General features: G+C 47.7%; 55 protein-coding genes, 1 tRNA gene, 1 riboswitch and 2 other annotated features (1 of these 59 running past the window's edge). Of the genes, 5 read left to right on the top strand and 51 right to left on the bottom strand.

Going from position 1 to position 57,671, the window contains the following annotated elements; translation table 11 throughout:
* From BLQ32_RS16845 to BLQ32_RS16835, 3 genes are all read left to right on the top strand, one after another.
* Positions 1 to 131, top strand: the end of a protein-coding gene (locus BLQ32_RS16845; RefSeq protein WP_074511333.1) for an ATP-grasp domain-containing protein. 733 nt of this gene lie to the left of the window's left edge; only the last 131 of its 864 coding nucleotides appear in the window; its start codon lies beyond the left edge, outside the window; its stop codon occupies positions 129 to 131.
* Entirely contained in the window at positions 128 to 919 is a 792-nt protein-coding gene (locus BLQ32_RS16840) for an ATP-grasp domain-containing protein (RefSeq protein ID WP_074511331.1), read from the top strand. The genes BLQ32_RS16845 and BLQ32_RS16840 overlap by 4 nt, the downstream gene beginning before the upstream one ends.
* Before the next feature lie 346 nt (positions 920 to 1,265).
* Positions 1,266 to 2,357, top strand: coding sequence for an NAD(P)-dependent alcohol dehydrogenase (locus BLQ32_RS16835; protein WP_074511329.1), 1,092 nt, complete (start codon positions 1,266 to 1,268; stop codon positions 2,355 to 2,357).
* A 42-nt stretch (positions 2,358 to 2,399) separates the two neighbouring features.
* Here BLQ32_RS16835 and BLQ32_RS16830 read toward each other — a convergent pair whose 3' ends face one another.
* The 42 genes from BLQ32_RS16830 to zapA form a co-directional block, all read right to left on the bottom strand.
* Entirely contained in the window at positions 2,400 to 2,714 is a 315-nt protein-coding gene (locus BLQ32_RS16830) for a DMT family transporter (protein ID WP_074511327.1), read from the bottom strand.
* Position 2,715: 1 nt separating this feature from the next.
* On the bottom strand, positions 2,716 to 3,057 hold the full coding sequence (locus BLQ32_RS16825; protein ID WP_074511325.1) for a DMT family transporter: 342 nt from the start codon (positions 3,055 to 3,057) through the stop codon (positions 2,716 to 2,718).
* 22 nt (positions 3,058 to 3,079) lie between these two features.
* Positions 3,080 to 3,661: a TetR/AcrR family transcriptional regulator gene (locus tag BLQ32_RS16820; protein WP_074511324.1), complete on the bottom strand. Its 582-nt coding sequence runs from the start codon at positions 3,659 to 3,661 to the stop codon at positions 3,080 to 3,082.
* 274 nt (positions 3,662 to 3,935) lie between these two features.
* Complete coding sequence (locus BLQ32_RS16815) at positions 3,936 to 6,587, bottom strand: valine--tRNA ligase (RefSeq protein ID WP_074511322.1); 2,652 nt, start codon at positions 6,585 to 6,587, stop codon at positions 3,936 to 3,938.
* 71 nt (positions 6,588 to 6,658) lie between these two features.
* Positions 6,659 to 6,880, bottom strand: a binding site (T-box leader).
* Positions 6,881 to 6,902: 22 nt separating this feature from the next.
* Entirely contained in the window at positions 6,903 to 7,958 is a 1,056-nt protein-coding gene (locus BLQ32_RS16810; protein WP_244890382.1) for an AbrB family transcriptional regulator, read from the bottom strand.
* Between the two features lie 378 nt (positions 7,959 to 8,336).
* The gene (gene hemL / locus BLQ32_RS16805; protein ID WP_074511320.1) at positions 8,337 to 9,623 is read right to left on the bottom strand and encodes a glutamate-1-semialdehyde 2,1-aminomutase; all 1,287 of its coding nucleotides are present in this window, start codon (positions 9,621 to 9,623) and stop codon (positions 8,337 to 8,339) included.
* Positions 9,624 to 10,604 carry a porphobilinogen synthase gene (hemB, locus tag BLQ32_RS16800; RefSeq protein WP_053165486.1) on the bottom strand — a complete coding sequence of 327 codons (981 nt, stop codon included), beginning with the start codon at positions 10,602 to 10,604 and terminating at the stop codon, positions 9,624 to 9,626.
* The gene (locus tag BLQ32_RS16795; RefSeq protein ID WP_074511318.1) at positions 10,601 to 11,302 is read right to left on the bottom strand and encodes a uroporphyrinogen-III synthase; all 702 of its coding nucleotides are present in this window, start codon (positions 11,300 to 11,302) and stop codon (positions 10,601 to 10,603) included. Before BLQ32_RS16795 ends, hemB begins: the two co-directional genes overlap by 4 nt.
* A complete protein-coding gene (gene hemC / locus BLQ32_RS16790; protein WP_036806115.1) occupies positions 11,295 to 12,224 on the bottom strand; it encodes a hydroxymethylbilane synthase in 930 nt (309 codons plus the stop codon). The genes BLQ32_RS16795 and hemC overlap by 8 nt, the downstream gene beginning before the upstream one ends.
* A gap of 17 nt (positions 12,225 to 12,241) precedes the next feature.
* On the bottom strand, positions 12,242 to 13,072 hold the full coding sequence (gene ccsA, locus BLQ32_RS16785) for a cytochrome c biogenesis protein CcsA (protein WP_074511316.1): 831 nt from the start codon (positions 13,070 to 13,072) through the stop codon (positions 12,242 to 12,244).
* A gap of 85 nt (positions 13,073 to 13,157) precedes the next feature.
* Positions 13,158 to 14,528, bottom strand: coding sequence for a glutamyl-tRNA reductase (gene hemA, locus BLQ32_RS16780; protein ID WP_036806110.1), 1,371 nt, complete (start codon positions 14,526 to 14,528; stop codon positions 13,158 to 13,160).
* 540 nt (positions 14,529 to 15,068) lie between these two features.
* A complete protein-coding gene (yihA, locus tag BLQ32_RS16775) occupies positions 15,069 to 15,650 on the bottom strand; it encodes a ribosome biogenesis GTP-binding protein YihA/YsxC (RefSeq protein WP_036806108.1) in 582 nt (193 codons plus the stop codon).
* The gene (gene lon / locus BLQ32_RS16770; protein WP_074511314.1) at positions 15,647 to 17,974 is read right to left on the bottom strand and encodes an endopeptidase La; all 2,328 of its coding nucleotides are present in this window, start codon (positions 17,972 to 17,974) and stop codon (positions 15,647 to 15,649) included. Before lon ends, yihA begins: the two co-directional genes overlap by 4 nt.
* A gap of 212 nt (positions 17,975 to 18,186) precedes the next feature.
* Complete coding sequence (gene clpX, locus BLQ32_RS16765; protein WP_036806103.1) at positions 18,187 to 19,458, bottom strand: ATP-dependent protease ATP-binding subunit ClpX; 1,272 nt, start codon at positions 19,456 to 19,458, stop codon at positions 18,187 to 18,189.
* Between the two features lie 298 nt (positions 19,459 to 19,756).
* Positions 19,757 to 21,070 carry a trigger factor gene (gene tig / locus BLQ32_RS16760; RefSeq protein ID WP_053165483.1) on the bottom strand — a complete coding sequence of 438 codons (1,314 nt, stop codon included), beginning with the start codon at positions 21,068 to 21,070 and terminating at the stop codon, positions 19,757 to 19,759.
* Positions 21,071 to 21,173: 103 nt separating this feature from the next.
* Positions 21,174 to 22,154 carry a tetratricopeptide repeat protein gene (locus BLQ32_RS16755; protein WP_074511378.1) on the bottom strand — a complete coding sequence of 327 codons (981 nt, stop codon included), beginning with the start codon at positions 22,152 to 22,154 and terminating at the stop codon, positions 21,174 to 21,176.
* 175 nt (positions 22,155 to 22,329) lie between these two features.
* Positions 22,330 to 22,722 (bottom strand): transcriptional regulator Spx, encoded by a 393-nt coding sequence (spx, locus tag BLQ32_RS16750; protein WP_036806097.1) that lies wholly within the window; start codon positions 22,720 to 22,722, stop codon positions 22,330 to 22,332.
* The gene (locus BLQ32_RS16745) at positions 22,719 to 23,381 is read right to left on the bottom strand and encodes a TetR/AcrR family transcriptional regulator (protein WP_074511313.1); all 663 of its coding nucleotides are present in this window, start codon (positions 23,379 to 23,381) and stop codon (positions 22,719 to 22,721) included. Before BLQ32_RS16745 ends, spx begins: the two co-directional genes overlap by 4 nt.
* Before the next feature lie 149 nt (positions 23,382 to 23,530).
* Complete coding sequence (locus BLQ32_RS16740) at positions 23,531 to 23,830, bottom strand: TIGR04104 family putative zinc finger protein (RefSeq protein WP_074511311.1); 300 nt, start codon at positions 23,828 to 23,830, stop codon at positions 23,531 to 23,533.
* 176 nt (positions 23,831 to 24,006) lie between these two features.
* Positions 24,007 to 24,080 (bottom strand) — tRNA-Arg (locus BLQ32_RS16735).
* Positions 24,081 to 24,215: 135 nt separating this feature from the next.
* Complete coding sequence (locus BLQ32_RS16730; protein WP_074511309.1) at positions 24,216 to 24,821, bottom strand: XTP/dITP diphosphatase; 606 nt, start codon at positions 24,819 to 24,821, stop codon at positions 24,216 to 24,218.
* Positions 24,818 to 25,567 carry a ribonuclease PH gene (gene rph / locus BLQ32_RS16725; RefSeq protein ID WP_074511307.1) on the bottom strand — a complete coding sequence of 250 codons (750 nt, stop codon included), beginning with the start codon at positions 25,565 to 25,567 and terminating at the stop codon, positions 24,818 to 24,820. The genes BLQ32_RS16730 and rph overlap by 4 nt, the downstream gene beginning before the upstream one ends.
* An 80-nt stretch (positions 25,568 to 25,647) precedes the next feature.
* The gene (gene racE / locus BLQ32_RS16720) at positions 25,648 to 26,451 is read right to left on the bottom strand and encodes a glutamate racemase (protein ID WP_053165479.1); all 804 of its coding nucleotides are present in this window, start codon (positions 26,449 to 26,451) and stop codon (positions 25,648 to 25,650) included.
* Positions 26,452 to 26,467: 16 nt separating this feature from the next.
* On the bottom strand, positions 26,468 to 26,920 hold the full coding sequence (locus tag BLQ32_RS16715) for a MarR family winged helix-turn-helix transcriptional regulator (RefSeq protein WP_036806084.1): 453 nt from the start codon (positions 26,918 to 26,920) through the stop codon (positions 26,468 to 26,470).
* Between the two features lie 74 nt (positions 26,921 to 26,994).
* Positions 26,995 to 27,462 (bottom strand): acyl-CoA thioesterase, encoded by a 468-nt coding sequence (locus tag BLQ32_RS16710; protein WP_074511306.1) that lies wholly within the window; start codon positions 27,460 to 27,462, stop codon positions 26,995 to 26,997.
* A 164-nt stretch (positions 27,463 to 27,626) separates the two neighbouring features.
* A complete protein-coding gene (locus BLQ32_RS16705; RefSeq protein WP_074511304.1) occupies positions 27,627 to 27,815 on the bottom strand; it encodes a hypothetical protein in 189 nt (62 codons plus the stop codon).
* 178 nt (positions 27,816 to 27,993) lie between these two features.
* Entirely contained in the window at positions 27,994 to 28,764 is a 771-nt protein-coding gene (gene sdhB, locus BLQ32_RS16700; protein ID WP_036806078.1) for a succinate dehydrogenase iron-sulfur subunit, read from the bottom strand.
* Positions 28,765 to 28,782: 18 nt separating this feature from the next.
* Positions 28,783 to 30,531 (bottom strand): succinate dehydrogenase flavoprotein subunit, encoded by a 1,749-nt coding sequence (gene sdhA / locus BLQ32_RS16695; protein WP_036806076.1) that lies wholly within the window; start codon positions 30,529 to 30,531, stop codon positions 28,783 to 28,785.
* A gap of 45 nt (positions 30,532 to 30,576) precedes the next feature.
* Positions 30,577 to 31,191, bottom strand: coding sequence for a succinate dehydrogenase cytochrome b558 subunit (locus tag BLQ32_RS16690; protein WP_074511302.1), 615 nt, complete (start codon positions 31,189 to 31,191; stop codon positions 30,577 to 30,579).
* 635 nt (positions 31,192 to 31,826) lie between these two features.
* Entirely contained in the window at positions 31,827 to 33,041 is a 1,215-nt protein-coding gene (locus BLQ32_RS16685; protein WP_036806069.1) for an aspartate kinase, read from the bottom strand.
* A gap of 125 nt (positions 33,042 to 33,166) precedes the next feature.
* Positions 33,167 to 33,342: riboswitch (Lysine riboswitch) on the bottom strand.
* A 37-nt stretch (positions 33,343 to 33,379) separates the two neighbouring features.
* Complete coding sequence (gene uvrC / locus BLQ32_RS16680) at positions 33,380 to 35,176, bottom strand: excinuclease ABC subunit UvrC (RefSeq protein ID WP_074511300.1); 1,797 nt, start codon at positions 35,174 to 35,176, stop codon at positions 33,380 to 33,382.
* Positions 35,177 to 35,222: 46 nt separating this feature from the next.
* Positions 35,223 to 35,537: a thioredoxin gene (gene trxA / locus BLQ32_RS16675; RefSeq protein WP_036806063.1), complete on the bottom strand. Its 315-nt coding sequence runs from the start codon at positions 35,535 to 35,537 to the stop codon at positions 35,223 to 35,225.
* Positions 35,538 to 35,692: 155 nt separating this feature from the next.
* A complete protein-coding gene (locus BLQ32_RS16670; protein WP_074511298.1) occupies positions 35,693 to 36,658 on the bottom strand; it encodes an electron transfer flavoprotein subunit alpha/FixB family protein in 966 nt (321 codons plus the stop codon).
* Between the two features lie 223 nt (positions 36,659 to 36,881).
* Positions 36,882 to 37,655: an electron transfer flavoprotein subunit beta/FixA family protein gene (locus BLQ32_RS16665; protein ID WP_036806053.1), complete on the bottom strand. Its 774-nt coding sequence runs from the start codon at positions 37,653 to 37,655 to the stop codon at positions 36,882 to 36,884.
* A gap of 20 nt (positions 37,656 to 37,675) precedes the next feature.
* Positions 37,676 to 38,449, bottom strand: a complete 774-nt coding sequence (locus BLQ32_RS16660; protein WP_036806050.1) for an enoyl-CoA hydratase — start codon at positions 38,447 to 38,449, stop codon at positions 37,676 to 37,678.
* Positions 38,450 to 38,466: 17 nt separating this feature from the next.
* Positions 38,467 to 39,051 (bottom strand): fatty acid metabolism transcriptional regulator FadR, encoded by a 585-nt coding sequence (locus tag BLQ32_RS16655; RefSeq protein ID WP_083335390.1) that lies wholly within the window; start codon positions 39,049 to 39,051, stop codon positions 38,467 to 38,469.
* A 209-nt stretch (positions 39,052 to 39,260) separates the two neighbouring features.
* On the bottom strand, positions 39,261 to 40,952 hold the full coding sequence (locus tag BLQ32_RS16650; RefSeq protein ID WP_074511295.1) for an AMP-binding protein: 1,692 nt from the start codon (positions 40,950 to 40,952) through the stop codon (positions 39,261 to 39,263).
* 287 nt (positions 40,953 to 41,239) lie between these two features.
* Positions 41,240 to 41,650, bottom strand: a complete 411-nt coding sequence (locus BLQ32_RS16645) for a DUF350 domain-containing protein (RefSeq protein ID WP_036806044.1) — start codon at positions 41,648 to 41,650, stop codon at positions 41,240 to 41,242.
* 23 nt (positions 41,651 to 41,673) lie between these two features.
* Positions 41,674 to 44,034: an endonuclease MutS2 gene (locus tag BLQ32_RS16640; protein ID WP_074511294.1), complete on the bottom strand. Its 2,361-nt coding sequence runs from the start codon at positions 44,032 to 44,034 to the stop codon at positions 41,674 to 41,676.
* 12 nt (positions 44,035 to 44,046) lie between these two features.
* Complete coding sequence (polX, locus tag BLQ32_RS16635) at positions 44,047 to 45,750, bottom strand: DNA polymerase/3'-5' exonuclease PolX (RefSeq protein ID WP_074511292.1); 1,704 nt, start codon at positions 45,748 to 45,750, stop codon at positions 44,047 to 44,049.
* Between the two features lie 62 nt (positions 45,751 to 45,812).
* On the bottom strand, positions 45,813 to 46,349 hold the full coding sequence (locus BLQ32_RS16630; RefSeq protein ID WP_036806269.1) for a CvpA family protein: 537 nt from the start codon (positions 46,347 to 46,349) through the stop codon (positions 45,813 to 45,815).
* 5 nt (positions 46,350 to 46,354) lie between these two features.
* Positions 46,355 to 46,615: a cell division protein ZapA gene (gene zapA, locus BLQ32_RS16625; protein ID WP_036806034.1), complete on the bottom strand. Its 261-nt coding sequence runs from the start codon at positions 46,613 to 46,615 to the stop codon at positions 46,355 to 46,357.
* An 83-nt stretch (positions 46,616 to 46,698) separates the two neighbouring features.
* Between zapA and rnhC the strand changes: the two genes are divergently transcribed.
* Positions 46,699 to 47,634, top strand: a complete 936-nt coding sequence (gene rnhC / locus BLQ32_RS16620) for a ribonuclease HIII (protein WP_074511290.1) — start codon at positions 46,699 to 46,701, stop codon at positions 47,632 to 47,634.
* Between the two features lie 168 nt (positions 47,635 to 47,802).
* On the opposite strand, the gene BLQ32_RS16615 is transcribed toward rnhC, so the two are convergent.
* The 9 genes from BLQ32_RS16615 to BLQ32_RS16575 all read right to left on the bottom strand — a co-directional run bounded on the left by BLQ32_RS16615 (position 47,803) and on the right by BLQ32_RS16575 (position 57,348).
* Complete coding sequence (locus tag BLQ32_RS16615; RefSeq protein ID WP_074511289.1) at positions 47,803 to 49,290, bottom strand: hypothetical protein; 1,488 nt, start codon at positions 49,288 to 49,290, stop codon at positions 47,803 to 47,805.
* Between the two features lie 86 nt (positions 49,291 to 49,376).
* The gene (locus tag BLQ32_RS16610; RefSeq protein WP_074511287.1) at positions 49,377 to 49,847 is read right to left on the bottom strand and encodes a type IV pilus modification PilV family protein; all 471 of its coding nucleotides are present in this window, start codon (positions 49,845 to 49,847) and stop codon (positions 49,377 to 49,379) included.
* Between the two features lie 221 nt (positions 49,848 to 50,068).
* Entirely contained in the window at positions 50,069 to 52,468 is a 2,400-nt protein-coding gene (gene pheT, locus BLQ32_RS16605; protein ID WP_074511285.1) for a phenylalanine--tRNA ligase subunit beta, read from the bottom strand.
* A gap of 14 nt (positions 52,469 to 52,482) precedes the next feature.
* Positions 52,483 to 53,520 (bottom strand): phenylalanine--tRNA ligase subunit alpha, encoded by a 1,038-nt coding sequence (pheS, locus tag BLQ32_RS16600; protein WP_074511284.1) that lies wholly within the window; start codon positions 53,518 to 53,520, stop codon positions 52,483 to 52,485.
* A gap of 39 nt (positions 53,521 to 53,559) precedes the next feature.
* Positions 53,560 to 53,790: a binding site (T-box leader), on the bottom strand.
* A gap of 45 nt (positions 53,791 to 53,835) precedes the next feature.
* A complete protein-coding gene (locus tag BLQ32_RS16595) occupies positions 53,836 to 54,603 on the bottom strand; it encodes a TrmH family RNA methyltransferase (protein WP_074511282.1) in 768 nt (255 codons plus the stop codon).
* A 321-nt stretch (positions 54,604 to 54,924) separates the two neighbouring features.
* The gene (locus tag BLQ32_RS16590) at positions 54,925 to 55,374 is read right to left on the bottom strand and encodes a small multi-drug export protein (RefSeq protein ID WP_074511280.1); all 450 of its coding nucleotides are present in this window, start codon (positions 55,372 to 55,374) and stop codon (positions 54,925 to 54,927) included.
* Positions 55,371 to 55,871 (bottom strand): hypothetical protein, encoded by a 501-nt coding sequence (locus BLQ32_RS16585; RefSeq protein WP_074511278.1) that lies wholly within the window; start codon positions 55,869 to 55,871, stop codon positions 55,371 to 55,373. Before BLQ32_RS16585 ends, BLQ32_RS16590 begins: the two co-directional genes overlap by 4 nt.
* Positions 55,861 to 56,076, bottom strand: a complete 216-nt coding sequence (locus tag BLQ32_RS16580; protein WP_036804728.1) for a helix-turn-helix transcriptional regulator — start codon at positions 56,074 to 56,076, stop codon at positions 55,861 to 55,863. The genes BLQ32_RS16585 and BLQ32_RS16580 overlap by 11 nt, the downstream gene beginning before the upstream one ends.
* A gap of 333 nt (positions 56,077 to 56,409) precedes the next feature.
* Positions 56,410 to 57,348: a nuclease-related domain-containing protein gene (locus tag BLQ32_RS16575; RefSeq protein WP_083335384.1), complete on the bottom strand. Its 939-nt coding sequence runs from the start codon at positions 57,346 to 57,348 to the stop codon at positions 56,410 to 56,412.
* 102 nt (positions 57,349 to 57,450) lie between these two features.
* On the opposite strand from BLQ32_RS16575, the gene BLQ32_RS16570 reads away from it, so the two are divergent.
* The coding region (locus BLQ32_RS16570; RefSeq protein WP_139150572.1) for a terminase gpP N-terminus-related DNA-binding protein at positions 57,451 to 57,671 on the top strand (221 nt) is incomplete at its 3' end.

Genomic DNA, 57,671 nt, shown 5'->3' with positions numbered 1-57,671 from the left:
TGTTCGGTGCGGACGAGGAGCCGCTTGTCTGCGAAGTGAACGCCGCTGCCCATATCCGCAATATCCTGAACGTGACCGGTGTTAACGTGGCGGATGCCATGATCGCTTATATATTGGAGGACTTGCGATGATTATTTTGTATGAAACGAAAGATGCGGTGCGCAACGCCGGGTTTATTCAGGAGCTGCAGAAGTTCGGGGAATTTCGGCTCGTGCAGTGGAACGATTGGACAGAAGACGGGTTGGCGGTTTTAGCGGATACTCTTCAGGGTGAGCTTGTGCTGTTCCGGGTGCGCCGTCCGGAAGCCGCGCGCTTCTTGGAAGATAATGGAGTGTTTCTCGTCAACCGCGCCGAAGTGAACCGCGTGGCCAATGACAAATGGCAGAGCTTTCAGCTGATGCAGCTGCTCGGTGTGCCGGTGATTCCGACTTACCGGGAAGCGCCGGCATTTCCTTGCGTGGTGAAGACGGCGGACGGGCACGGCGGGACGGAAGTGGAAGTGATAACGTCTTTGGATGAGATTCCGTTTGAGTCGGGCTCCCTCGTTTTTCAGCCGGTGGTGGAGCATACAGCCGATGTACGGGCCTATGTTATCGGCAACGAATTGGTCGGTGCTGTAAAACGGAGTTCGGCGGACGGGTTCAAGGCGAACTACTCGCTTGGCGGTTCTGCTGAGAAGTATGTGCTTTCTGCGGCACAGGAACAAGATGTGCTGAAAATTGCACGGGCGCTGAACGGCGATTACATCGGCGTGGATTTTTTGCTGCTGCCGGACGGGCGCCATGTGTTCAATGAAATTGAAGATCCGGTCGGCGCGCGGTCGTTTTATGAGACACATGATGAGAATATTGCGGAGCTGCTGGTAATGCATTTGAGGAAAATTGAAAAAGAGCGGCCGTTTCGGCCGAAGAACAAATAATTTTGCAGCCTGCTTTTTCGCGGGCTGTTTTTTTATTGGGGATGGTGGGTTTGGGCGCGGGTTACTACCTTTTGGACTTGGGTTATTACCTTTTAGACTTGAGTTACTACCTTTTGAGGATGAGTTCCCACCTTTTCCCGCTGAGTTTCCACCTTTTGAATCTGAGTCCCTTTTTCTCCGAGTGAACTTCGCTTTCTCTGGTTTTGTCGCTTTTCGCTCAGCGAAAAGCAAAGGCATTATGGGTTTGGTTTTCTTTAAGCTGGTGCTGGACTGTTCATCCAATGACTATTCTCTGCAAAAAGCGGGTATTTTACTAATTGGACAAAAAAATACTAGGAGGGATTCGATGAAGATTCAAGCAGCGGTAACGCACGGATTAGGTGAAGAGTTTAAATTTGAGGAAGTGGAACTGGGCGAACCGAAAGACCATGAAGTGCTTGTGAAAATTGTCGCTTCAGGGGTTTGCCATACAGACGCCGTGGCAAGAGACCTTGGGTTGTCCCCTTTCCCGGCAGTCCTTGGCCACGAGGGTTCCGGCATTGTGGAGAAAGTCGGGTCGGCGGTGACTTCGATTGAAGCCGGCGACCATGTCGTGTTGTCATTTGCCTACTGCGGACATTGCGAAAACTGTCTGACGGGACATCCGACGGTGTGCCTGAACTTCAATGAGCTGAATTTTGGCGGCAAAATGCAGGACGGCACAAACCGGATCCATCACCATGACCACGCCGTGTCAACGTTTTTCGGCCAATCGTCATTTGGCACGTTCGCCGTGACGAATGAACGGAATGTCGTTAGAGTCGACAAAGAAGTCGATTTGGCTTTGCTTGGCCCGCTTGGCTGCGGCATCCAGACGGGCGCTGGGACCGTGCTGAACCGCATAAAACCCGAATTCAGTTCGTCGATCGCCGTCTTTGGCAGCGGAGCTGTCGGGTTGAGTGCGGTAATGGCGGCGAAAATTGCCGGCTGCCTCAACATCATTGCTGTCGACATCCATGACAACCGGCTGGAGCTTGCCAAAGAACTTGGTGCTACGCATACATTGAACGGAAAAAATGTGGATGTCGTCAACGAAATCAAAAAGATTACGGGTGGCGGCACGCATTACGCGGTAGAGACGACCGGTGTCCCTCCGGTTGTGAAACAAGCGATCCATTCGTTGCGCCCGCTCGGTTCGTGTGCCATTGTCGGCGTGACGCCGGAAATCACGTTTGATGTCCACAACGATATCATGGCGGAAGGCAAAACGGTGATGGGCGTCATCGAAGGCGATTCAATTCCGCAAGTCTTCATTCCCCAGCTCGTCGCTTATTACAAACGCGGCATGTTCCCTTTTAACAAGCTGACTAAAGTGTATGAGTTTGAACAGCTCAACGAAGCATTCGAGGATTCTAAAAATGGCTCGACCATCAAACCGATTGTGAAAATCGGCGAATAAAAAAGTGGTCCTGGAATTCGTTCCAGGACCACTTTTCATTTATTAAGAAGTCAGCCGCAGCCCGACGACCGCCGCGACAATCATGGCGATAAAGGCGATGCGCTTCCAGTCTTTTGATTCGCCGTAAACGAACATGCCGAGCAGCGTGCCGCCAACCGTTCCGATGCCGGTCCAGACCGCGTACGCAATGCCCATCGGCAAGGTTTCCATTGCCTGCCCGAGCAAGGTGAAGCTGACGATGAATCCTCCGATCAGGATGACATAGGAGGAGAGCTTTTTGTGTTTGACGACACGGTTCATGCCGATCACACCCACCACTTCAAACAAGCCGGCTAATATCAAGTATACCCAAGCCATATTAAATTACCTCTTCTTTCTTTTCGGGATCTGCAGTCACAAGTTTCAGTCCGAGAACGCCCGCCAGCAGCATGCTGATGAAGAACACTTTTGTCCAACTGAACGGCTCACCGAAAACGACCATTTCTACGATGACCGTTCCGGCGGTCCCGATTCCGGTAAATACCGCATATGCTGTAGCGACCGGCACTTTTTCCAGCGCTTTTAAAAGTACGACGAATGAAATGTAAATGAGGACCGCGACGCCCACCCATTCCATCCAAGAGTTCGCGTATTTCAATCCGGTCGCCCATAATATTTCAATTATGCCCGCCGCGATTACGAGTATCCAATGCAAATTCATATCTTTTCCTCCATAACTCTCTTCAAACTTTCGATATGCCGCGCCAATAGAAATGCCAGGAAGCGTCCAATCTTTTATTCAGCCGCTCCGGCCCGCCGTACAGCATTTCCACAAATATGCCGTCCAGTACGCCGAGAAATGCCGCGGTTGCCCGCTTTACATCAATTGACGCATCAAGCTGCCCTTCTTTTACCGCATTTTCCAGAATCGGCTCCAGCTGATCTTCGAGCGTATCGAGATACAGATAGACCTTTTTCATCACTTCCTCGTACAGGTGGGCCGGCGGGAAAAAGGAATTGCGCAACCAGAACTTCGTATCCGCATTTTGTTCGTAGCGGATTTTATGGTGCACGAGAAAATCGTATAGAAATTCCTTGATCGGTTTTGTCTGGTTTTGTTCAATGAATTCCGTAATGGAAGCGAGTTCGTTCTCTACTACGTCGTTTGACACCTGAAGGAACAATTCGTCTTTCCCTTTAAAGTGGGCGTAGATCGACTGCTTCTTGATGCCGACCGCTTCCGCAATATGCGCCATCGAGGTCCCTTCATAGCCATGTTCAGCAAAGCGGTTCAGCGCCGCTTCTTTTAATTGGTTGACTGTCATAAATTCTCCGACCACCTTCCGACCGTTCGTCAGGTATAAATATAGCAAATGGGTTTGCAGGTGTCAATCTTCGCGTATCGGGAAAAGTTCGAAAAAAATCTTGGAAACATCGATAGAAAATGTTAAAACTGCGATAAGAACTTTGATAATGCCGATAGAGACATCAAAAACTTCGATAGAAATCCTAAAAACACCGGTTAACGATAACCAGCTTCGCAAGCTAGACGATCCGCATATAAAAAACCGCTCTCCCGAAGGAAAGCGGTTTGCCATTTTATAGGTTTTTCAATTCTTCAATGCGTTTTTCGACTGTGGCGTGTTTCTCCAAGTAGTCGGCTTCTTTTTTGCGTTCTTCCGCGACTACAGCTTCCGGCGCTTTGGAAACAAAGCGTTCGTTCGATAGTTTGCCTTGAACGAGTTTCACTTCTTTTGCCCATTTCTCAAGTTCTTTGTTTAGACGGGCAAGTTCTGCGTCGATGTCGATCAAGCCTTCAAGTGGCATAAACAACTCGGCACCCGATACAACGGCGGACATTGATTTTTCCGGTGCTTCGATGTTTTCGCCGATCGTCAAAGTTTCCGGGTTGCAGAAACGTTCGATGTAAGCGGCGTTCGCTTTAAGAACCGCGTGAGTATCAACGTCTTTCGCTGAAATCGTCAATGCCACTTTCTTGCTCATCGGCGACTGAACTTCTGCACGGATCGTGCGAACAGCAGTGATGATGTCCATCAACAGTTTCATGCTTGACGACTGGCTTTGGTCAGTCAGCGATTCGTCCACTGTCGGCCAAGCGGCAACCGTAATCGATTCACCTTCGTGCGGCAAGTTCTGCCAGATTTCCTCAGTGATGAATGGCATGAACGGATGCAACAAACGCATTGTGTTATCAAGTACGTAAGCGAGAACTGAACGCGTCATTTTCTTCGCGTCTTCGTCTTCGCCGTATAACGGCAATTTCGCCATTTCGATGTACCAGTCACAGAAATCATCCCAGATAAAGTTGTAAAGCGAGCGGCCCACTTCACCGAACTCGTAGCGTTCCGCAAGATGCGTCACTTGTTCGATGGTTTCATTCAAACGGGTCAGGATCCAAGAATCAGCTACTGAACGTTTGCCGGAAAGATCGATTTCCTCGTACGTCATGCCGTCCATGTTCATCAACGCAAAACGGGAAGCGTTCCAGATTTTATTCGCAAAGTTCCAGATGGATTCCACTTTCTCCATTGAGAAGCGAAGGTCCTGCCCCGGGCTAGAAGCCGTTGCCAGGAAGTAGCGAAGCGAATCCGCGCCGTATTCCGCAATAACGTCCATCGGGTCAACGCCGTTGCCGAGCGATTTCGACATTTTGCGTCCTTCGGCGTCGCGCACCAAGCCGTGGATCAATACGTCTTTGAACGGTTTTTCTTCAGTGAATTCAAGTGCCTGGAAAATCATGCGCGATACCCAGAAGTTGATGATGTCGTAGCCGGTAACCAAGGCATCTGTCGGGTAATAGCGTTTCAAATCGTCGGTTTCTTCCGGCCAGCCGAGCGTCGAGAACGGCCATAGCGCGGATGAGAACCACGTATCAAGTACGTCTTCGTCCTGCGTCCAGTTTTCAGCGTCTGCCGGAGCTTCCATTCCTACATAGATTTCACCGGTTTCGTTATGGTACCAAGCCGGAATCTGATGGCCCCACCACAATTGGCGAGAAATGCACCAATCGCGGATGTTTTCCATCCAGTGCAGGTAAGTTTTTTCGAAACGGTCCGGTACGAAATTGACGCCTTCTTCGCCGTGCTGCAAGTCAATCGCCTGTTGTGCCAATGGCTTCATGTCTACGAACCATTGTGTCGACAGATAAGGCTCTACCACTGCCCCGCTGCGTTCCGAATGCCCAACCGAATGCAAATGCTCTTCGATTTTGAATAAAACTTCCATGTCCTGCAGGTCTTTAACGATTTGCTTGCGGCATTCGAAGCGGTCCATGCCTTCATATTTGCCGGCATTTTCGTTCATCGTGCCGTCTTCATGCATGATCAACACGCGTTCCAGGCTGTGGCGATTGCCGATTTCAAAGTCATTCGGGTCGTGTGCCGGAGTAATTTTCACGGCGCCGCTTCCGAATTCCATGTCTACGTAATCGTCTGCCACGATTTCCATTTCGCGGCCGATAATTGGAAGGGTTACCTTCTTGCCGATCAAGTGCTGGTAGCGCTCGTCTTTCGGATGAACCGCTACCGCCGTATCGCCAAGCATCGTTTCGGGACGCGTTGTCGCGATTTCGATATAGCCGGAACCGTCTGTTAGCGGGTAGCGCATATGGTAGAACGCACCTTGTACATCTTTGTAGATAACTTCAATATCTGAAATCGCGGTTTTTGTCGCCGGATCCCAGTTGATGATGTATTTGCCGCGGTAGATCAGTTTCTTTTCATAAAGTTTTACGAATACTTCCTTAACCGCATCCGACAAGCCGGCGTCCAGTGTAAAACGTTCACGGGAGTAATCAAGCCCAAGGCCCAGTTTCGACCATTGCTCACGGATATGCCCCGCATACTCGTCTTTCCATTTCCACGACTCTTCCAGGAATTTCTCGCGCCCTAAATCGTAGCGGGATTTCCCTTCTTCTTTCAGCTTGCCTTCTACTTTTGCCTGTGTGGCAATTCCGGCATGGTCCATTCCCGGAAGCCATAGCGCGTCAAATCCTTGCATGCGCTTCATGCGTGTCATGATGTCCTGCAGCGTTGTATCCCACGCGTGGCCCAGGTGAAGTTTGCCGGTAACGTTCGGCGGCGGAATCACAATCGTATACGGTGTCTTGCCGCTTTCGGGTTTCGCTTCAAAGAATTTGTTGTTGATCCACCACTCATAACGGCCTTTTTCAATCACTTTCGGGTCGTACTTCGTCGGCATTTGCGGTGTTGTCGGCGTTTGTTCAGTCATTGAAATTCCTCCTTTTGTTTGTGTTGCCTTGAGAGAAGGCTTCCCGGAAAATAAAAAAACCCCTTCGTCTGTAAAAGGACGAAGGAGTTGTTCGCGGTACCACCTTTATGCACAAGTCAAAATAAACCTGGCTCTCAAGTTCGATAACGGATTTCACATCCGGTTCCCACTACTCAACTTTCACGGGAACTGCTCCGAGGTGACATTCAAATGCTGGTTCATGAAAACCTCTCACCACTCGGTTTTCTCTCTGAAATGTACGCACATTCTACTATCCTCATCAACGCATCAAATATATACTTTCATCCATTATACTCAAGCTCCGCTTTTAGCGTCAAGTTTTTTCACAATATAGGCAACAATCGGCGACGCCACGAGCAAAATAAAAAACAGCCGAAACAATTGGAAACTGGTGATGAGCGCGACGTCCCCGCCGGTCGCCAGCGCTGTAATCGCCATTTCCGCAATGCCGCCCGGTGCAGCACTCAAAAAGAAATCAAGAAAGATGTAATCCGGCAGCCATTTGGCAAGCAGGTAGGCAATAAATGCCGTAAAACTGATGAGCAGCACATTGTTGAGAACAATCGCTGCCCCCAGGCGCACCGTCAACTTCTCCCCAATCCCTTCCATCTGCAAGCCGAGGCTCGCGCCGATGCAGATTTGGGCAAAGGCAGTCAGCCAGTACGGAATATCGATCAAGATATCCCCTGTCACCGTCTGGACAATGGCCAGCGTCAAAATCGGTGCGAGGATTTCTGCAGCCGGGAAGCCAACTCGCTTCATGCCGAAATACAAGAAGACGCCGACGAGCAATCCGATAAGCACGGCCGTTGGCGCAAACGTGAATGCCTGCACGGTGAGTTCGCTTTGTTCCCTTCCTGTCAAGAATACCGTCAGAAACGGAACGATCGTCACCACCATGAAAATCCGGATGGTCTGCATCATCGTTACGACAGTGAGGTTTGCCGAAGGGATGTCTTCCGCGATGACGACCATCTGCGCAAGGCCTCCGGGAATCGATCCAAGCAGGCTCGTCGCCAAGCTTTCATTGACCATCCTCTTGAACAGGAGTCCAAGCGCTATCGACAAGGAAACGACCGAAATCGTCATGAACGCCATATACGGCAAATCGAGCCACATTAATAGGACTGCATCGCGTGTAAACGACGAACCGATCTGGACGCCGAGCAGGATCAGCCCCGCAGTGCGCAGTGATTTGGGCCAAAACAATTTGAGGCTCGTAAATTGGCTGATCAGCAATATGGTAAACATCGGCCCGAGCAGCCACGGCAAGAAAATGCCGAGCGTTTCGAACAGCCAGCCGGCAAGCGCGGCAATCCCAGCTGTCCTTAAGAATATGTACATCTGCATCCCTGCCTTTCGCCTTCCGAAATACTGTTACTTTCTATCGTACAGGAAATGGTGCCTGAAATCTTGCAATTGAGAGAAAATCTTTCAGCGGACCGGGATTTTTCTTTGATTCAAAACCGAAAAGATTAGGGATGCCGGCTTTTCGCAAGCGAAAAGCGAAAAAGCCGATTTACTTGCGGCAACCGCGTCGCTAGAGCTAGAAAAATGCTTAGTTTTGATTGGCCTGAGGACGAAAGACCGATTCTATGAGCGCTTATCGGCGTTCTATGATCACTCCGCCATAGTCTATGATCACTTACCGCGCTTCTATGATCACTCACCCCTAATTCCATACAAAAAAGCCCGGACGCTATCGAAGCGGCCGGGCTTAAATTCATATTATCTCGCTAATTTCGCAAATACGGTATGGAAAGCTTCCACTGTTTTCGCGATATGTTCTTCGGTATGCGCTGCTGACAGGAACATGCCCTCGAACTGAGAAGGCGGCAGGAAAATGCCTTCTTCCGCCATCAAGCGGTAGTAGTCTGCGAACAATTCCGTGTCCGATGTTTTCGCTGAGTCGAAGTCGACAACGTCTTCATTCGTAAAGAAGAAGCCGATCATCGAACCGGCGCGGTTCACGGTATGCGGGATGTTGTATTTCTCAGCCGCTGCACGGAAACCGGCTTCAAGCTGATCGCCGCGCTGGACGAAAGTTTCGTACGTTTCTTCAGTCAAACGGGACAAAGTTTCGTAGCCTGCCGTCATGGCTAGCGGGTTGCCCGACAGTGTGCCAGCCTGGTAAATCGAGCCGCTTGGCGCCACTTGCTGCATGATTTCGCGTTTGCCGCCGAATGCGCCAACCGGAAGGCCGCCGCCGATCACTTTCCCTAGGCACGTCATATCCGGCGTTACACCGAAATGGCCTTGTGCACAGTTGTAGCCGACACGGAAACCGGTCATGACTTCATCAAAGATCAAGATCGTGCCGAATTCAGTCGTCAAATTGCGCAGTTCCTGCAGGAAGCCGTCTTTTGGTGGCACGACGCCCATGTTGCCGGCAACCGGCTCCACAATGACAGCCGCGATATCGTCGCCGAACTCTTTGAATGCCATACGCACGCTTTCCAAATCATTGTACGGAACGGTAATCGTGTTCGCCGCAACCGATGCCGGGACCCCTGGTGAGTCCGGCAATCCGAGCGTCGCAACACCGGATCCTGCTTTGATCAATAAGCTATCCGCATGGCCGTGGTAGCAGCCTTCAAATTTCAGGATTTTATTGCGGCCGGTATAGCCGCGTGCCACGCGCAATGCACTCATCGTCGCTTCCGTACCGGAAGACACCATGCGCACCATTTCAATAGAAGGAACACGTTCCATCACAAGTTTCGCGAGTTCGTTTTCAAGCAAAGTCGGTGCGCCGAAACTTGTTCCAGATACAGCCACTTCCTGGATCGCTTTGACAACTTCCGGATGGGAATGGCCCAAAATCAGCGGCCCCCAAGACAAGACGTAGTCGATGTAGGTGTTGCCGTCGATGTCTGTAATCGTTGCGCCGCTGCCGGATGCCATGAAAATCGGATCCATGTTAACGGATTTGAATGCACGGACCGGCGAGTTGACGCCGCCTGGCATTAATTTTTTCGCTTCTGTGAATGCTGCAATCGAATTTTCGTATCCCATTTATTTCTCCTCCAGCCAACGTGCCGCGTCTTTTGCATGGTACGTCATCAGAATGTCTGCTCCTGCCCGTTTCATACTAAGCAAAGTCTCAAGAACCATTTTCTTCTCGTCCACCCAGCCGTTCAAAGCAGCCGCTTTGACCATCGCGTATTCGCCTGATACGTTGTAGGCAACAATCGGAATATCGAAATTGTCGCGTACTTCACGGACGATGTCGAGGTAAGAAAGAGCCGGTTTCACGATCATGAAATCTGCGCCTTCTTCGATGTCCGATCCCGCTTCGCGAAGTGCTTCCAAGCGGTTCGCCGGGTCCATCTGGTAAGTTTTGCGGTCTCCGAATTGCGGTGTGGAGTGCGCGGCTTCACGGAACGGTCCGTAGTAAGCAGATGCGTATTTCACGCCGTAGCTCATAATCGGTGTGTTTTCGAATCCAGCCTGGTCCAATCCATAGCGGATCGCTGCAACAAAGCCGTCCATCATGTTCGACGGGGCGATGATATCTGCACCGGCTTTCGCCTGCGACACTGCTGTACGTGCCAGCAAATCAAGCGATTCGTCGTTCAAGATTACGCCATTTTCAATTACGCCGCAATGGCCGTGGTCGGTGTATTGGCATAGGCACGTATCTGCGATAACTACCAATTCCGGATGGCGCTGTTTGGCAAAGCGGATCGCTTCTTGCGTGATGCCGTGGTCGTGGTAGGCTTGCGTTCCGACTGCGTCTTTTTCATTCGGCACACCGAACAAAATAACGGAGGGAATTCCAAGGTCTACAACTTCATCCAATTCTTCGCCGAGGCGGTCCAATGAAAAATGGAATACGCCCGGCATGGACGAAATTTCTTCTTTGACGTTTTCGCCTTCTACGACAAAAATCGGATAAATGAAATCTTCTTTGTGCAAGCTTGTCTCGCGGACCATTGAGCGGAGGTTGGCAGATCCGCGCAAGCGGCGTCCGCGGTTGAATTTCAAATCAGTCATTTGTTAAAACTTCCTTTCGCGATTTCGTTGATGACTTCGATATACGTATATTTCTTCGGAATAAAATCCACCGCTCCGCCTTCTTTCTGGATAGCGGCTTCAGTTACATGCCCGATGGCGGCAACACGGATTCGGGACCAGTCCCCGCCGGCTTCGCGGTATGCGGTAACAGCGGACGGACTGGCAAAAATCACGGTTACGCCTTTTAAGGCTTTTAATTTCTCGGCATTCTCTATTTTAAAGCTCGTTTCGTAAATAATCCATTCATCCACCTTCAGCGGCATCGATGCAATGGTATTTTTGGCGAGCGACCCTTTGATGAAAAGACAATCAGCATTGCCGGCAACAGCCGGGAATTCCTGAATGAACACATCCGCACTGTAGACGCTTGGCATAAAGCTGACGGTGTAGCCATGCTGCTCCAAAACACTCGCCGTCTTCTCGCCTACCGCGGCAATCTTGGCATCCGCCTTGATGCGCAATTGGCAAAAAGCATCTGCGCTGTTGCCGCTCGTGAAAATTAACCAGTCGTAACGTTCGAAATCCGGCAGTTGCGACTGCCGGACCGAAGTTTCTATGAGCGGTAAATACCGGGTTTTGGCACCCAGTTTTTCTGCATAGCCAACCGCTTCCTGCGGCTCGTTGGAACCGGTGAAGACGATGGTTTCGCCTGTTAAAGGAAGATTAGCTTCACACATGGTTCTCGGCTTTTACTTTTTGGATTAATTCGTATCCGCCTTGTGCACTGATGCGCTCGGCAACCAAGCGTCCAGCTTCGATTGGATCGCGGCTCACGGCTGTTTCTTTATACACTTCATCCGCTTCCGGAGAAGAAATGAGGCCAGTAAACGAAATTTCACCGTCTGCAACTGTTGCATAGCCGGCAATCGGCACTTGGCAGCTGCCGTCCATATCGCGAAGGAATTTGCGCTCGGCATGGACTGCCAACGCGGTTTTTTCGTCGTTGACTTTCGCCAACGCTTCCAATAATTCCGTATCGTCTTCGCGGCATTCGATGCCAAGGGCACCTTGGCCAATCGCTGGCAGGCAGTCTTCCACTTCAAGGAATTCCGTTACCAGGTCGTCTTTCCAGCCCATGCGCTTCAAACCTGCAGCTGCAAGAAGGATGGCATCAAACTGGCCGGATTTCAGTTTTTCCAGGCGCGTGTCGATGTTGCCGCGGATCCACTGGATATCCAGGTCCGGACGCATCAACAAAAGCTGCGAACTGCGGCGCAGGCTGCTTGTTCCGACAACTGCCCCTACCGGAAGGTCCATGAATTTCACGTGGTTATTTGAGATAAAAGCGTCGCGCGGGTCTTCGCGTTCCGGTACACAGCCGATCACAAAGCCTTCCGGAAGAACCGACGGCATGTCTTTCATGCTGTGGACAGCAAAATCGATTTCTTTGTCGTGCAAAGCCTGTTCGATTTCTTTCACAAACAAACCTTTTCCGCCGACTTTGGAAAGCGTAACGTCTACAATGCGGTCGCCTTTTGTAACGATTTCTTTGATTTCAAATTCAAATGGTGCTCCAGACGCTTTCAATTTATCGATAAACTGCCCCGTTTGCGTTAACGCGAGCTTGCTTCTTCTTGAACCTACAATAATTTTTCTCAAATGAATCCTACCTTTCCTTAATACCAAAAATGAAATTCAGACAACCGGCTTCCGAGGAAGAAGTTGATGAGTAAAAGCAAAAACGCATAAATGTGCGCCATTGCATAAGACATGCCATTCAAATTGCCTTTTCGGTGGCGGTACAGCACCCAGCTGTAGATGAGCAGCAGGATGAACGAACCGACGATTTTCATGTCGAGCAGCGAAAATTCCGCCAATGAGATGACGGCCCATTGCAGCCCGAGGACCAGCGACACGAACAGCAGCGAAATTCCGACAAGAATGGAAATCGTCATGCCAAGTTCCGTCTGGCCAAGCGACGGCAAATTGCTCCACTGTTTTGTCCACTTTTTCTTTTTCAGCAAGCGGTACAAAACGAGGTGCAGCGCTGAGAACACGAACGACAGCGAAAAAGCGACGTACGACAGAATGGCGAATGTTATATGGATAAACAATAGTTCCGAAACCAGATCCTGCCCTGCCGGCGACTTTTCAATTTGCACCGGCGCAAATGTATGAATAGTCATAAAGATAAATCCGATGATGTTGATGAAAAATACCGCAAAATCAAAGCGGTAGAAAATCCGCAGCACGAGCGACAAAGTCACCAGCAGCCACGCATAAAAATAGATGCCTTCAAACAAAGTCAGAATCGGGAACCGCTGCGTTTCGATGATGTACAAAACGAGGAATACGGTCTGCATCATCCATACGACGCCAAGCAAGCCCATCGCAATGCGGCTCGCTTTTTTCTCTTTATATAAGTAATCAATAAAATAAAAAACAAGGCTGACAGCATATAGAATAACCATAGCTTCATGCAGCCTTGCCATTGTTATATCAGCCATCCCATTCCCCTTCGTTTCCATAATTAAAGGCGTTCCCGCATCTACATTTTAGCATATAGATTCGAAAACGCCTCTTTCAGAAAGCTTAAAATGAATATCCGGGAGTTTCTTGTTTTTGAACGTTCTGTTCTTTATTGGTTGCCGCCTTTTTCTGCGGAGCTTTCATTTGTTTCACAATTTCCTCTTGCACATCTTCTTCGATGCCGAAAATCTGCTGGAACAATTCAAGCTGTTCGCGTGATTTCGGTGCACCGGCCATTTCTTTTGCCTGCAAAATCGGCTCTTTCAGCAATTGATTAATAATCGATTTCGTATGTTTGTTCAGGATTTTCTTTTCACGGTCGGTCAAGTCCGGCATTTTGTTTTCAATGCTCGCCATCGTTTCCGCCTGGATCGTCAATGCTTTTTGGCGCAATGCGGAAATCACCGGTACGACGCCAAGTGTTGTCAGCCAGTCGTTGAACTGCTGCGCTTCGTGGTTGACCATCGTCATGATTTCGCCTGCAGCGCGTTCCCGCTCAGCCAGGTTCGCTTCGACAATGCCTTGCATATCATCGATATCGTATAAGAATACATTCGACAATTCCGAAATGCGCGGATCTACGTCGCGCGGCACGGCGATGTCCACCATGAACAACGGCTTGCCTTTGCGAAGTTTTTCAACAAACTGCATCAATTCGTAATCGATGACGTAGTCCGTTGCACCCGTTGAGGAAATCAGAATATCCGCCTCTAAAAGTGCGCATTGCAATTGGTTCATCGGCACTGCACGGCCGTTGAATTTTTCTGCCAAGGCTTCGGCTTTTTCAAACGTACGGTTGATGACCGTCACGTTGTCTGCCCCGCTGCCTTGCAAGTTCTTGATGGCCAATTCGCCCATTTTGCCCGCGCCTAAAATAACGACCCGTTTGTTTTTCAACGTGCCGAAAATTTTCTTGCCCAGCTCAACAGCTGCATAAGAAACCGATACGGCATTCTCGCCGATCGCTGTTTCGGAATGCGCCCGTTTTGCCAATGTCACGGCCTGCTTGAACAACTGGTTGAAAACCGTTCCGGTCGTGCCGTTTTCCTGTCCAGCGAGGAAACTGTTTCTCACTTGGCCAAGAATCTGGGTTTCCCCAAGCACCATTGAGTCGATGCCGGCCGTCACACGGAACAAATGCTCAACCGCTTCTTCCTGCTCGTGGACAAATAAATACTGCGAGAACGCTTCTTGGGACAGACCGAAATAATCCGCCAAGAATTGCTTCACATAATAGCGTCCCGTGTGAAGCTGATCGACCACCGCGTAGATTTCTGTCCGGTTGCAAGTAGACACGATGACATTTTCCAATATGCTTTTTTGTTCTTTTAACGCCTGCATGGCTTGTGGAAGTTCCGATTCGATGAATGAAAGCTTCTCGCGGATTTCCACCGGTGCAGAGCGATAATTCACCCCGACTACTAATGTATGCATGGGATCAAAACACCTTTCACGTTCATATTTCAATATAAGTAAGTATACCACTTTTGTACTGTTCTAAGCTTTACAATTTGTGAACAAGCAATGAATGTATATTTATTTATAATTATTATAATGTAAGTTTATCAAAGCGTCAGACCACTAACAAGCATAACGCTCTTAGTCGAAATAGTGCGAGAACTTAGGCGTGGCACGGGTCCGGATTGGCGCTTTTCCGGTTACGCAGCGTTGGGAGTTGAGAGTGGCTTGTGAATTGGGCGAGCCGAGATGTTTATCTGCGGTATTCTAGATTTATCTGCGATACTTGCGATTTATCTGCGTTCCTGAAGATTTATCTTCGATTTTCAAAATTTATCTGCGTTGCTGAAATTTTATCTGCGATACGCCAATATCCAGCCCCATTCAAAAACGGCAACCCTTTTAACTGCCTGCTTTTCGCAGGCGAAAAGCGAAAGTGCCCTTTTACTTGCAGCAAAGCCCCATTCGTCTTTTCTCCACAAAAAAAAGCGCAGCCTCAGCTGCGCTTCCTTCCTATTACATTCTCTTTTCGATTTCTGCCCAAGCGGCATCTTTGCCAAGGCCGGTTTCAGATGAAAAGACGATCAATGGATCGTTTTTGTCCATTTCGAGCGTCTGGCGAACCACTTTTTTGTGCTTCTCCCATTTGCCTTTTGGAATCTTATCCGCTTTCGTGGCGATGATGATGCACGGAATATCGTAATGCTTCATAAAGTCGTACATCGCGATATCGTCCCGGCTCGGTGCATGGCGCAAATCGACGATTTGGATCACCGCACGCAATTCCTCACGTCCGGTAATATAGCGCTCGATCATTTTGCCCCAAGCTTCGCGTTCCGATTTGGAGACTTTGGCATAGCCATAGCCTGGAACATCGACGTAAAACAATTTTTCTTCTATTTTATAGAAGTTCAGCGTCTGCGTTTTCCCAGGTTTTGAGGAAATGCGCGCCATGCTTTTGCGGCCGATCATTTTGTTGATGAACGACGATTTCCCGACGTTCGACCGGCCCGCTAAAGCGAATTCCGGCAGGCCGTCTTCCGGATACTGATCCGGGCGGACGGCACTGATTACAAGTTCTACATTATTGACTATCATTCGTTTGCTCCTTCTAATGCGATTTCCAGCGCTTCATCCGCCAGCGAAACGAGTTTGAACGTCAATTCTTCGCGGACACTTTCTGGAATGTCTTCAATATCCCGCTCGTTGTCGATCGGCAGGATAATTGTTTTCAATCCGGCACGGTGAGCGCTTAAGGTTTTCTCTTTCACGCCGCCGATCGGCAGAACGCGGCCGCGCAAGGTAATTTCACCCGTCATGCCGACTTCGCGGTGGATCGGGCGTTTCGTCAGCGCAGAAACGAGTGCCGTTGCAATCGTAATCCCGGCGGAAGGGCCGTCTTTTGGAACAGCGCCTTCCGGAACGTGGATGTGGATGTCATTCGACTCGTGGAAGTTCGGATCGATGCCAAGCGACTCGGCGCGTGCTCTGACAAACGATAAGGCCGTCTGCGCCGATTCTTTCATGACATCTCCGAGTTTCCCAGTCAATTGCAATTTGCCTTTGCCTGGAGACAGCGACACTTCGATTTGAAGCGTATCGCCGCCGACAGTCGTATACGCAAGGCCAGTAGCCACGCCGACTTGGTTGACCGTTTCAGCCATGCCGTAGCGGAATTTGCGTTTGCCGAGGTAATCCTCGATGGCGTCCGCTGTTACCGTCACTTGCTCTTTTTCGCCTGCCACGATCTGTTTCGTCACTTTCCGGCAAATCGATGCGATGGTGCGCTCGAGTCCACGGACACCTGCTTCGCGTGTATAATAGCGGACCAGGTGAAGCAATGCACCTTCTTCAAACTGCAGCTGCTCTTCCGTCAAGCCATGTTCTTTCAATTGCTTCGGCGCCAAATGGTTTTTCGCGATCATTTGTTTTTCCGCTTCTGTATAGCCCGCAATCGTGATGACTTCCATCCGGTCGCGAAGCGGCCCTGGAATAGAACCCAGATCATTCGCAGTGGCAATAAACAACACGTTCGAAAGATCATACGTTTCTTCAATGTAATGGTCGCTGAACGTATTGTTTTGTTCCGGATCCAATACTTCAAGCATTGCCGACGATGGATCTCCCCGGAAATCGTTCGACATTTTATCGATTTCATCCAGCAGGAATACTGGGTTAATTGTGCCTGCCCGTTTCATCCCTTGGATGATGCGGCCTGGCATCGCGCCGACATACGTACGGCGATGGCCGCGAATTTCCGATTCGTCGCGCACGCCGCCAAGCGAGACGCGGACAAATTTGCGGTCCAGCGATTCCGCAATCGATTTCGCAAGAGAAGTCTTTCCGACACCTGGAGGGCCGACCAGGCAAAGAATCGGTCCACGCAAGGAATTGGTCATCTGTTGGACAGCCAAATATTCCAGCACGCGCTCTTTGACGCTTTCCAGTCCATCATGGTCGCGGTCGAGCACTTCTTCCGCGTATTTGATGTCAAGGCGGTCTTCCGTTGCTTCTGACCATGGAATCGTGACAAGCCATTCGATGTAGTTGCGGATGATGCCGCTCTCTGCTGCTGCAGACGGCAATTTTTCGTAGCGGTCCAGTTCTTTCAAAGCGGCTTTCTCGGTTGATTCCGGCATGCCGGCGTCTTCGATGCGTTTCCGCAAATCGACGATTTCTCCGGATTTGCCGTCTTTATCCCCCAGTTCCGTTTGGATGGCTTTCATTTGTTCGCGCAAATAAAATTCTTTTTGCGTCTGTTCCATCGATTTTTTCACACGCTGCGAAATGCGTTTCTCCAGATCGATCACTTCTTGCTCGTTGTGAAGGCGCGCAATCAGCATCTCAAGGCGTGTGTTGATATCAAAAGTTTCCAGCACTTCCTGCTTTTCGTTCACTTTCAGCGGCAGATGCGAAGCGACCATATCGGCCAGGCGGCCCGGTTCTTCGATATCGGCTACCGTGTTATAAGTTTCAGTCGATACTTTTTTCGAAGCTTTCGCGTATTTCTCGAAATGCTCGAGCAGCATGCGCATCAAGGCATCCTGTTCCGCCGTGCGCTCCGGTTCATCCGGGAAGGAAGTGACTTCCACGACGGTGAAAGCTTCTTCTTCCTCATAATTTTTCCATTGCCCGCGCTCCAGGCCTTCCACTAAGACGCGGATGGTGCCGTTTGGCAGTTTCAGCATCTGTTTCACGTACGCGAGCGTCCCGATTTTTTGCAAATCGTCTTTTTCAGGCTGCTCAATGCTCATTTCTTTTTGGGTTGCCAAAAAGACAATATTGTCTTCAAGCATCGCCTGTTCTAAAGCGGCAATCGACCGATCACGGCCGACATCAATATGAAGCACCATTGTCGGAAATACGAGAAGCCCTCGCAGCGGCAATAATGGTACACGTTTGGTTACTTTTCTCTTAGCCATTAGGGAGTTGCACCTCCGATTATTTTCGTCAAAAAAACAAGCTGACCCCGTACGCGCGGATGTGCACGATCAGAGTCAGCCCGTATCATCCTTTTTTACTCACTTTCCCCTTATGCTGCACTCCCGATTGCTCGGGAGGAAGCAAGAGTCAAAGTCTGATTGGTTAAACAGCCATCCATTGAGCAAAGGCTCACAAGGACCGGCGTTTCACATTATGCGGATGTTTTTTCGTTGTCTTTTTCGTCGTATTCAGAACCATCTTCTAAGATGAGTCTCGGCATTTCGTTTTTCGTCACCGTGTCTTTCGTAATGACGCATTCGACAATGTCTTCGCGCGAAGGCAAGTCGAACATAACTTCAAGCATGATGTTCTCAATGATTGAACGAAGTCCGCGGGCACCTGTTTTGCGTTCAATTGCCAATTTCGCAATTTCCACTAAGGCGTCTTCTTCGAACGTCAATTCGACATCGTCAAGTTCCATCATTTTTTGGTATTGTTTGATCAATGCATTTTTCGGCTCAGTCAAAATCTGAACGAGTGCATTTTCATCCAATTGCTCAAGGCTTGCCAATACTGGCAAACGGCCGATAAATTCAGGAATCAAACCGAACTTCAGCAAATCTTCCGGAATCAACTGGCTAAGAAGCGACTTCTCGTCCAGCTCTTCTTTGTTTGGATCTGCACCGAAACCGATGACTTTGTTGCCCAAACGGCGTTTGATGATTTGATCGACTCCGTCAAATGCACCGCCGACGATGAACAAGACGTTCGTCGTATCGATTTGGATAAATTCCTGATGCGGATGCTTGCGTCCGCCTTGTGGAGGAACGCTTGCTGTTGTGCCTTCCAGGATTTTCAGCAATGCCTGCTGAACGCCTTCACCTGATACATCACGTGTGATGGACGGGTTTTCGGATTTGCGGGCCACTTTATCGATTTCATCGATATAGATGATGCCTTTTTCCGCACGTTCCACATCATAGTCTGCAGCTTGGATCAGCTTCAAGAGGATGTTCTCAACATCTTCCCCGACATAACCCGCTTCAGTCAACGAAGTGGCATCTGCAATTGCAAACGGCACATTCAGAATGCGCGCCAAAGTTTGCGCAAGCAAAGTTTTCCCGCTTCCTGTCGGCCCGATCAAAACGATATTGGATTTCGACAACTCGACATCATCGATCTTGCTGTTGGAATTGACACGTTTGTAATGGTTGTATACTGCTACAGCCAAAGACTTTTTCGCTTTTTCCTGGCCGATGACATAGCCGTTTAGAATGTCCAAAATCTCTTTTGGTTTTGGCACTTCTTTGAATTCCACTGCTTCTTCTGTACCCAGCTCTTCTTCTACGATTTCCGTACAAAGCTCAATACATTCGTCACAAATATATACACCCGGTCCTGCAACCAGTTTGCGAACCTGTTCTTGCGGTTTTCCGCAGAATGAACATTTTAAATGGTCTTTTTCATCATTGAATTTGAACAATGTATTCACCCCTATTCAAGCCATAATATTACAAGATTATGCTTATTGTAGCAACTAATTAGAATTACTACAAAGAGAATGCTTCGTTAATATTTGCTTTACTAATCTTCGCTTGGAGTTTTTCAGCAAAACTCCTTGGCTTGCCATTGGCAACACCGCCAGTTTGCCTTATACCTCTCAAAAACCACAGAATCATTCAAGGACAGCAATCAATTTATGTAATTCTTATTTTATTCTATGTAGAGGAAAACAAGGCACGTCGCCGTGCCTTGTTTTCTATGAAGCTTATGTGTGTTGATTATTCAGCGTCTTGAACGTTTTCCACTTCAGTTGTGATTTTAGCGTTTTCCACTAGGAATTCAACTGTGTTTTGCATGCGGATATCGTTTTCAAGCATTTCAGTGCCGCCTAAAGCAGTTTTGATTTGCTCGATGTCCATGTTAAACTGGCCGGACATTTTTTCAAGTTCTTTGTCGATGTCTTCTGAAGTGACTTCCATGTTCTCTGCTTCAGCAATTGCTTCAAGCACTAGAGATACACGTACGCGCGTTTCAGCATCGTCGTGCATTTGAGCACGCAAAGCTTCTTCGTCTTGGCCTGAGAACTGGAAGTAAAGGTCAAGGTTCATGCCTTGCTGAGTCAAACGTTGTTCGAATTCCTGCATCATGCGGTCCATTTCAGTGTGGATCATGGCATGCGGAAGGTCGATTGTTGCATTTTCAGCTGCTTTTTGAACTAGCTCGTCGCGAAGTGCTGCATCCGCATTTGCTTTTTTCTGTTCAGCCAAGGTTTCTTTCATTTTTGTGCGAAGCGCTTCTAGGCTTTCAACTTCTGGGTCGATTTCTTTAGCGAATTCGTCATCAAGTTCTGGAAGCTCTTTTGCTTTTACTTCGTTTACTTTCACTTTGAACGTTGCAGCTTTTCCTGCAAGTTCAGCAGCGTGGTATTCTTCAGGGAAAGTGACTTCAACGTCTTTTTCTTCTCCTGTTTTTGCGCCGACCAATTGCTCTTCGAAGCCTGGGATGAATGAGTTTGAACCGATTTCAAGAGAATAGCTTTCTCCTTTGCCGCCTTCAAATGCTTCTCCATCAACAAAACCTTCAAAATCGATCACTGCAGTGTCGCCTTCAACGATTGCTTCGTCTTCTTTAACAGCAAGCTCAGCGAAACGTTCTTGGTTTTCTTTCAATTGGCTTTCGATTTCTTCGTCAGTTACGTCTGTAGCTGGCTGAGAAACTTCAAGGCCTTTGTATTCGCCAAGCTGAACTTCCGGCTTAACCGTTACTTTAGCTGTGAACACAAGCGGCTGTCCTTTTTCAAGAGTCACAATATCGATTTCCGGGCGGTCAACCGGGTTAAGGCCTGCTTCTTCAACAGCGTTTGCGTAAGCATCCGGCAAGATGAAGTCTAGGGCATCCTGGTAAAGTGATTCTACGCCAAAGCGTTGTTCGAACATCTGGCGCGGCATTTTTCCTTTACGGAAACCTGGTACGTTAATTTCTTTAACAACTTTTTTGAACGCTTTGTCCAATCCTGCATTTACTTCTTCTGTCGGTACTTCTACTGTAAGTGTTCCTGTGTTACCTTCTTGCTTTTCCCATTTTGCTGACATTTATAAGCCCTCCAAACATTTTCTACAAAGTCATATTACCCGTTTTATACGAATTTTGACAACTTCAATATTATAGCATAGATGCCACTATGTTCAACTATTTCTACCCATTGCGCAACTCAAACCATTGTTCGGCATGAAAAATCAGGCTCATCAGTTCCGAGTCGCCGGAAAAATTCATTTCTCCGGTGAACAATTGATCTAAATAACTAAGATAGACGTCTGCCACTTCCGCTTCATCGTACCCATCCCATTGGAATGGATAAAACAAATAAATGTGGCGCTCAAACAATTCCTGGACCATCTCCAGGCGGGTCGGATCTTTTTCCAGCATCTCTTCCATCATCCGTTTGATGTCCTGGACGCGCGGATTGTTGATCGGGTCCGGCAGATTCGCCACTAAAAACTCCTTATCGTAATGGAATTTCTCCACCGTCACACGGGCTTTCACTTTCTCCTGGTGGAGCATGAACAATATGTATGTCTTCGTCAATAAATCGGTTTCCGGATGCTGCACAATGTCAACCAGGCTGTTTTTCAGCATGTCATAGCTTGCCGGCGGCAAATCCATGATCAGCCTTTCCTGTTCATGCGGAGACAGCTTGATGAAATTTTCCGGCACGTATTGGGTAAGGTCGATTTTTACATTGGCGTTTTTTTCCGCAATGCGCTCATTCAAATCCCGCAGCTGCAGAAACTGCGCCAGCCGTTCTTCCGGCAGGACTTTTTCTTCAATCAGAACTTCAATCATCCGCTCCGCTTCTTCAAATTCCCGCACCTGCATTAAAATGCTTATGTATAATTCCATTGTTTCCAGGTAATGCACAGGCCCGACCTTCAGCAGTTCCCGGCATACCTCCAGCGCTTCCTCGTATTCCCCCAGCTCAAACAAGCAATAGGCATAGGCACCGAGTGCCCCGGCATGTTCCGGTTCATAAGACAGCACCTGGTACAGCTTATCGCGAGCGTCTTCGTAATTCTCTTCTTTCAGCAGCGCCATGCCTTCCGTCAGCAAGCGATTGATCGTGTTCGGAAATACGATAACGTTGCCTTTGCGCTGCAGCTCCCTATATTTTTTTCGCATAAAAACACCCCGTTTGTACTGTCTATCATACCATACCGGGATTTTGCGGGAAAATAAAATAACAGGCATTTTCGAAATTTTCACATGAAGGAATCCGCCTTGTTGCTCCCTTTTTCGCTAATCGGCGGCCCTTCCGCACAACCAAAAACAAGGAGCCTGTTTGGAAGGCTCCTTGTTACATACCTAATAAAGTTTGGAATTGATTTGTACGGAACCAGCGGGGAAGAAATTGGCGAATTTCATCATCGTTATAGCCGACTTGCAGCTTTTTTCCATCATGGAGAATAGGCAGACGCAGCACACCGGGGTTATCTTGGATGACTTGATATAATTGGGGCAACGATAAACTGTCGAAATCGAGTTTCAACTTTTTAATGGCGTAAGCTTTTTTCGAAATGATTTCTTCGGTGCCTTCGTTGGTTAAAGACAGGATTTCCTGAATTTCTTCAATCGTAATCGGGGTAGTGGAAATGTTTTTCTCGACATACGGAATATTGTACTCGTTGAGCCAAGCAATGGCTTTCCGGCAAGAAGTGTTGCTCGTTGCAGTAAATAGTTTTGCTTTCATCTGTTCACGGTCCTTTCCATATCTTTTATGTTTCCAGAGCGCATTTGTTCAATAATGTCCGGCGGAAACAAGGTCCGGCAAAATACTTTGGCAAATTCCTTGTAATCCACGCAAACGCCTTCGTTCTTTCGGCTTTGCAGCTTTTCCATCATCGACTGCAAGCACCAGGTCAACGTCTCAATGTCGATGTCCGGCCACATGAGCCCTTTTTTCTGAAGCGTTTGCAGATGGCCGAGCACTTTTCCCTGCATGCGCATTTTCGCTTCATTGACCACTTCGGCAAGTTCCGCATCTTTCAATAAAAGTTCCGGCATCAGCTTCCGCAGGTTTTTTTCGTTAATCTTGTGGTAATGCATTTCCAAGCGCCCCGCCAACAGCTTTTCGGGGTCCCCGCTTTTCCATTCCAAATCGAGAGGCATCATGGAATCTATCTGGTTGTCGATCAGCGTCATCAGCAATTGCCGCTTATCGGAAAAATACCGGTAAAACGTTCCCGTCGCCACTTTCGCATGGGCTGCAATTTCTTTTGCTGTTGTATGTTCAAATCCTTTTTCATTGAATAGCAGTTTCGCACTTTCAATCAATGCTTCTCTTTTTTGTTTTGAACGCAGTTGTTTTGGAAACGTCGGGAAATCTCCGACAAGGTTTTCGTGCTGCATTTCCTCACCTCATAGATAAGAATAACATGCCAGCCCCCAAAACATGAACTCTGGTTCATGTTTTATTCATCTTTTTTTGCAGAATTGCTTCACATTTTCGCCAATAAATAAAAAAAAGCCCAAGTTTTTTCCTTGAGCCGGGAACCCGTTTACCAAAGAGGCTCTTCTTCACTCGAAAGTTCCGTAAGAAACGGCATAAAGACCATACTGAGCATAAAGAATATGAAGATAAGGGTGATGTTAAAAAGCGGTTCGATGGAAGTCACTGCATTCAATAAAAGCGGCAAAAGGATCACCAAGTTGAGCAGGCTGATTCTTTTCCGTGACTTTTTGGATATGTACTGTATTTTTCCACATAACGGGCACTCTAACTTATTGCTTAAAGTGAACGTCTTTTTTATCGTCTGTTTCCACGTCCAGCGGGTTTCACAATGGCTGCATATGGGCATTGAAATCAACTCCTGTTACTACATAATACGAACGAAAGTCGAAATGGTTTCATTTCCCAGCCATCTCCCTTTAAACTTTAATCTGTAATCGGCATACTATTATTGCTGAATACGCAAATAAAAAAGGCCTTGAAGCGTTTTGCTTCAAGGCCTTCTTCTTATGTACATTTCTATAACGTCCCAGGAGAGATTCGAACTCCCGACCGACGCCTTAGAAGGGCGTTGCTCTATCCAGCTGAGCTACTGGGACAAGGCTTTCTTAGCAGCTAAACTTCATCGCCCAGATCTAATGGACGTTTGCGCTTTTCTACTGAAAGACAATTTTAATTATAGAAATGATTTCCGGAAAAGTCAATGCTATTTTAAAAAAACATTAAAATAAATGTTATTCGTTTGATAGTAACCATTCGGGCATGGCCTGCTTTAATTTCTGCAAGGCATTGCCGCGGTGTGAAATGGCCGCTTTTTCTTCCGGCTTGAGTTCTGCCATGGCACGCCCTTCACTCGGCACCCAAAAAATCGGATCGTATCCGAAGCCGTTTTCGCCGCGGCGCTCAAACAGGATTTCTCCTTCGCATGAGCCCGAGAAAGTGACGGTTTTCTGGTTCGGCGCCGCAACAGCCAACACGCAGCGGAAGCGGGCAGTGCGCTCGTTTTCCGGAACGTCGGCCAATTTTCCGAGCACTTTGTCAATATTGGCATTGTCGTCTTTCGGCTCGCCGGCGTAGCGCGCAGAATAGACGCCTGGTTCACCGTTTAAAGCATCAATCTCAAGTCCCGAGTCATCAGCGATCACCGGCATTTGAAGTGCTTCTGCAGCCCCTTCAGCCTTCAGAATCGCGTTCTCTTCAAACGTAACGCCTGTTTCTTCAATATCCAAGTCTTTGGCAACATCCTGCAACGTTAATACATCATAACCAAACGGACGCAGCAAGGCTTCAAAGTCTCTCGCTTTCCCTAAGTTTTGAGTCGCAATCAATACTTTTTTCATAGACTTGATTTCACCTCTTCGCCTACGCGATTGGCCAATTCGCCAAGCACTTCTTTTTGTTTGGAAATCAATTGGCGGATTCCCGATTCACCAAGATCGAGCATTTCGTTTAGCTGCAAGCGTGAAAACGTCGCTTCTTCGCCTGTTCCCTGAAGTTCCACAAAATGGCCGGCTCCTGTCATGACCAGGTTCATATCGACTTCTGCAGATGAATCCTCCACGTAGTTCAAGTCCAAAATGGCTCCGTGTTCGCCGTCGATGCCGACGCTCGTTGCCGCTAAGAAATCGGTTACCGGAAATGCGGTCAAATCCAATTTGCCGATGGCCATTGTCATCGCAACAAAAGCACCGGTGATGGAAGCGGTACGCGTGCCGCCATCTGCCTGGATCACGTCGCAGTCGATCCAAAGCGTACGTTCGCCCAATTTCTCAAGGTCGACCACCGCACGCAGTGCACGGCCGATCAGGCGCTGGATTTCCATGGTCCGGCCGCCGATTTTGCCGGCAGAAGATTCGCGCCGGTTTCGGCTGTTCGTTGCACGAGGCAGCATTGAATACTCTGCAGTGACCCAACCCTTGCCTTGCCCTCTCAGGAATGGCGGCACTTTGTCTTCAATGGTCGCTGTACAAATTACTTTCGTTTGCCCAACGGTGATCAATACCGAACCTTCCGGGTGGATCAAATAATCCACGTCCATCTGTACCGGGCGCAGTTCGTTTGTTTGTCTTTCATCTATTCGTGTCATGTTAAAATTCCTCCTCGTATATGCTTACCTAGCGTATCACATTTGCTCTTCTACAGCCAAAAACCTGACAGCCGGAGCTATCAGGTTTTTGGGAACCGAATGGAATGGATGACGGGTTCTTCAATCTTCAACCATTTCTCGATAATGGTCTGGAAAATCGGAAGCGAGCCGGATGTATAGAAATGATGCACCGGCGGCCGTTTCCAGTCAGCGAATTTCTGTGCAAACCGGAGATGCCGTTCCACATCTTTAGCTGTTTCCTGCGCAGAGGACACCACTTGTACGCCTTCTCCAAACACTTCTTCGATAAAGCCCTGCAGGAGCGGGTAATGGGTGCATCCCAGAATCGCCGTATCAAAAGTTTCCCCTTCAATTTGGGACAGCGTTTCCTGTACCATTTTGCGGGCAAACTCTCCTTCGTATTCGTCACTTTCCACAAGAGGCACAAAACGCGGACAGGCAAGCTGAACCACATGCGCAGATGAAACCAGCGACTTGACCGCTTTTTCATAGGCACCGCTTTGCACCGTTCCAAGCGTTCCGAGAACGGCAATATTCTTCGATGAAGAATTTTTGACCGCCGCCCGGGCACCGGGGAAAATTACCCCGATCACTGGAATCGGCAGCTTTCTTTGCAGCGAATTCAAAGCGGCGGCTGTTGCCGTGTTGCAGGCGATGACCAGCATCTTGATCCGCTTTTTCATCAATGCCTGGGCCATCTGCCACGTGTACTTCTTGACTTCCTGAAGGGACCGCGGGCCATACGGGCAGCGCGCATTGTCCCCTATGTAATAAATCTGTTCATTTGGCAGGAGTTTCATAATTTCCTTTGCAACTGTCAATCCGCCTACTCCTGAATCAATTACTCCAATTGGCGCATTCACATTCATCGCCTCAATTCTATTTCATGTTGTTGTGAAGTTTCTCAAGCAAGAATGATAATTGCTCCACTTCGTCTCCGTCGAAATCAGCGAGAACATTTTCCAAATAATCCTGGCGTTTCTTTATTACTTCTTCAATGATGCGTTCGCCTTCTTTTAACAGCTTGATGCGCACGACGCGGCGATCCTGTTCTTCGCGGATGCGGACGACCAGTTCGTTCTTTTCCATTCGGTCGACCAGATCCGTCGTTGTGCTGAATGCCAGATACATTTTATTGGAGAGGTCTCCAATGGTCATGTCCCCATGCTCAAAAAGCCATTGCAAAGCAACAAACTGCGGAGGAGTAATGGTATAGGAATTTAAGATTTCCCGGCCTTTTTGCTTGATGATGCCGGCGATATATCGAAGTTCTTTTTCCAGAAACGCGATCCGTTCCGGATCATGGAGATTCGTTTGGTTGTTATCATTCATTGAAATCAACACTCCTTGGCTACGATCTACTATAACTATAGTGACGCTTTTTTATTCATAACGCAAGAACTCACTCAATTTTTAGAAGAAATTAAGCGATTATTTGTTAACAGTTCCTTCTCCTGTTCGGTCCAGGGATGGCCTTTTCCGGTTTTTTTCGAAATCTGTACCATGGCACCGCGGCCGGTAAAGCAGGTCTCCCCTTTTTCGTTGGTGACCCAGTAATGCACGTTGATTGAAGAATTGCCGATCGACTCCACTTTAACGTGGACTTCCAGCTTTTCATCGAAATAAACCTGCTGGGTATAATCCACCTGGATGTCCGCCACAACCGGGAACAATTCATTGCCGCCGGTCAGCCAGCTTTGCATCAATCCCAATTCTTTCATGTATTCGATGCGGGCAAATTCAAAATACGTAATCGGCACGGTGTTGTTGACATGCCCGAACATATCCGTTTCTGAAAAACGGACCTGAACCGGCGCCGAAAAACGGAATCCTTTTTTCCAATCCTCAAAATCCTTGATGTAAGCTGCTTTCATAAATGAACCTCCACCCATCTCTTTGTTTTTTTAGTATAGCAAATATTCCAAAGGGAAGGTTGCGGCATTTGTCCTATAAACAAAATAAAAACCCTGCCGAGGCAGGGTTTTGGGTAGGAGTAGACGATAAGAAAAGGAAGAAGTTTCTCCGCTTTTCTTGTTGTCTAGCTGCAACGGCCAGGTTCTCGGGTCATAAGCCAACCCAGCTGTGTGGCAAAGAACGCCACTTCGCTGTTCTGTCTTATGCCTGTCGAACCTGAACGGCCGTTTCCGCTTTTCTTGCTGTCTAGCTGCAGCGGCCAGCCCCTCGAGTCGCTTCGGTCTTGCTGCGAATGGCAAAGGACGCCATTCACTTCAAGCCCTCCAGCGCTTGTCGGGGCTAAAACGGACGCTTCCGCTTTTCTTGCTGTCTAGCTGCAGTGCCCAGATTCTAGGGTCATAAGCCACTCCGGCTGTGCGGCTGAAAACACGCCGCTTCGCCAGATTGTCTTATGCCCGTCGAATCTGCACGGGCACTTCCGCTTTTCTTTACTAGTCTACCATTCTGTCGCTTCCAAAGAAGTTGCGGAACATTTGAACAGTTGTGTCGCGGTTCAAAGCAGCGATTGAAGTTGTCAAAGGAATTCCTTTTGGACAAGATTCAACACAGTTTTGAGAGTTACCGCAGCTTGCTAATCCGCCTTCGCCCATGATGGCATTCAAGCGGGCGTCTTTGTTCATGGCGCCTGTTGGGTGCGCATTCATAAGACGAACTTGTGAAAGTGGAGCTGGTCCGATGAAATCGGATTTATCGTTGACGTTCGGGCATGCTTCCAAGCATACGCCGCAAGTCATACATTTAGACAATTCGTAAGCCCATTGGCGTTTGCGCTCAGGCATACGCGGCCCTTCGCCAAGGTCATGAGTTCCGTCAATCGGAATCCATGCTTTGACTTTTTTCAATGAATCGAACATACGGCTGCGGTCAACGACCAAGTCGCGGACTACAGGGAATGTTTTCATCGGCTGAAGGCGGATCGGCTGTTCCAATTGGTCAACTAGAGCTGTACACGACTGGCGCGCTTTGCCGTTGATGACCATTGAACATGCGCCACACACTTCTTCAAGGCAGTTCATGTCCCATGTTACTGGAGTGGTTTTTTTCCCTTCCATGTTAACCGGGTTGCGGCGAATTTCCATCAATGCCGAAATGACATTCATGTTCGCGCGATATGGCAATTCGAACTTCTCCATGTACGACTCTTCGTTCGTGGAGTTTCTGCGTTCGATTTCAAATATAACCGTTTTTGCTGCTTCACCCATGGTAAAATAGCTCCCTTCTTAGTGTTTCGCTGAGTAATCACGTTTACGAGGCTCGATCAACGAAACATCGACGTCTTGATAAGAGAAAATCGGCGCGTCGTAACCGTTGAATTTCGCCATAGTCGTTTTCAAGAATTCTTCGTCGTTGCGTTCCGGGAAATCAGGCTTGTAGTGAGCGCCGCGGCTTTCGTTGCGGTTTAACGCTCCAAGAGTGATCACTCGTGCTAAATGTAGCATATTTTTCAACTGACGGGTAAACATAGCGCCTTGGTTGCTCCAAAGCTGTGTATCCGTGATGTTGATGTGATTGAAACGCTCAAGCAACTCCTGGATTTTTTCATCCGTCGCTTGCAGTCGATCGTTGTAGCGAACCACGGTTACGTTGTCCGTCATCCATTCGCCAAGCTCTTTGTGAAGCACATACGCATTCTCTGTACCGTCAAGAGCAAGAATTTCTTCCCATTTGCGCTGCTCTTCAGCAACTGCACGTTCGTAGATGTCTGAAGGAAGATCTTCTGCAAGAACTTCTAAGCCTTCGATATACTCCAATGCGTTCGGCCCTGCTACCATACCGCCGTAAACAGCAGATAGAAGCGAGTTAGCACCTAGGCGGTTTGCACCGTGCTGAGAGTAATCACATTCACCGGCAGCAAGTACGCCTGGAATGCTTGTGAACTGATGGTCATCAACCCATAAACCGCCCATTGAATAGTGGACAGCCGGGAAGATTTTCATCGGTACTTTGCGAGGGTCATCACCTGTGAATTTCTCGTAAATCTCGATGATGCCGCCCAATTTTATGTCCAATTCTTTTGGATCTTTGTGTGATAGATCCAAATAAACCATGTTTTCGCCATTGATTCCTAGCTTTTGGTTAACGCAGACATCGAAGATTTCGCGTGTTGCGATATCACGAGGCACCAAGTTACCGTAGGCCGGATATTTTTCTTCCAGGAAGTACCAAGGCTTGCCGTCTTTATACGTCCAGATACGTCCGCCCTCACCGCGAGCAGATTCGGACATTAGACGAAGTTTATCGTCTCCTGGAATCGCTGTCGGGTGAATTTGGATGAATTCGCCGTTCGCATAATACGCGCCTTGCTGATAAACGATCGAAGCTGCAGACCCCGTGTTGATGACAGAGTTTGTCGATTTTCCGAAGATGATCCCCGGTCCACCAGTTGCCATGATCACAGCATCCGCACGGAAAGCTTTAATTTCCATTGTTGTCATGTTTTGCGCAGTAATCCCGCGGCCTACGCCTTGGTCATCCAGCACAAGGCCAAGGAATTCCCAGCCTTCGTATTTTGTAACCAGTCCGCTCACTTCGTGGCGGCGAACCTGCTCGTCAAGAGCGTAAAGCAATTGCTGGCCGGTTGTTGCGCCCGCGAAAGCGGTTCTGTGGTGCATCGTTCCCCCAAAACGGCGGAAATCAAGAAGTCCTTCCGGAGTCCGGTTGAACATAACGCCCATACGGTCAAACAAGCGGATAATCGCTGGTGCTGCATCCGCCATTGCTTTAACCGGACGCTGGTTCGCCAGGAAGTCTCCACCATAGACTGTATCGTCAAAGTGAATATCCGGTGAATCTCCTTCACCTTTTGTATTTACAGCCCCGTTTATCCCGCCTTGAGCACAAACCGAGTGGGATCTTTTAACTGGGACGATAGAAAATAAATCAACGGGTGAGCCTGCTTCGGCTGCTTTTACAGCTGCCATTAATCCTGCAAGGCCGCCCCCGACAATAATAAGTTTGCCTTTCGCCATTTCGGTATTCACTCCTCTTTTAATTCACCAATAATCCAATCGTTCTTAAACGAACGCGAATAAAGCTCTAATACCAATCACTGAAAGCACAACAAACACTAGAAGCGTGAAATAAGTTGCGCCGCGTTGAGCTTTTTCAGACTGCGTGATTCCCCAAGTAACAAGGAAAGACCAAAGTCCGTTTGCCAAGTGGAATGTTGCCGCTACAACACCGACAATATAAAACGCTAACATTAATGGATTGCTTAAAATGTTTTCCATCATGTTGAAGTCCGCTTCGGCCGCATTGCCGATTGCAACTTGGAAACGAGTTTCAAACACGTGCCATGCGATAAAGATCACAAGGAAAACCCCTGTATAGCGTTGTGCTGTGAACAATGCATTGCGCATGTAGCTGTATTTGCCCACATTGTGTTTTGAAGTAAACGCTATGTATAAACCGTAGAAAGCATGATACAACAACGGTAAATAAATAACGAAAATCTCCAAGAAGATGACGAATGGAAGATTCGCCATGAAGTGAGACGCATTATTGAATGACGATTCACCCTGCGTTGCAAAATGGTTGACGATTAAGTGCTGCGTCAAGAACAATCCGATCGGAATAATCCCGAGCAAAGAATGTAACCTACGCAATAAAAATTCTCGATTTTCCAAAATTTTACCTCCCTCAAGACATTGTTACGCAGCAAAAAAAAGACAATCGTTCAAAGACGAAAGCTTTTTCTAACTGCCTTACATCATGATACAAAATTATGACATATTTATTGTACTCTCCGATAATAGGAGCGTCAAGGCAACCGAAGGTTTTTGTCTATGATTCTTAATTGTAATTTATTATATTGATATCAAATTTTCATCCTTTGTGAAAACGGTTCCTTTTTCGCTGCTTCGACCGCAGATTTTGCTGTTAACGACATAGAAGCTGTTTGGTCTGGAGAAACTGAAGAAATCCGTCAATCTTTTTCTGTTTGTAGAATGTGAATTTTATCACAAAAACGTATAGTTAAGTTATTTGGTAAACACCGGGCTATTTCTTTCTATACTTATATAACAATTCCGCTTTAACGTGTTAAAAGGGAGGCGCATTGTCATTTTTCTGACATATATAATAACACCACTGTCTGCCCCTTTGTTCTAACGGGCCATTTACTGTCGTCATCCGGTCCGATTCACTAAATGATGCCTCCTGTTCTTCTTCGCTCCAGCGGAAGGTAAACCGGAACCGCTTAACACATGGGTGTCGGTAAAACGAAAATCGCCCGCTCACAGGCGGACGCTTTTCCTCTATCTATTTATTCTGATAAGCCGAATGCATCGTGCAGCGCATTTGCGGCTGCTTGCATATCCGTTTCCGGCACCACGACGGAAATTTTAATTTCCGACGTGCTGACCATTTTGACTGGAATGCCCTGGACGCGGAGAATGTCGAACATTTGCGCCGCGACGCCGGGGTTGGAAACCATGCCGGAACCGACAATGGATACTTTTGATAAGCCGACTTCGTAATTCGCCGCTGAGAAGCGAATGTCTTCCTGGAATTCATTCAATACGCGTTTTGTTTCTTCGAGGCTTTCTTCTTTGATGGAGAAAGACACCGACGGCGGAAATTCGTCCGTGATGCTCTGCACGATGATGTCCACATCAATATGGTGTTCGGCCAGCTTCGTAAAAATATTGGCCAATGACCCATTGAACGGCTTTTTATATGATACGGTCACCCGTGCAATGCCCGGTTCAAATGCAACGCCACGAACGATTAAGTTTTTCTCCACAGTGATCACCTCTTGTATGATTGTACCCGGTTCGTCCGAATAGCTGGCTCGGACGGATAACGGGACTTTGTTGTTTTTCGCAAATTCTACAGCACGCGGATGCAGGACGCCTGCACCGAGATTGGCAAGCTCAAGCATTTCGTCATACGAGATCTGCTCAAGTTTGCGTGCGCCGGTCACGGAACGCGGATCGGACGTATACACGCCGTCCACATCGGTATAAATCTCGCATTTGTCTGCACCAAGTGCGGCAGCGAGCGCGACAGCAGTCGTATCAGAACCGCCTCGGCCAAGCGTCGTGATGTTGCCGATCCGGTCCACTCCCTGGAATCCGGCAACCACACAAATAAAGCCGTTATCAAGCACCCGTTCCAGCCGCTCGGTGTGGATGGTTTCAATGCGGGCGTTGCGCGGAACAGATTCCGTTTCAATGCCTGCTTGCCAGCCGGTAAACGACAGCGCTTCATGGCCCAACGATTTAAACGCCATCGCCAACAGCGAAATGGTCACTTGTTCACCTGTAGCGAGCAGCATGTCCATTTCCCGTTTTGACGGCTCCGCTGATATTTCCCCTGCCAAAGCTAGCAGCGTATCGGTTGTTTTGCCCATTGCCGATACTACAATCACGACCCGATGGCCTTTTTCTTTTTCCCGGATTGCCCGTTTCGCGACACCGATAATTTTTTCAGGTGTTGCCACAGAAGTCCCGCCAAATTTCATTACCACTGTTTTCATGTCCATTCACTCCCACATTTTTAAGATGTGGCTCTCAGCATGCCAAGTTTGGCAATAAAAAAAGGCAGCTCGCTGCGGATGCAGCAAACTACCTCTTTTATCATGTACGAATACGAAAAACGTCCATGTGAGATAGCCCTCCAGAGATTGACTCTGACAGCCCGGCACTTCTTAAATGCCGGACCAGCATACGGGTTTGCAATCACTCCGCACACTTCGGCGACCGCCCCTTTCCCCAAACTTCACAGATTTTGCAAATCTCCGAATGGATACTATTGACGTTCGCGCCTCTATCATCACTTTTCCAAGTGATTCAATTATGTTTTTACGATAGCATGTTATTGCTCGCTTGGCAATGCCTGCTGGGCAAAATGCTGCCGGATGGAGGTCGCAAGGCTCAGCGGCATGCCCGCTTCGCGCAATTCTTCCACCGTCGCTTCTTTGATTTTCTTGACGGAACCGAAATGCTTCAGCAGCTGCTGTTTGCGTTTTGGCCCGACGCCTTCCAAGTTATCGAGTGCCGACTGGATCGAATTCTTCCCGCGCAGCTGGCGGTGGAATGTGATGACAAACCGGTGAACTTCGTCCTGGATGCGCTGCAAGAGATAAAACGCTTCGCTTGTGCGCTTCAGCGGCACCACTTCAATCGGATCTCCGTAAAGCAGCTGGGACGTCTGGTGCTTGGCGTCTTTTGCCAGGCCGGCAATTGGTATCGACAAGCCCAGTTCATCTTCCAGGATTTCACGTGCGGACTCCATTTGCCCTTTCCCGCCGTCAATGACGATCAAATCCGGCAAAGGCAAGCCGTCTTTTAACACGCGTGAATAGCGCCGGCGGATTACTTCCCGCATGGCGGCATAATCATCGGGTTTGGATGCATTGCGGGTTTTGTATTTGCGGTAATCTTTTTTCGATGGTTTGCCGTCGATAAATGTAATCATCGCGGATACGGCATCGGCTCCCTGGATATGCGAGTTATCAAATGCTTCAATGCGGAGCGGCGTGGCAATATTCATTGCTTCCCCCAGCTCCAAACAAGCGCCGACTGTCCGCTCTTCCTGGCGCTCCAATAGCCCGAATTTTTCCTTGATGGCAATATCGGCATTTTTCTTCGCCAGTTCCACCAAATCCTTTTTCTTGCCGCGCTGCGGCACCAGCACCCGGATATCAAGCCATTCCCTCACCAATTCTGCGTCAACGCCTTCCGGCACCAGCACTTCGTTCGGTTTCATGTGGTGCGACTGTTCGTAAAATTGGCCGAGATACGTCATGAACTCGTCCTGCGGGTCGCGGTACAGCGGAAACAGCGAAACGTCTCGTTCGATCAGTTTGCCTTGGCGCACGAAAAACACCTGTACGCACATCCACCCTTTGTCGACAGCATAGGCAAAAACATCGCGGTTGGTAAAATCGTTCATCGCCATTTTCTGTTTTTCCATGACCGTTTCAATATGCGAGATCTGGTCACGGTATTCCTTCGCCCGTTCAAACTCCAGGTTTTCGGAAGCCTCAGACATTTTTTCGACGAGCTGCTCTTTCACTTCCCGGAATCCGCCGTTCAGGAATTTGGTGATGCCGTCGATCATTTCCTGATACGTTTCCTTTTCCACCGGTTTGATGCACGGCGCCAGGCACTGCCCCATATGGTAATAAAGGCAGGCGCGGTCCGGCATCGTGTGGCATTTCCGGAGCGGATACAACCGGTCGAGCAATTTCTTCGTTTCACTTGCGGCATATGCATTCGGATAAGGCCCGAAGTATTTGCCTTTATCGCGCTTGACTTGGCGCGTAATGATCAACTTCGGATGGCGCTCACCCGTAATTTTCAAGTACGGATAGGTTTTGTCGTCTTTCAGCATGATGTTGTATTTCGGATCATGCTTTTTGATCAAGTTCAATTCCAAAATCAGTGCTTCTTTTTCGGAATTGGTGACGATATATTCAAAATCCACGATTTCCCCTACCAGCCGCTGCGTTTTGGCGTCATGGCTTCCCGTGAAATACGACCGTACGCGGTTTTTCAGCACCTTGGCCTTGCCGACATAGATAATCGTATTTTGGCGGTCTTTCATCAAATAACAGCCGGGCTGGTCGGGAAGGATTGCTAATTTATGTTGAATCAGTTCGTTTGCCATAGTCTCACCCTATTAAAAAACCGGGCCACCCGGACCCGGTTTAGAATTATGCGTGTTGGTTAACCAATTCTGCCAAAGCTTCTTTTGGTCTGAATCCAACCACTTTGTCAACTGTTTCTCCGTCTTTCATCAATAGAAGAGTCGGAATTGACATGATGCCGTATTTGCCGGCAGTTTCTTGGTTTTCGTCAACGTCTACTTTTACGATTTTTACTTTATCGCTCATTTCAGCGTCTAATTCTTCCAATACTGGAGCAATCATTTTACAAGGTCCGCACCATGTAGCCCAAAAATCTACTAATACTAAACCTTCTGAGATTTCTTGTGAAAAGTTCTGATCTGTTCCGTGTACAATTGCCATGAATAATTCCTCCTTAGTAGTGTAACCAAACTATGCTCTGATTATAGCATGCCCAAATTCGCCTAGCTATTTATTTGCCTAATGCTTCTTTACCCGGAAAATACCGGAGATAAACGAAGAAACGGCTCCTCTGTATTTAGAGGAGCCGAGTGGAATTACATTACTTTCTTGAACTCTTCAGTCAACATCGGAATGACTTCAAACAAGTCGCCTACGATGCCGTAGTCTGCCACTTTGAAAATATTCGCTTCCGGATCTTTGTTGATCGCTACGATGACTTTCGAGTTGGACATACCAGCCAAATGCTGGATAGCTCCTGAAATGCCGGCAGCAATGTAAAGGTCCGGTGTTACCACTTTTCCTGTCTGGCCGATTTGCAGGGAGTAGTCCACGTAATCTGCGTCACAAGCTCCACGCGAAGCGCCTACAGCGCCGCCAAGCAAGTTTGCCAATTCCTGAAGCGGTGCAAAGCCATCTGCACTCTTCACGCCGCGGCCTCCTGCAATAATCACTTTCGCTTCTGAAAGGTCAACCCCTTCAGCAGATTTGCGGACAACGTTTTTGATGATTGTGCGCAAGTTCGTGATATCGACAGACAATGAGCTGACGTCGCCTGAACGTTCTTCTTTTGCAAGAGGAGCGATGTTGTTCGGGCGTACGGTAAAGAACAACAAACCGTCTTTGTTTTTCACTTTTTCAAACGCTTTACCAGAGAAGATCGGGCGAACAAATACAGCGTCATCGCCTTCCCCTTCAATAGCAGTTACGTCAGAAATCAAACCGGATTGCAATTTCGTTGCAATTTTCGGCGACAAGTCTTTGCCGACCGCTGTGTGGCCGAAAACAAGTGCTTCCGGGCTTTCCTGTTCGACGACTGCCATAAGCGCCTGGCCGTAGCCATCAGATGTATAATGCTTCAAATGTGGGTGTTCGACTGTTACGACACGGTCCGCACCGTAGTTTATGAGTTCTGCTCCAAATTCGCTGACAGCGTCCCCTAGCAGGACAGCTACCACTTCTCCGCCATCAGAAACTTGTTTTGCAGCAGCAATTGCTTCGAATGAGACATTGCGCAACGCGCCTTCGCGCGTTTCCGCCAATACTAATACTTTTTTCGACATAGTCCGTTTACCCCCTAAGTAGATGTGAAAATGTATGGAACGAAATCGTTGCGGTTAAAGCTGAAGCAAGCTGATTATTAGGCCGCCTCCGCTTTTCTTTATTGTCCAGCTGCAGCGACCAGATTCTCGGGTCATAAGCCACTTTGGCTGTGCGGCTGAAAATACGCCGCTTCGCCAAATCGTCTTATGCCTGTCGAATCTAAACGGTCGCCTCCGCTTTTCTTTATATAACTTTCGCTTCGTTGCGAAGCAGGCTGACCAATTCAGATACTTGGTTTGTCAGATCGCCTTCAAGTACGCGTCCTGCAGCTTTTTTCGGCGGCAAGTAAACTTCAATGGTTTCTGTTTTCGCTTCTACATCGTCTTCTTCGATATCCAGGTCATCCAGTTCCAGTTCTTCAAGCGGCTTTTTCTTCGCTTTCATGATTCCTGGAAGTGATGGGTACCGCGGTTCGTTCAAGCCCTGCTGTGCAGTTACCAACAATGGCAAAGACGTTTCAAGTTCTTCTGCATCCCCTTCGATGTCGCGGACGATCGTTACAGTAGAACCCTCAATTTTCAAATCAGTGATTGTCGTTACGTAGTTGATGCCCAGCAAGTCTGCTACGCGAGGCCCGACTTGGCCAGATCCACCGTCAATTGCCACGTTCCCGGTCAAAATCAGATCCGGCTCTTTGTCTTTCAAGTATTCAGCCAGTATGTACGCAGAAGTAAACTGGTCCATTTCTTCTAAATCATCTTCAGTATTGATCAAAACTGCTTTGTCAGCACCCATAGCCAATGCTGTGCGCAGTTGCTTTTCAGCTTCTTCTCCGCCCATTGTGACAACGGTTACTTCCCCGCCGTGCTCATCGCGGACAGTGATGGCTTCTTCAATCGCGTACTCATCGTATGGATTAATGATGAATTCCGCGCCGTCTTCCTGGATTTTGCCACCAGAAACGACGATTTTTTCTTCTGTGTCAAACGTACGTTTTACCAATACATAAATGTTCATGAACGTAAACCTCCCAAGTATTATTTCCCTTTGAATTGTGCTTCGCGTTTTTCCAGGAAAGCCTGGATGCCTTCTTTTGCATCTTCCGATACGAAAACGGTGCCGAAAGATTCCGCCTCGGCGTCCACCCCTTCAAAATAAGAAGCAGATTTGGCGTATTGCAGCATCTGGATCGCCGCTTTTACCGATACCGGGCTTTTCTTCGCAATTTTCTTTGCAATTGAAAGCGTTTCCGAAAGTAAGTCTTCTTCGGCATAAGCCCGGTTCGCAAGCCCAAGTTGAGCTGCTTCCTTGCCTGAAATCGGATCACTTGTCAACAGCATTTCAGCTGCTTTCGCCACCCCGACGTATCTCGGCAGACGCTGCGTGCCTGCAAAACCGGGAATCAGTCCAAGCTGAAGTTCCGGCAATCCCAGTTTAGCATTTTCGGAAACGAATCGCATGTGGCAACCCATCGCCAATTCCAGCCCGCCGCCAAGTGCTGCACCGTGAATCGCTGCAATCACCGGTTTGTGGAAGGTTTCGACACGTTCGAAAACTTGTTGGCCACTCGCTGATAATTTCGAAAATTCTTCACCTGAAGAAACTTCAGTAAACTCTTTGATGTCTGCTCCAGCAGAAAAGAAACGTCCTTCTCCGTGCAATAAGACAACCCGGACTTCGTCGTCGTTTTCCACTTCATTAAGCAGCTGGTCCACTTCGAGAATAAGCGACCTCGATAAAGCATTTGCCGGCGGGCGGTTGATTGTAGCAATCGCCACACCGTCTTCTTTTTTCCAACTGATAAATTCCATCCGATGAGCCCCTTTCTTTAAGCGCGCATCCCCTTCATCAACAAGCGATGAACTTTCGGCGCCAAATCGACTAAATCATATTTATGATCGTTCATTACCCAAGTGGTAATCGTCTCATCCATTGTACCAAAAACCATTTGCCTTGCGAGTCTGATGTCCATATCTTTGTCAAATTCGCCATCTTCCATCCCTTTGACCAAAATCTTGTCCATCTGCAATAAATACTCCCGCAACACACCATTTATTTTCATGCGGATCTCATGGTTTGATTGCCTGAGTTCGAGCTGGGTGACGATGGCGAGGTGCAAATCGCCTGAAAGAAGTCCGAAGTGGCTTTCTATCATCAACCGGAGCTTTTCGGAAGCAGAAACTTCTTTTGTAAGAATGTGTTCCAGCTTCTCGACGAACATGCCCATTTTTTCCTGAAAAACAGAAATGAGGATATCCTCTTTGTTTTTGAAATATAAATAAATCGTTCCGTCCGCAACTCCGGCCTGTTTCGCAATCTTCGAGACCTGCGCTTGATGATAGCCATTTTCAGCAATAACAATCACTGCTGCATCAACGATTTGCTTGTATTTCGGTTTATCCTTCTTTACCAATTCATCACCACCCAAAAAAATATGAAAATATGAATGGCGGTTCATTCATATTTTCATATTATAGTTAATTTACTATTGTGTCAAGCTTTTGTCCTGCTTTAACGGTCAGTAACTCTCCCACTTCTTCAAGCGGAGATCTACTGGCCGATTGGATGAACTCACAACCAGCAGGGATGAAGAAAATCCCCAACGACCGCAGATTTTCTTTGTCACGATGGAACGGCTTCGTCCTGCTTGGCGATTTCTTCATCAACCAGCGAACGCCGCAGAATTTTTCCGACTGCGGTTTTTGGCAGCTCTTTGCGGAACTCGTAAATGCGCGGTACTTTGAACGAAGCCAAATGTTCACGGCAATACGTGTTGAATTCTTCTTCTGACACATTATACCCTTCTTTTTGGACAATGTATGCTTTCACCGTTTCTCCGCGGTAAGCATCCGGCACTCCGGCAACTACGCATTCCTGGACGGCTTCGTGTTCATACAGCACTTCTTCGATTTCGCGCGGATAGATATTGAAACCGCCGGCGATAATCATGTCTTTTTTGCGGTCGACAATAAAGAAGAACCCTTCATCATTCATATAACCAAGGTCGCCGGTCAATAGCCAGCCGTCTACAATGGTTGCCGCGGTATCTTCAGGGCGTTTCCAATAGCCTTTCATCACCTGCGGCCCTTTGATCGCAATTTCACCGATCTGGCCGTTCGGAACAGGGTCTGTTGTTCCGGGAAGGAAAATTTTGCAGTCGGTGTCCGGATACGGCATTCCGATTGAGCCTTTTACCCGTTCTCCCCACAGCAAATTGGAATGCGTGACAGGGGAAGTTTCAGTCAGCCCGTAGCCTTCCACCAACTTCCCGCCGGTGATTTTTTCGAACTTTTCCTGCACATCTGCCGGCAGCGGCGCAGAACCGCTGAGGCACGCTTCAATGGATGACAAATCGTATTTCCCGATATCCGGATGGTTCATCAAACCGATGTAAAGCGTCGGTGCTCCAGGGAACAGCGTCGGTTTTTGCTTGTTGATCGTTTTCAATGCCGTTTCCGGCTCGAATTTCGGCAGCAGCACCATACGGTTGCCCTGCATGACCGACAGGATGAGGACCGTCGTCAAGCCGTATACGTGGAACAGTGGAATGATGCCCATAATGGTTTCTTCACCGTTCATGCCTTTATAGAGCCAGCTGTCGCACATTGTCGCGTTGGAAATCAGGTTTTTATGCGTCAGCATAACCCCTTTCGGCGAACCGGTAGTGCCTCCGGTATACTGCAGGAGCGCCAAATCCTCTTCAAAATCAAACGGCGTTGTCGCGACTTCGGTTGAAGCAACTTTCATAATTTCCGTAAACAAATGGTTGATGCCGCGGTGTTCGACTTTCACCGTCATGCCGTACTGTTTTTTCTGCACCATCGGATAGACCAGGTTTTTCGGGAACGGCAGGTAGTCTTTGATGCCGGTAATGATGACATTTTCCAATTTTGTCTCTTTGACCACTTTTGAAATCCGCGGGAACAAAATATCGAGCGATACAATGGCCTTAGCCCCTGAATCATTCATTTGATAAGCGATTTCCCGTTCGGTGTAAAGCGGATTGGTCATGACCACGACGCCTCCGGCATACAAGACTCCGTAAAAGCTGATCACGGCTTGCGGACAGTTGGGCAGCATTATGGAAACGCGGTCCCCTTTTTTGATGCCAAGCGTCTGCAAGTAATTGGCGAAGCGTTTTGAGGAATCATACAGTTCGTGGTAAGTGATGTCTTTTCCCAAAAAGTGGATGGCCACTTTGTCCGGAAACTTTTCGTATGCATGGGTCAGATATTCCTGGACCGGCATGCTTGGATACGAAAGCGTGTGAGGCACTTCGGGCGGATAATGGGCGAGCCACGGCTTTTCAGTCATTCTTTTTTCCCCCTTTTGAACTTGAGAATAGTGCGAATATTCCTATTTTTATTATAACGTTTCTTGATAGCGCTTTCAATAGTGAATGACGGCTCATTTCTGATATTCGTAAATTTATCTTTTCAGCTTCTTCATCCGTTCACTTTTAGTCCAATAAAAAAACGGCGCAGCGCTGGGCTGGCCGTTCTCTTTTAAATCACGAACAGAAAAACAATTCCGACGATGACGAATAAGATGCAAAAAACGAATAAAATTTTAATGAGGTTTTCCATTGCCCACAACTCCTATTAAATACTTGCGCCAACGACGTAAGACAGTCCGACTGAAATGGTCAATGAAATAAATCCGACGGAGCGGTTGTCATTTTCAATTTCCTGGTCCACATTGAACTTCGGCGTCAGGAATTCAAACAGCAGGTACGCAAAAATCAGCAGTGAAAATCCATACAGCCCCCAGCCGATCATTTGCGCCAGCGAGTTATGCTCTTCAATGGAAAAACGGAAGATGTTCGTGACCCCGAAAATTTTGCCTCCGGTTGCCATCGCTACTGCCAAATTCCCTTTTTTAATTTCTTCCCAGTTTTTATACTTGGTGACGATTTCAAAAATCACCATGGAAACGATCAAACACAATACAACCACACTGAAGTATCCAGCTGTTTCTACCAGTGGATGCGTCCAAAAACCTGTTTCTGACATACCTCATTCTCCCCTATACTGAATCACTTTAACTCAGCGACTGTAACGCCAGAGCCGCCTTCCCCTGCTTCGCCGAAGCGGTAACTTTTCACTCGCGGATGTTTTTTCAAGTATTGCTGGACGCCTTGGCGAAGGGCTCCCGTCCCTTTTCCATGAATGATGGAAACTTGATGGTAATTAGATAGTAACGCATCATCGATGTATTTTTCAACACGCACTATTGCATCTTCATACCGTTCTCCGCGAAGATCCAATTCCAATTTCACATGGCTGTCCCGGTTTTTAAGCGTAGCCATCGTTCTCGTTTCTTTTTGTTTTTCCGGTTTGGTGTACTGAAGATCGGTTTCCGGCAGCTTCATTTTCAAGATGCCGATTTGCACAATCCATTCATTGGCGGATACTTTTTCCACCAGCGTCCCTTTTTGGCCGAATGAAATGACTTTCACTTCATCGTTCGGCTTCAATTCCCGCGTTTGATTGGCTTTAGCCGCTTTTTTCAGTACACGGTTTTCAGGCATGGCTGCTTCCAGGCGTTTTTTGGCATCAATCAACTGATGTTCTTTGATGCTCGACGCCTGGTCCATTTGCATTTTGCGCAGTTCGGACATGACGCCTTCTGCTTCTCGTGTCGCCTGTTCGACAATTTTACGTGCTTTTTCTTTCGCTTTTTCTTCCAGCTTCTCTTTCTGGTTTTCGTATTGCTTTAATTGTTCTTCCAAATCTTTTTTCAAATGTTCCGCTTGTTCCAAGAGCTCTTTGGACTGCTCGGCATCCCGCTCCGATTCTCTCCGGCTCTTCTCGAGAGACGCGATCATCGAATCGACTTCTCTGCGGTCCGTGCCGGTAAAGCTCTGGGCGTGTTTAATGATGTGTTCAGGCAAGCCGAGGCGCTTTGAAATTTCAAATGCGTTGCTTCGCCCTGGCACACCGATCAGCAAGCGGTAAGTCGGGCTCAAGGTTTCCACGTCAAATTCGACGCTGGCGTTCTCGACACCCGGCCGGTTGTAGGCATAAGCTTTCAGTTCCGGATAATGCGTCGTCGCAATGACGCGTGCGCCGCGGCCGTGCACTTCATCAAGAAGCGAAATGGCCAAGGCCGCACCTTCCTGCGGGTCCGTGCCGGCACCCAGTTCATCAAAAATCACCAATGAATGTTCATCGAATTTCGTTAAGATGTCAACAATGTTGACCATATGCGAAGAAAACGTACTCAAGCTTTGTTCGATCGACTGTTCGTCTCCGATGTCCGCAAAGACCTGGTCGAAAACGGCAAGTTCCGAACCGTCAAGCGCCGGAATCGGCAAGCCTGCCTGCGCCATCAGCGTGAATAGGCCGACCGTTTTCAAGGTGACGGTTTTCCCGCCCGTGTTCGGCCCGGTAATGACAATTGCCGTTACATCCCGGCCGAACTCGATGTCGTTTGCCACCACTTCATCGATTGAAATCAACGGATGGCGGGCTTTCCGTAAATTGATGTAGCCTTCTGTGTTCATTTCCGGTTTGGAGCATTTCTTTGCCGAACCGTATTTGGCTTTCGCGAGAATCAAATCGATTTCGCCAAGCACTTCAACCAGTTCAAAGAGCTCATGCGCCACTTCCTGCACTTGGGCTGAAAGCATTTGGAGGATGCGGTCGATTTCTTCTTTTTCTTTCATTTTCAAACGGCGCACTTCGTTATTGGCTTGGACGACTGCGTCCGGCTCAATAAACAAGGTCTGTCCGGATGACGACTGGTCATGGACGATGCCGCCGTAATGGCTGCGGTATTCCTGTTTGACCGGAATTACGTAGCGGTCGTTGCGGATCGTGACAATCGAGTCCGACAGCATTTTCGATGCGTTTTTGCCACGGATCAGGCTTTCCAGGCGTTCGCGCACCCGGCTTTCCTGGGCGCGCAATTGCTGGCGGATTGTGCGCAGCGTGGAACTGGCACTGTCGAGTACTCCCCCGTTGTCGTCGATGCACATATTGATGTCGTGTTCCAATGCGGTCAAAATCGGCATCGATTCTTTCTTTTCCAGGAAATGCGGGATTTGAATATCCCCTTCTTCACGGATGCCTTCAAAGAATTGGCGAAGGATGCGGCTTGCCCGGATCGTCGATGATACTTCCATCAATTCCATCGGGCTTAAACTTCCGCCGATCTGTGCGCGTTTTGCGTGCATGCGGATGTCAAAAATGCCGCCCATCGGCACATTCCCTTTTACGCGGAGCACCTGCGCTCCTTCATCCATTTCTTCCAGCAGGCGGTTGACTTCATTTATATCGGTCGATGGCAAAAGCTCATCGATTTTGGCTTTTCCAAGCGAAGACGTGCAGTATTTTGCCACTTCATCGCGGATTTTATAAAATTCGAGCGTTCTCAATGCGCGTTCAGCGATCAAGCGAGACCCCTCCTATTTTTTCAGGTATTCTTTCAATTTTTCCAATGGCCATGTGTTGACGACATTGTCCTTTTTCAGCCAGGCTTTTTGGGCATGGCGGACACCGATGGCCATCACGTCGAGCTGTTCAATGGCATGTGCGTCTGTATTGATGGCTACCGGCACGCCTTTTTCCTGCGCCATTTCCAGGTGTTCCACTGCCAAGTCCAAACGGTACGGACTAGCATTGAGTTCGACAATTTTGCCGTATTCTTTTGCCCAGTCGAGCAATTGTTCCATATCCGGGTCATACCCGCCGCGCTGTCCGACAATGCGGCCCGTTGGGTGTGCAATCATGTCGACATGCGGATTTTTCATCGCCGTCAACAAGCGAGCCATAATCTGTTCCTGCGGCTGCTGGAAACTCGAATGAATGCTTGCGATGACAAAATCAAGCTGTTCGAGCACGCTATCGTCAAAATCGAGCGTACCGTCCGGCAGGATGTCCATTTCTGTGCCCGACAGCACTTCGATGTCATCGTATTTTTCATTCAGCTCGCGGATTTCCGCGTTCTGTTTCAATAAGCGCTCCGGCGTTAAGCCGTTGGCGACTTTCAAGTACTCGGAATGGTCGGTGATGACCATATAATTATAGTTATGGGCACGGCATGCATCAATCATTTCGGTCAGTGAATGGGCTCCGTCCGACCAAGTCGTGTGCATGTGCATGTCTCCTTGGATATCCGCCAAGTCAACCAGCTTCGGAATGTCATCCAATAAATCCAGTTCCCGGCCATCTTCCCGCACCGTCGGCGGAATGAACGGCAAACCAAAATGAGCATAAAAATCGGCTTCGGATGCAAAAGTCGCCACCGTTCCGTCTTCCTGCTCTACGCCGTATTCACTGATTTTCTTGTTCTGCGATTTCGCAAGCTGCCGCATTTTCACGTTATGGTCTTTCGATCCCGTGAAGTGGTGCAGCGCCGTAACGAATTCTTCCGGCGCAACGAGGCGGAAATCGATGTCGATCGGATCCTGGAATTCCACTGTCACCGAAACCTTTGTATCCCCGGAAGCGATGGTTTCCTGAATCGGCAATGCATCGATCAATTGTTCTTTAACGATTGCCGGCTGTGCGGTAGCGACGATAAAATCGAGGTCTTTGCTCGTTTCTTTCGTGCGCCGGTAGCTGCCTGCCACTGAGTATTCGCTCACTTCTTCGATTCCGGACAAGACTCCATTGATAAATTCCACCGCTTCTTCTGTTTTCCAGATTGGGTGGCGCCCCGGTTTGGAATCGAATTCCATCAATTCCTTCAATATCTTCTCTTCGGATTTCGGCCCGAAGCCTGGCAGTTTCTGGATCTGGTGGTCAAGGCAAGCCTGTTTTAACGATTCAGCGGAATCGATGCCCAGTTCTTTATAAAGCTTGGCAATTTTCTTGCCGCCCATGCCCTGCAGCTTCATCAACGGCACAAGCCCTTTTGGCACTTCTTCCTGCAGTTCTTCGAGCACAGACGATTTGCCATTCTCCATTAAGTCGAGAATGACGTCGCCCGTCCCTTTGCCGATGCCTTTCAGTTTTGTCACATCGTCGATTTCATCCAGGCTGCGCTGGTCAAGTTCAAGCGCCTGTGCCGCTTTGCGGAATGCCGATACTTTGAACGGGTTTTCCCCTTTAAGTTCCATATACAATGCAATTTTTTCAAGTGTTCTGATGATAATTTTTTTATTCATCCCAGAGCCCTCCAGTAATTTTGACTTAAAAAAACTTCCCTCGGCAAGAGAGAAGTTTTTGGTTACGTATAAATATACCACCATTCTTTTACTTTCTCAGAGAAATAAGGCGTTCGTTCGAGCATCGACTGCGCAATGCCTGAGTTCTCGAGCTGGTTTTGGACCGCATCCATCGGAAGCAGCGCAAACACGTAAATGAAAATGAACAGGAGTATGTATACTTCGATAAATCCTAAAACCGCCCCTAATATTCTGCTGACAAATCCAAGGACCGGCAGATATTTGAGAAAATCGAACATCGTTGCAATCAGCTGCAAACCGAATTTCACCACAAAGAAAATCAGCGCGAATGCAAAAAGCTGGTAGAAGGTTTGATCCAGGTCAAGCTGTTCGATGGCGATGGTAAACCGTGATTCATCATTGACAGCCGGGTATGGCACCCACAGCACAAAATAATCAGCCAACGGTTTGTAGTAAAGATAAGCAACGACGAGTGCGACAATAAACCCTACCATGTGGATCAGCTGGAGCACAAGGCCCCTTTTGGCGCCGACAATGATGCCGCCAATCAGCAAAATCAATAAAATAATATCAAGCATGTCCGTCAACCCTTCAACTTTCTCAATTCATTTTCTAATTGTTCTACCCGCTCTTTCAGTTTAAGATTATCATGTACCGTATTTACTGCTGTCAGTACAGCGAGCTTTGAACTGTCGAGAGATGGGGCCACCGCATGGATTTCACGCATCTTCTTGTCCACAATCGATGCGACGGACTCCATATGTGCAGAAGTCTCAGCGCCGACGATTTTATAAGTATAGCCATATATCTTTACCGAAGTGCGGATTTTGTGATCCTCTGCCAATGTACCATCCCTCCTTAGAAATTCTATATATAATCATAACATGAACCGAACCAGAATGTGAATTATTAGAAAGGAGACCCACCATGTCGAATACCGTGCTCCAACTTCCCGAGGAAAGTCTCCTCCAAGTGATCAATCATTACGAAAAAAAGCAGATTGCGGCGAAAGCACCGTACATCCGTTTTACTGCAAAATTGACCGATACTGTCGTGACCGTCTACAAATCCGGCAAGGTGATGTTCCAAGGCGCCGGCGCTGAGCGCGAAGCTGCCCGCTGGGGTTCCGCCTCCCCTTCCGCCGCTAAAACCGTCTCCACTAAAGGCGATACGCTGCCGCCGGATTTTGCGAACAAATCCGTTCTTGGCTCGGATGAAACCGGCACCGGTGATTTCTTCGGTCCCATCACAGTAGCGGCCTGTTACGTCCCTGCTGAAGGAGTGGCGCTTGCCCATGAACTCGGCGTAAAAGACTCGAAGCAATTGACCGACGACTACATGCGGAAAATCGCGCCGGATTTAAAAGAAGCATTTATCCATAGCGTGCTGACGCTAAAAAATGACAAGTACAATGCCGTCCAAAGCAAAGGCTGGTCCCAAGGAAAAATCAAAGCGCTGCTGCACAATCAAGCCTTGAAGCATGTCCTGCGCAAGATGGCGCCTGAAAAACCCGATGCCATCCTGATCGACCAGTTTGCTGAACGCGGCATCTACTATAAACACATTAAAGACGAAGAGGAAATTATCCGTGAAAACGTCCTGTTTTCTACAAAAGCGGAAGGCCTTCACGTGTCTGTCGCCTGCGCATCGATCATCGCCCGCGTTGCTTTCCTGGAAGAAATGGACGCGCTCAGCCGAAAAGCCGGCGTCACGCTGCCGAAAGGCGCCGGGAAAATCGTCGATGAAGCGGCAGCGAAGATCTTGTTGAAGCACGGTGAAGAGTTTTTGCAGTCGGTGACGAAAGTGCATTTTGCGAATACGAAGAAAGCGAAGGATTTGGCTTTTAAACGGCGTTCTAAATGAGATGAAGATCTGTTCGAAAACTCGGGGTGTTTCTCGGGTTTTTTATTAGTTTTAGTAGTTTTTGGAATAATCTTATATTAACATATCATTGTAATAAATGGTAAAACTTTTTAAGGATTAAGTACTAGAGAGAATGAAAAAACGGAACCCGAGGATTCCGTTAATTGATTAAGGTTGCGGTTGGTAGTCTACGTCCATTTCTAAGTCCCAATCTAACTCGGAGATTAGCAGCGGCAAACTGAATTTCTCTTTACCTTCAACATTGTAGTTGATGGATACGCCACAGCTTTCTAGGAATTTTGTGGCATCGTTAAAGTATACTACTTTTTGAGTTGTAGGCTGCGGCGTTGGAGTTTTGGAACTAGAATAGAGATAAATTTTCCCTGTGCCTTTTACTGCTATATCTGAGTTGCTTTGGCCATTATCATTGCTCGTATCGATAGTAGTAAATAGAGTACTAGGAGAGGGTGTTATTCCGTCAAGATTTACGCAAAGTTTTGTGCCATCATTAATGGTGATTTTACTAGCAGTATAAGTACTTTTCGCACTATTACCTACATTAATAATTGTATTGTTAACGATATTTTGGTTATTTTGAAAAGTGATAACTTCCGCAACAATGAAATTATTATTTGTATGCTTATTTGTATTTTGAAAAGCTAATAGACCTTTATAGTAAAGAGTCAGGTTATCAGTTTGATTGATATTCGTATTAGTAGTAATTGTACCTCCATCCGCTAATATCGGGATATTGTAAGCATTAAAGTTATTCATCTGATTCGGAAATTGATCTACTTTAATATAAAATGAACTATCTACCCCTACTTCACGTAATTTCTGTAAATATTCTTCATTTATCACTCCACTAAATTTACACGGTGGCATAGTCTTAGTGATAGCGGAAACAGCAGGGCAACTTCCCAAAGGTTTGTTAGTCAATTGAGGAAAGAAATTTGTCACTTCTGTAATTGGCTGCCCCCACTTCACTTCTACCTCTGAAACGGCGCTATCATCAAAAAATGGAACTTCAGGAAAACTAAGGTCTGAAGAAAGAGTTTTTGTTCTTTGTGCAGTTGGAGTTGCAGAGCCACTTTGGACTACATTACTTTTTTCTCCAGCTACATTAATTGTTAACTTAATCGACTTGTCTGTACTGCTCATCGGCATAATTGTAAGATCTTTTAATTTATGAGTAAGCGTATCGCTGATAACGACTTTATTCGCATTAGTTTTTAGATTATTAAGTTCAGTACTCATCTTAGTAAAGAATTCATTTCTTAAGTCTTCGTCGTATTTATCAATATTGCATTTAATCCAAACCTGCATCGCTTGACCTGCTACAACAGGACAGCCAATATTTATCGACTGATGATTTGGGTACTTTTTCACTTCTGTTTCTAGTTCCGCTTTCTTCACCAAAGCTTTTGCATTTATCTCTGCATAAACTTTAGCAAAAATATTTTCTGCTTCTTTTGAATATTTTTCTACACCCATCTCAGCAGCTGTTACAGCTAGATTTCCTTGATCGACCGTTTGTTCCTGTTTTGCATGGCTAAGAGAAGCTTGAATAAATACCGCAGAGAAACTCAAGAACAACACAATCATTAACAACGCAATGACCAGCGTATATCCTTCCTCTTCTTTCAATTTTTTCAATACAATCAGACCCCCTCAATTTAATACTAATAAATCAGAATTCAACTTCATCTTTGAAGCTTTTCTTTTTCATAAAGGTTATCTTCTTAGCTGCCTTCAATATATCCAAAAGTCTCGCTATTGAACGTATCACCAGACTTTACTATTAAATGAACTTGATACAATTTTTCAATGCCTGTTTGTCCGGTGAATTTAGGATCTTCATAAAAACGCAATTCATAACGGTAATCGCCTTCATTTTTCTCCAGATAATGAATTACTTTACCTCCAGCATCCACTTCATTCTTCGCTGCTTTTCGAACATAAAGACTTATAGGATCTGTTTCTAACTTGCTTAATATCTCAATCTGCGCACCTGTAAAAGTCATCCCTTTTATCTCGCTCATCTCCTGCCGCGCAAGATTCATCGTATCCAGCTTCGTATACGTCTTATCATTAAATAATGTCATTTGAGAAAAAACGCTCATGATGCCAACGAATACAATTCCCAATAAAACTAGAGTGGCCAAAATTTCTACCAGTGTTAATCCTTGCTCATTTTTCATCAGTTTTTTCACTGTGCTCCTCCTTCTTATAGGAATTTATGGACCGGGACATCACTTATGCCATTTTTACTACTAAAATCCCTTTATTCCCAGTTTATCACAGGAAAAATAATTTACTAGTTCTTTTTAATTATTAAGAAGCAGAAAATAGATGCTTCCGACCTGTTTAATTACACAAAAAAGCGGAATCACAAGGATTCCGCTTCGTTTGATAATTCAATTTTCCTATCTAATTAGCTGCGCAACTCAGCGCCCACTTCAGTCAACGCACTCAAAACTTTCTCATGAGCATTCGTCACTTCTTCGTCTGTCAACGTTTTTTCAGGGTCGAAGTATGTCAATGAGAATGCCACTGACTTTTTGCCTTCTTCCATCTTGTCGCCTTCGTACAAGTCAAAGACGCGCACGTCTTTCAACAGTTTGCCGCCTGCGTTGCGGATGACCGCTTCGATCGTACCGGCTTCAACGATTTTTGAAAGAACCAAAGCAACGTCACGTGAAATCGACGGGTAGCGCGGCACGGGTGTGTACACTAGTGCATCCAGCTGAACTTCCAATAAAGCCGAAAGGTTCAGTTCCATCACAACAGTATTTTTCAAATCGCGTGCTTTTTGTTCGGTCGGGTGAAGCTGTCCAATCACACCAATCCGGTTGCCGTTCAGCATGATGAAGGCGGTGCGTCCCGGGTGCAATCCGTCCATCTGGCCGCGTTCGAATGCCAGTTCAACGCCCAGGCGATTCGCCAAACCTTCGACAATGCCTTTCAGCACAAAGAAGTCGACTTCTTTCTTCTCGCCTTGCCAGCTATGGTCTAGCCATAAGCCGGTCATGGCGATTGCCAGATGCTCTTCTTCGTTCAATAATTCATCGTCGGCTTTCAAGAACACAGCGCCTGTTTCATACAAAGCAACCGAATCCATTCTTCTGGCTGTGTTGTACGATACCGATTCCAATAAATGCGGCAGCAAGCTTTGGCGCAGTGTGCTGCGTTCTTCACTCATCGGCATCAACAGTTTTGTGGTTTCCGTTTCCGTCAATGCAAATTGCGTCGCTGATTTCTCAGACGTCAGTGAATACGTCGTCGCCTGAAGGAGGCCAGCCCCTTCTAGCACTTTGCGGACGATGCGGCGCTTTTCCTGGTACGGCGTCAGGCCGCCCGGTGCTGCTTCTGTTACCGGAAGCGTTGCCGGAATTTCATCGTAGCCGTAGAGGCGAGCGATTTCTTCCACAACATCTTCTTCTATTTGAATGTCCTGGCGGCGTGTCGGCACGGAAATCACCAATTGGCCGTTGATGGCATCGGTATTGAATTTCAAGCGGCCGAGGATTTCCATCATGTCCTCAAATGGAATCTTCATGCCAAGACGCGTATTGATAAAGTCCGGAGACACTTTCACGATTTTTTCTTCACGGTCCAGCTGATCGAACACAAGCGATCCTGCCAGCACTTCCCCGCCTGCAAGTTCCGCAATCAAACTTGCGGCACGTTCTGCGGCCGGGATGACGCGGTTCGGGTCCACGCCTTTTTCATAGCGCGAACTTGCATCGCTGCGGAGGCCATGGTCTTTCGACGTCTGGCGGATCGAACCTGATGCGAAATAGGCGGATTCAATGACAATTGTCGTTGTCGAATTGCTGACTTCCGAGTTGGCTCCGCCCATCACGCCTGCAAGCGCTACAGGTTCTTCGCCGTTTGTGATCACCAGGTTATGTGCAGATAAGGTGCGTTCGGTATCATCCAGCGTTGTAATTTTCTCGCCTTCTTTTGCCTGGCGGACCGTGATATTTCCTGTTTTCAATGAATCGTAGTCAAACGCATGTAGCGGCTGGCCGTATTCCATCAAGACATAGTTCGTCACATCGACCACGTTGTTGTGCGGACGAACACCGGCAGCCATCAAACGCTGCTGCAGCCACATCGGCGATTCCTTCACTTCGATGTTGCGGATCACTTTCGCAACGTATAACGGATTCGCTTCCGGTGAATCGACGTTCAACGACAGCATAGATTCCGCAGAATCAGCTGCTTCCGTGTAATTTGATTCCGGCAATTTGACGTCTTCCGAAAGAATGGCTCCTACTTCATAAGCCACACCAAGCATGCTCATGGCATCGGCGCGGTTCGGCGTAAGCCCAAGTTCAAGCACGGTATCATCCAAATCGAAGTTTGCAATGACGTCGCTTCCGACTTCCGCATCTTCCGGCAATACATAAATGCCTTCTGCATACGCTTTTGGCACAAGCTTGCCTTCAATGCCCAGTTCCTGAAGCGAGCAAATCATGCCGTTTGATTCTTCGCCGCGCAGTTTGGCCTTTTTAATTTTCATGCCGCCGGGCAGGTTAGCACCTGGACGAGCCACGATGACTTTTTGGCCTGCTGCAATGTTCGGCGCACCGCAGATGATCTGTGTTGTTTCTTCGCCGACGTTTACTTGGCAAATTGATAGTTTATCCGCTTCCGGATGTTTGACGCATGATTCTACGTAGCCAACTACGACATTTGTCATGCCGTGGGAACGGTCGATCACCGCATCCACTTCGATGCCGGAGCGCGTAATTTTTTCACCCAAATCAGCAGGTGCCAAGTCTTGTGTATCTATATAATCTTTCAGCCATTTAATGGATACTAACATGTATTATTTCCTCCTTAAACTTCAGTGCGTTGGAATTGGGATAAAAAGCGGACGTCGTTCGTATAGAAGTGGCGGATGTCTTCAACGCCGTACTTCAGCATTGCGATGCGCTCAGGCCCCATGCCGAAAGCGAATCCAGTCAGGCGTTTTGAGTCATAGCCTGCCATTTCCAGTACGTTCGGATGCACCATGCCGGCACCCAAAATTTCAAGCCAGCCGGTTTTCTTGCAGACGTTGCAGCCCGACCCGCCGCATTTGAAGCAGGAGATGTCCATTTCAACGGACGGCTCCGTGAACGGGAAGAAGCTTGGGCGCAGACGGATTTCGCGGTCGTCTCCGAACATTTTCTTCGCGAACACTTGAAGCGTCCCCTTAAGGTCGCTCATGCGGATGTCTTCGCCGATGACCAATCCTTCGATTTGCGTGAACTGGTGTGAATGCGTCGCGTCATCGCTGTCGCGGCGGTACACTTTCCCGGGGCAAATGATTTTGATTGGTTCGCCTTTTTTGATTTCCATCGTGCGTGCCTGAACAGGCGACGTATGCGTACGCAGCAAGATTTCGTCTGTTATATAGAAGGTATCCTGCATATCGCGTGCCGGATGGCCTTTTGGCAAATTTAAAGCTTCGAAGTTATAGTAGTCTTTTTCCACTTCCGGGCCTTCAGCGATTTCGTAGCTCATTGAAACGAAAAGATCTTCGATTTCTTCAACGACGCGCGTCAACGGATGTGAGTTTCCTGTTTTAACAGGACGCCCCGGCAAGGTGATGTCGATCGTTTCGCTTTGCAGTTTTTCGTTGATCGCCTGTTCTTCCAGGATCGCCATGCGCTCTTCAAGAGACGCCGTCACTTCCTCGCGGATAACGTTGACAAGCGCCCCCATTTTCGGACGTTCTTCGGCAGGGAGTTTTCCCATGCCTTTCAATAGATCCGTAATCGGGCCTTTTTTTCCTAAATACGCCACACGGACATCGTTCAATTCTTTTACGTTTGTTGACGCTGAAATTTTCTCTAGCGCTTCTGTTTTCAATTCTTGCAATTGTGCTTCCATCTTTTCTCCTCCTTTAAACAGTAAAAAGCCCCGTCCCAGAAAAGGGACGAGGCATTATTCGCGGTACCACCCTAGTTAATGCGCACAAGGCGCAATCACTCATTTACGTAACGGCTCTTCACCGGCCTGTCTTTACAGCATTGCTGCTGGTCCCGTCAGGCAGCTCGCGGGGTGAACTTCCGAGGCGTTTTGCATATCCGCACTCCCAGTCAAGGTGCAGACTCCCTTTATGCATGCGCGCGACGTACTCTTCCCGGTCACAGCTTTTCATTATTTACTCTTTCATTATACGAAATCCTGTAAGTTTAATCAAACTTAGTTTTTCGGCACCAGGCTGTACAGCAAGATGCCCGTTGCAACTGCTACGTTCAAGGATTCAGCAGCGCCGTAAAGCGGCACAACCAAATTCTGGTCCGTCTGCTGCAATAGGACCGGATCCACGCCGCTGCCTTCGTTGCCGACAAGCAAAGCGAATTGCTCCTGGCTTTCAGCTTCATGTACCGGTGTTGCGTTGAGGAGTGCCGTTCCATACACCGGAATGCTGCGCTCTTTTAATGCTGGCAGCCATTCCACCAATTCCCCTTTGACAACCGGGATCTGGAAATTCGAGCCTTGCGCCGACCGGACCGTTTTCGGATTGTACGGGTCAGCACAGCCTTTTCCAAGAACAACTGCATCCATGCCGCTCGCCAAAGCCGTGCGGATCATTGTGCCGATATTGCCGGGATCCTGTACAGCATCAATCAATAATAATTTCGTCCACGTCTGCTGCTCTTCTTCCGAGAATTCCGGCTGCTCACAGTGGGCGAAAATTCCTTGCGAGTGCTCCGTTTCCGAAATCTCTTTTGCTACCTGGGCCGTCACTGAGTATTGCGGTACATCCGATACGTCCCATTCTTCCGGAATGTCGACGCCTTCCCGGACAATCAGCGATTTGATCAAGCTTTTCTTTTTCACTGCCTCTTCCGTCAAATGAAAGCCTTCCACCAGAAATTCCGCAAATTTATCGCGTTCTTTCCGGGTCGTGACAAGCTTTTTCCAGTGCTTGACGAGTGAGTTTTGAGTGGATTCGATTCTTTTCATGTTTCGTTCACGCCTTTATTTCAGAATAGCTTAAGTATAGCATACAGAAATGCGCAGGCGCCCATGTAGATTCGACGGGCATAAGACGAATCGGCGAAGCGGCGCTATTTGCCGCACAGCCGGGTTGGCTTATGACCCCGAAAATCTGGGCGCCGGAGTCTGGACATCGAAAAGCGCAGGTGCCTCGCAAGGCCCGACAAGCGCTGGAGGGCTTGGCATGAATGGCGCCCTTTGTCATTCGGGCCATGACCGAAGCGACCTCGAGGGCCTAGGCACCGGAGTCTGGACATCGAAATACGCAGGCGCCTTGCAGCTTGTGACTTAAAGTTCTCTTGTGAAAAAGTCAAAGCCAAGTGCGGTCAGAATGCCGAAAACCAATGTCCAGGCGGCGATGCTGATGGTCAGCCAAATGGTCGTATTCTTTTTTGTCGCTCCGAGCGTCATACCGATGAAAGCGGCAATGTGCGTTCCAATCAAAATCGGACCAAGCATCGCGAGCCCAGGCAAGCCGTATTTATTCCAGATCTTCTTGGCACGCTCGCTTTTTTTATTTTGCGCCTTGCCTTTCGCTTCCTGCCGCTTGAGGTACCAGACTTTAAACCGGTCAAAGCCGATGATCAATGCAAGAACCGTCAGCATGTTGCCGACAAACGCCAATACCATAACCCAAAGGGGCGACAACCCCCAGACGATGCCGAGCGGAACAACCACTGCGATTTCAAACCATGGAACTGCGGCTCCCAAAAAAACAAGAAAATATTCGTAGATCATTCTGCGTCCTCCTTCAAATGGCTTCTGACTTCACGGTAATAAATCCAGTATTGGCCAAGCGCAACCAGTAAGATGCCCCAAATGATGAATAGTTTCGGAAGCGGCAAGATCATGGCAAACGCCGCTAATAAAGGCAGGCTCCACGTGATGAAGGTATACACTTTTTGAGCCGCTTTTCTTGTGATGTACGTCATTCCTTCATCCTGCTCCAGGTATTCAGGCGGCCGGATGGAGAACGCGGAAACTTTTTGGTGTGGATTGTTTTTATTGTGCTTACGAAGCTGATAAGCGAATACTGCAAGCAGAATGAAATAAAGCAGAAGTGCAATCATTGCAAAAAGGCTCTGTGTTCCTCCTATGCTTATCATAATGCTGTTCTCTGTTTCTGTATTGACCACTTCAGTCACTGGTGAGCTTAACCCATAAGCAAATGCGCCGAGCAAAATAATAAACCCCATCTGCCATAGCGGATACTGCAATCGAAAATCATTTTTCATCTCTTTCATCCCCTTCCAACCAGAATAATTCATCCACATTTGTTTGAAGCGCCTTCGCTAGTTTCAACGCCAGCGTAATCGACGGCGAAAACTCCCCTTTTTCAATAAATGCAATCGTTTGCCGCGTGACATCCACTTGCTTGCCTAGATCACTTTGCGTAAACCCGTACCGCGCCCGCAGCTCCTTCACCCGATTCTTCAGCATTCGCTTCCTCCTTTATTCGTTTTCATGTTCGGTTTATATAACATAATGTACATTATACTTAACATTAAGTAAAGTATTATTTACATGATTTTGATATAATCGGGCCGCTGAATGCGGCCTAGGCATATTAAAAGCCCTCCGCTGGCGGAGGGCTAAAGGTTTTAAAAACCGAGATGAAAGGCTGGAATGGATGCTTTTCGCGGACGAAAAGCGGAAAAAATACTTCACCAACTTTTTATCTGCGATAATCTTTATTTATCTGCGATTAAATAGTTTTATCTGTGATACTAATTTTTTATCTGCGTTACTGGCAATTTATCTGCGGTTCTAGAATTATATCTGCGATTCCAACATTTTAAGGCTCTTGAGCTCATTTCTTAACCGATATTTCCTTCCCTTTCGTTCACCTGACTCTTCTAAGTTCAATCCGGTAATTAAACGAGTTGCTACCGGTTGAGATTCAATAGTACAGAACTCACGAAATTGACGATTAGAAATTGTATTACCAATCAATGAAAAGTATTCACTGACTGCATAAGCATGAGCATACAAGGCTTTCTTACCACATTTTTTACATTTCCATCTTTTATTCTTTCGTTCCATGGAATAATATTTGCACTTATAACACCGCACTCCCGCTCTTAACTCCTTCGGATCCAACCGATATTGTTCATACAAAGGAATCCGCTGGTAAGGCACTTGGTTGTCAGCAATCGCGCTCTTAACGTTCATTAATCTATGTGAGGCTGTACTTTGAGGATAATTTTGAAGAATGATGTGTAGATAATTCACCATCTGATACGTTTTGCAAAAGAACTTATCTTTTGGCTTTGAGATGAATTCGCATTGTTTGGGGGTAAACACTATGAGGCCGTCAATCGGCAAGTTGATTTTCTGAAGTTTAAACCAGGCTTCGAGAAAGCGCATATGCTTGTTTAATTGAATGACCGGATCTTCCATCACTGTTTTTTCTTCAATTTCATTGAATCTGTAAAACTCGCCTGTAGCTTCATCAAAATGAATTTTTCCGCTGATATTCTTCGATTCGATGATCAAGGCACAGCGGTCTGTCAGCAGCAGCCCGTCCATCTGCACTCTCCAATCACCAATCGCTAAATTGAGATTCCAAATGATGTGATGCTCTTCTTCACTATAAAACTCCTTGAACTTCTTTTTCATTCGGGCTTCGCCCAACTTTCCGGCTTTGCTCCGGTACAGCTCCACTTCGAAAAACTTTCGATGCGAATGTTCCTCCGGCAACCGATTTAACAAGCATGTCACCGCCGGTGATAAAATACCCAATAACGCCGTTTTAAAATTCCCCATTTATCAAGGATAATCGACATATACCACGTTGCAGAGGAGTATGTGTCGATGTTGAAAATGGAGGAATTTTTTATGATTCGGGAATTGTATCAAAAGGGATGGTCGTTAACAGCCATTGCCCAAGAGACCGGCTTTGACCGGAAAACCATCCGCAAATACATAAACGCCGAAAAGCTCCCTCGGAGCTCCAAGCGAACGAAACGGGCAAGCAAGTTAGATCCGTATAAACCCTACTTGCTTCAACGAATCCAGGAAGGCACCACGAATTG

It is taken from the genome of Planococcus glaciei, assembly GCF_900099655.1.
Lineage (GTDB): Bacteria > Bacillota > Bacilli > Bacillales_A > Planococcaceae > Planococcus > Planococcus glaciei.
Note: the sequence above shows the minus strand (reverse complement) of the source record. Positions and strands in the feature narration are given on the sequence as shown.

Coding starts and splice junctions, on each gene's coding strand:
- BLQ32_RS16840 (WP_074511331.1), top strand. CDS start 128: ATGATTATTTTGTATGAAACGAAAGATGCGGTGCGCAACGCCGGGTTT.
- BLQ32_RS16835 (WP_074511329.1), top strand. CDS start 1,266: ATGAAGATTCAAGCAGCGGTAACGCACGGATTAGGTGAAGAGTTTAAA.
- BLQ32_RS16830 (WP_074511327.1), bottom strand. CDS start 2,714: ATGGCTTGGGTATACTTGATATTAGCCGGCTTGTTTGAAGTGGTGGGT.
- BLQ32_RS16825 (WP_074511325.1), bottom strand. CDS start 3,057: ATGAATTTGCATTGGATACTCGTAATCGCGGCGGGCATAATTGAAATA.
- BLQ32_RS16820 (WP_074511324.1), bottom strand. CDS start 3,661: ATGACAGTCAACCAATTAAAAGAAGCGGCGCTGAACCGCTTTGCTGAA.
- BLQ32_RS16815 (WP_074511322.1), bottom strand. CDS start 6,587: ATGACTGAACAAACGCCGACAACACCGCAAATGCCGACGAAGTACGAC.
- BLQ32_RS16810 (WP_244890382.1), bottom strand. CDS start 7,958: ATGCAGATGTACATATTCTTAAGGACAGCTGGGATTGCCGCGCTTGCC.
- hemL (WP_074511320.1), bottom strand. CDS start 9,623: ATGGGATACGAAAATTCGATTGCAGCATTCACAGAAGCGAAAAAATTA.
- hemB (WP_053165486.1), bottom strand. CDS start 10,604: ATGACTGATTTGAAATTCAACCGCGGACGCCGCTTGCGCGGATCTGCC.
- BLQ32_RS16795 (WP_074511318.1), bottom strand. CDS start 11,302: ATGTGTGAAGCTAATCTTCCTTTAACAGGCGAAACCATCGTCTTCACC.
- ccsA (WP_074511316.1), bottom strand. CDS start 13,072: ATGGCTGATATAACAATGGCAAGGCTGCATGAAGCTATGGTTATTCTA.
- hemA (WP_036806110.1), bottom strand. CDS start 14,528: ATGCATACATTAGTAGTCGGGGTGAATTATCGCTCTGCACCGGTGGAA.
- yihA (WP_036806108.1), bottom strand. CDS start 15,650: ATGATAGTCAATAATGTAGAACTTGTAATCAGTGCCGTCCGCCCGGAT.
- lon (WP_074511314.1), bottom strand. CDS start 17,974: ATGGCTAAGAGAAAAGTAACCAAACGTGTACCATTATTGCCGCTGCGA.
- tig (WP_053165483.1), bottom strand. CDS start 21,070: ATGTCAGCAAAATGGGAAAAGCAAGAAGGTAACACAGGAACACTTACA.
- BLQ32_RS16755 (WP_074511378.1), bottom strand. CDS start 22,154: ATGCGAAAAAAATATAGGGAGCTGCAGCGCAAAGGCAACGTTATCGTA.
- spx (WP_036806097.1), bottom strand. CDS start 22,722: ATGAAAGCAAAACTATTTACTGCAACGAGCAACACTTCTTGCCGGAAA.
- BLQ32_RS16745 (WP_074511313.1), bottom strand. CDS start 23,381: ATGCAGCACGAAAACCTTGTCGGAGATTTCCCGACGTTTCCAAAACAA.
- BLQ32_RS16740 (WP_074511311.1), bottom strand. CDS start 23,830: ATGCCCATATGCAGCCATTGTGAAACCCGCTGGACGTGGAAACAGACG.
- BLQ32_RS16730 (WP_074511309.1), bottom strand. CDS start 24,821: ATGAAAAAAGTATTGATTGCGACTCAAAACTTAGGGAAAGCGAGAGAC.
- rph (WP_074511307.1), bottom strand. CDS start 25,567: ATGACACGAATAGATGAAAGACAAACAAACGAACTGCGCCCGGTACAG.
- BLQ32_RS16715 (WP_036806084.1), bottom strand. CDS start 26,920: ATGAATGATAACAACCAAACGAATCTCCATGATCCGGAACGGATCGCG.
- BLQ32_RS16710 (WP_074511306.1), bottom strand. CDS start 27,462: ATGAAAGCAGCTTACATCAAGGATTTTGAGGATTGGAAAAAAGGATTC.
- sdhB (WP_036806078.1), bottom strand. CDS start 28,764: ATGGGTGAAGCAGCAAAAACGGTTATATTTGAAATCGAACGCAGAAAC.
- sdhA (WP_036806076.1), bottom strand. CDS start 30,531: ATGGCGAAAGGCAAACTTATTATTGTCGGGGGCGGCCTTGCAGGATTA.
- BLQ32_RS16685 (WP_036806069.1), bottom strand. CDS start 33,041: ATGAAAACAGTGGTAATGAAATTTGGCGGGACTTCTGTGGCAACACCT.
- uvrC (WP_074511300.1), bottom strand. CDS start 35,176: ATGGCAAACGAACTGATTCAACATAAATTAGCAATCCTTCCCGACCAG.
- trxA (WP_036806063.1), bottom strand. CDS start 35,537: ATGGCAATTGTACACGGAACAGATCAGAACTTTTCACAAGAAATCTCA.
- BLQ32_RS16670 (WP_074511298.1), bottom strand. CDS start 36,658: ATGTCGAAAAAAGTATTAGTATTGGCGGAAACGCGCGAAGGCGCGTTG.
- BLQ32_RS16665 (WP_036806053.1), bottom strand. CDS start 37,655: ATGAACATTTATGTATTGGTAAAACGTACGTTTGACACAGAAGAAAAA.
- BLQ32_RS16660 (WP_036806050.1), bottom strand. CDS start 38,449: ATGGAATTTATCAGTTGGAAAAAAGAAGACGGTGTGGCGATTGCTACA.
- BLQ32_RS16650 (WP_074511295.1), bottom strand. CDS start 40,952: ATGACTGAAAAGCCGTGGCTCGCCCATTATCCGCCCGAAGTGCCTCAC.
- BLQ32_RS16645 (WP_036806044.1), bottom strand. CDS start 41,650: ATGTCAGAAACAGGTTTTTGGACGCATCCACTGGTAGAAACAGCTGGA.
- polX (WP_074511292.1), bottom strand. CDS start 45,750: ATGAATAAAAAAATTATCATCAGAACACTTGAAAAAATTGCATTGTAT.
- BLQ32_RS16630 (WP_036806269.1), bottom strand. CDS start 46,349: ATGCTTGATATTATTTTATTGATTTTGCTGATTGGCGGCATCATTGTC.
- rnhC (WP_074511290.1), top strand. CDS start 46,699: ATGTCGAATACCGTGCTCCAACTTCCCGAGGAAAGTCTCCTCCAAGTG.
- pheT (WP_074511285.1), bottom strand. CDS start 52,468: ATGTTAGTATCCATTAAATGGCTGAAAGATTATATAGATACACAAGAC.
- pheS (WP_074511284.1), bottom strand. CDS start 53,520: ATGGAAGCACAATTGCAAGAATTGAAAACAGAAGCGCTAGAGAAAATT.
- BLQ32_RS16595 (WP_074511282.1), bottom strand. CDS start 54,603: ATGAAAAGAATCGAATCCACTCAAAACTCACTCGTCAAGCACTGGAAA.
- BLQ32_RS16590 (WP_074511280.1), bottom strand. CDS start 55,374: ATGATCTACGAATATTTTCTTGTTTTTTTGGGAGCCGCAGTTCCATGG.
- BLQ32_RS16585 (WP_074511278.1), bottom strand. CDS start 55,871: ATGAAAAATGATTTTCGATTGCAGTATCCGCTATGGCAGATGGGGTTT.
- BLQ32_RS16580 (WP_036804728.1), bottom strand. CDS start 56,076: ATGCTGAAGAATCGGGTGAAGGAGCTGCGGGCGCGGTACGGGTTTACG.